A 55,944-nucleotide genomic window follows, 5' to 3' on the forward strand; every position below is an offset into this window, starting at 1 on the left:
GGTTGTAGCTCAGTCGGTTAGAGTACCGGCCTGTCACGCCGGGGGTCGCGGGTTCGAGCCCCGTCAACCGCGCCACTGCCTGACCTTTCCAGGGGAACTGGACCGGCCCGGAGGGCGACATAGATGCGCGGTTGTAGCTCAGTCGGTTAGAGTACCGGCCTGTCACGCCGGGGGTCGCGGGTTCGAGCCCCGTCAACCGCGCCACTTCTCCCACAGTTCGATGCATTTCCGGGTAATACCTGCTCTGTGCCCTGCCCCCTCTTGCCGGTGCGGCGCGCTTTCCTGTATCGCCTAGGAAAACGGGCAGGGGTGTTTCAGGTGAAGGTGGATGCGAATACGGCGGTTTTGACGATCTGTCGGGACGATGCCTATTTTCTAACGCGGTTTGTGCAGTATTACGGCGGGCTTTTTGGCCGCAACAACCTGTATATCATCAGCCACGGGGACGAGCCGCTGGTGCGCGAACTGGCGCAGGGCTGCAATATCTTTCCGGTGCCTGCGATCGAGACCAGCCAGTTTACCATGCTGCACTGGCGCACCAAGAATTACCTGAAGAACGCGCTGCGCCAGTGGTACAAGCACGTGCTGGTCTGCGACGTGGATGAATTTGTGGTGGTTGATCCGGCGACGGGCATGAACCTGCGTACCTGGTTGGACAAGGCGCCGGGGCGAACGGTCTATACCGCGATGGGGCTTGAGATCGTGCATCTGCGCGACCGGGAAAAGGAGGATATCGGCGACGGTATTCTGGGGCCGCGCCTGCATGCGCAGGTGGCGCTCCATTATGCCAAGCCCTGTATCGTCTCGCGCCCCGGCAAGATCGGGCGTGGCGGGCATTATGCCGAATATGAAAAGCTGAACATGCCCGAGTTCTTGTACATGTTCCACATGAAGTATTGCGACTATGGGCTGTATGTGGAAACACTGAATCGCCGGAACGCCTTTATCGAGAAGCAGAAGGAAGTGGCCGCCGGAGGCGCCGTGCGCACCAACCCGAAATGGTTCGCCGATGGGCGCAACGATGACGAAGTGTTCTCGGCCTTCGAGGCGCGACCGGTGGATGAGAGTTTCGATCTGGAGCATGTGCGCCAGGTGATGCACGCCACCTGGGAACAGCGCGGCGATGGCCTGTGGCATTTCCATCGGCCGGAATACGAGGAGCTTTACAAGCTGCCCGACCGGTTTGCCGGGGCCGACCGGGCCTGAGGCCCGGCCGATGGTCGTTTACTTCGCCGTCAGCGCATCAAGAATGCGCGCCCAGGAGCGGATACCCTTGTGGAAGCTCTGGACGTCGTATTTCTCGTTCGGCGAGTGGATCGCGTCGTCTTCGTTGGCATAGCCCACCAGCATCGAATCGAGGCCCAGGATCGACTTGAAGAAGCCGACCACCGGGATCGAGCCGCCCATGCCGGTGAACACCGCCTCGCGGCCCCATTCGTCGGAAAGCGCGCTGCGGGCCGCCTCCATCTCGGGGCGGGCGATGTTCATCACCGAGGCCTTGGACCCTTCAAGATCGTTGTCCCAGATCACCTTGGCGTCGGGGCTGAGGCGGGCTTCGACATGTTTGCGGATCGCGATACGCAGCTTGTCGGGGTCCTGGTCGCCGACCAGGCGGCAAGTGATCTTGCAATGGGCCTGGCTGGGGATCACGGTCTTGGATCCGGCGCCGTTGTAGCCGCCCCAGAGACCGTTGACCTCGAGCGTCGGGCGCGCCCATTGCTGTTCAAGGGTGGAATAGGCCTTTTCCCCGTGCGCCTGAGAATAGCCGACCGAGGTGAGGTAGTCCTGTTCGTCAAAGCCGCAGTCCTGCCACTGGCGCAGTTGTTCGGCGGGGACCTCGTGCACGCCTTCGTAGAAGCCTTCGACCGCGACGCGGCCGGTGTCCTGGTCGTAGAACGAGGTGACGATGCGCGACAGCTCGCGCAGCGGGTTCAGGCCGGGGCCGCCGTAATGGCCGGAATGCAGGTCGATGCGGGGGCCGACGATGGTGAACTCGTCCTTGAGCATGCCGCGCAGCTGGGCCGCGATCGACGGCACGCCACGCGCCACCATCGAGGTGTCGCAGACCAGCGCAATGTCGGCCCTGAGCTCGTCAGCATGCGCCTTGAGGAAGGGGACCAGCGAGGGCGAGCCCGATTCCTCTTCGCCTTCGAAGAAGAAGGTGATCCGGCACGGCAGGGAACCATGCACCGCTTTCCAGGCGCGGCATGCCTCGACAAAGGTCATCAACTGGCCCTTGTCATCCGACGCGCCACGGCCGCGGATTACCTTGCCGTTGGCGGTATCCTCGATTACAGGCTCGAATGGCGGGCTGGTCCACAGGTTCAGCGGGTCGACCGGCTGTACGTCATAGTGGCCGTAGAACAGCACATGCGGGGCATCGGCACGGTCGGCCGTGATATGGCCCACCACCATCGGACGGCCAGGGGTGACACGCTTTTCGGCGGCGATCCCGATGCTGGCCAGGTCGGCGACCAGCCAGTCGGCGGCGCGGTCGCAATCGGCGGCATAGGTGGGATCGGTGGAGATCGAGGGGATGCGGATCAGCTCCATCAGCCGGTCGATGGCCGTGTGCAGGTCCGCGTCGATGCGGCCTAGAACGTCGTCGAGTGACATGGGGTTTCCTTTGCTAGGTCTTTTGCTCGCGCGAGAGCCTAGCAGCGCGCCCGGCACTGTCCAGAGGGCGCGGCGCGACGTGTATCGGAAACACCGGCATCCACCCGGCGCCGCATTGTGAAGACGAAGCGACGCAGGGCGGGTTGTGACAACCCGGTTGCGGCGGTATTTGACCCAGATCAAGGCTGCGACACCGATGCAGGATGTAGGCGGTTGAAAAAATGATGTGCCAAAGATATGCATTCAAGACCGTGAATGCGGCGCAGAACCCAGAATTGCCGGCATCGGGCCGGATGACCTATGGAGGACCCGGTGGACCATATCGCGCAACTCGACGCCGCCATCCAGAAACTGCATGACGAAGGCCGCTACCGGACCTTTATCGATATCGAGCGGGAAAAGGGCAATTTTCCGCACGCGGTCTGGACCCGCCCCGATGGCAGCAAGCGGCCGATCACGGTCTGGTGCGGCAACGATTATCTGGGCATGGGCCAGAACCCGGTTGTGTTGCAGGCGATGCACGAGGCCATCGACGCCACTGGCGCCGGGTCGGGCGGCACGCGCAACATCTCGGGGACCACGGTCTATCACAAGCGGCTGGAGGCGGAACTGGCCGACCTGCATGGCAAGGAAGCGGCGCTGCTGTTCACCTCGGCCTATATCGCCAATGACGCGACGCTGAGCACCCTGCCCAAGCTTTTCCCGGGGCTGATCATCTATTCGGATTCGCTGAACCATGCCTCGATGATCGAGGGCGTGCGCCGCAATGGCGGGGCCAAGCGTATCTTCCGCCACAACGACGTGGCGCATCTGCGCGAGCTGCTGGCCGCCGACGATCCGGCGGCGCCCAAGCTGATTGCCTTTGAATCGGTTTACTCGATGGATGGCGATTTCGGCCCCATCGAAGAGATCTGTGACCTGGCCGACGAGTTCGGCGCGCTGACCTATATCGACGAGGTGCATGCGGTCGGTATGTACGGGCCGCGTGGCGGCGGCGTGACCGAGCGGGACCGGCTGGCGCACCGCATCGACATCATCAACGGCACCCTTGCCAAGGCTTATGGCGTGATGGGGGGATATATCGCCGCCAGCGCAAAAATGTGCGATGCGATAAGGTCTTATGCGCCGGGCTTCATCTTTACCACCTCGCTGCCGCCGGCGGTCGCGGCGGGGGCGGCGGCCTCGGTCGCGTATCTGAAGGTTGCGCAGGAGCTGCGCGACCAGCATCAGACCCAGGCGCGGATCCTGAAGCTGCGGCTCAAGGGGCTTGGCCTGCCGCTGATCGACCATGGCAGCCATATCGTGCCGGTTATCGTCGGCAACCCGGTGCATACCAAGAAGCTGAGCGACATGCTGCTGGAGGATTTCGGCATCTACGTGCAGCCCATCAACTTTCCCACCGTGCCGCGCGGCACCGAGCGGCTGCGGTTCACCCCGTCGCCGGTGCACGGGCCGGACGAGATGGACAAGCTGGTGCACGCGATGGACGCGCTCTGGGCGCATTGTGCGCTGAATCGTGCCGAATTGGCCGGATAACCTCACGCTTCGGTGTCCAATTCCTTTGCCTCGTGTTACGGTTGAGGTAACAAAAGGCGCGAGCGAATCGTTGCGGGAACGATTCCGGCGCTGCCGGTAACACTCGGCAGATACGATGGGGCGACAGGCATGATCGGGCGCAGGTTTCAGCGCAAGTCGGAAGAAGCACAGGTTGAAAAACCTATGGGCTTCGACGACTTTGAGTTGCGACTGGGCGATATCATGCGGGGTGAACGCGCCACGTTGGGCAAGTCCCTGCTGGATGTGCAGCGGGAATTGCGCATCAAAGCCAGCTACATTGCTGCGATAGAGAATTGCGATCCGTCGGCCTTTGACACGCCTGGGTTCATCGCCGGTTATGTCCGCTCTTACGCGCGCTATCTCGGCATGGATGCCGAGGAATGTTTTGCCAAGTTCTGTAAAGAGAGCGGGTTCGAAGTGGCCCATGGCATGTCGGCGCAGGCCTCGGGCGTGAAAAAAGCGTTGGCGCCCGCCGCGCCGCGCCGCACCGTTTCGAATGATCCCTTCATCACGCCCAACACGCCCTTTGCACCTGGCCGGGAATCCATGCTGTCGCAGATCGAACCGCGTGCCATCGGATCGGTGCTGGTCTTGGTCGCATTGATCGGCGCCATCGGCTATGGCGGGTGGTCGGTTTTGAAGGAAGTGCAACAGGTTCAGGTGGCCCCAGTCGATCAGGCGCCGCTGGTGCTGACGGATCTCGACCCGCTGAAGAGCGCCGGGCGCGAGGACGAAACACTGAGTGGCCCGACGGTGGAAGCCCTGGATCGGCTCTATCGGCCGCAGGCTCTGGATGTGCCGGTGCTGGTGGCGCGGGATGCGCCGATCGCATCGCTTGATCCAAACTCTGTCGGTTTGTTCGTGACGCCGCAATTGCCCGAAATTCAGCTGAGCGCGACTCAGCGCGCGGTGGATTCGCTGTTGCCGCAGGTGGTCGAGGAACTGGAACCGAAGTTGAAGATTGTCGCCGTCAGCCCGGCCTGGATGCGAGTCACCGCAGCCGATGGCAGCGTGATTTTCGAAGGCACCCTGGGAACGGTCGAACAGGGGAGCACCTATGAGGTGCCGTTGACTGAAGAGCCGCCGACCCTGCGTGTCGGTGAGTCGGGCGCGGTCTATTTTGCGATGAATGGCGACCACTACGGTCCGGTGGGTGCGCGCGGAACTGTTACCAAGAACGTGCAGCTGTCCATGGATGCCGTTGGCGAACGGTTTGCGGTTGCCGATCTTGAGGCCGAACAGAACTTTGCCCTGCGCCAGCTTTTGGTGGCCGAGGCGCAGAACGCACAGTCGCAACAGGTCGCAAACGACTGATCCGCCATTGCCGCCGCTGACGCAGGGGCCTATCTAGGGGCTAACGCGTCCAGATGCAGGAGGCTGGCCCCATGTCCCACAATCCCGTGCGCCCATGGCGCAATGTCTATCGCCGCAAATCGCGCCAGATCATGGTGGGCAACGTGCCTGTCGGGGGCGATGCGCCGATCTCGGTCCAGACCATGACCAACACGCTGACTACCGACGTGGCCGCCACCGTGGCTCAGGTGCAGGCGGCGGCCGAGGCGGGGGCGGATATCGTGCGGGTCTCGGTCCCGGACGAGGCCAGCGCGCGTGCCCTGCGCGAGATCGTGCGGGAAAGCCCGGTGCCGATCGTGGCCGATATCCATTTTCACTATCGCCGGGGGATCGAGGCGGCCGAGGCGGGCGCGGCCTGTCTGCGCATCAATCCCGGCAATATCGGCAGCCCGGACCGGGTGCGCGAGGTGATCAAGGCGGCGCGCGATCACGGCTGTTCCATCCGGATCGGGGTGAATGCCGGCAGTCTGGAAAAGCACCTGCTAGAGAAATACGGCGAGCCGTGCCCCGAGGCGATGGTCGAAAGCGGGCTTGAGCATATCCGCATCCTGCAGGACAACGATTTCCACGAGTACAAGATCAGCGTGAAGGCCAGCGACGTGTTCCTGTCGGCCGCCGCCTATCAGGGAATTGCCGAGGCCACCGACGCCCCCATTCACCTGGGGATTACCGAGGCGGGCGGGTTGGTCAGTGGAACCATCAAATCGGCCATCGGTCTGGGTAACCTGCTGTGGATGGGGATCGGCGACACGATCCGCGTCAGCCTGAGCGCCGATCCGGTCGAAGAGGTGAAGGTCGGCTATGAGATCCTGAAGTCCCTCGGACTGCGGCATCGCGGCGTCAACATCATCTCGTGCCCCAGTTGCGCGCGGCAGGGCTTCGACGTGATCAGGACGGTCGAGGCGCTGGAAAAGCGGCTGGAGCATATCAAGACGCCGATGAGCCTGTCGATCATCGGCTGTGTGGTGAACGGCCCGGGCGAGGCGTTGATGACCGATGTGGGCTTTACCGGCGGCGGCGCCGGCTCGGGCATGGTCTATCTGGCGGGCAAGGCCAGCCACAAGATGTCCAACGAACGGATGATCGACCATATCGTCGAAGAGGTCGAGAAGAAGGCCGCCGCGCTCGAGGCTGCCTCTGCCGCCGAGGCGGCAGAGTAACGCGCCGCCCCCGTTCGGACCCGCGCACGGCTGGGGCCGGTGTGAGGGATCAGCCGGTCCGGGACAGCGGTGGGCGCAGGCCGCCGCGCGCTTGAACCAGGTCGCGGGTCAGGCGCGCGATCCGCGCGTCCTTCATCGCCAGTTCGATGTCCATGCTTTCCATCGACCGGCGCAGGTCCTGTATGCGTGTTGCCTGTTGGTCGAGGTGATGCAGCGACCCGCGCAGTTTGCGCGCGGTCAGATACCAGAGCAGGAAGAAACCTGCGGCGGGTACAAGGCCCGCAAGGGGAGCAAGTGATGTCGGTTCCATGCCCTCAGTGATACATCGGGAATGGTTAACAACTCGGTGATGCCGATCACTTGAACCGAGGTCATTTCGCGGCGGAAATGGGGCGCGGGCCGCGCCCCTAGATTTGGCTCAGCTGCGCTCTTCGCGCAGGGCATCCACCACGTGTTGCATCTGGTCGGCGGGCAGGAAGCCGCGCAGCATCTCGGTTTCGAGAACGAACGAGGGCGTTCCCGAAATGTTGAGCCGTTGCGCCAGCGCGCGGGTCTCTGTAATGCGCCGGGTGACCTCGTCGCTGTTCATCTCGGCCTTGATCGCTTCGACATCCAGCGCCAGACCTTCGCCGATCCGCGCCAGTGTCACTTCGGTGATGTCGCCGGTGAATTCCATTAGGGCATCGTGGATCTGGCCATAGGCTTCGTCTCCGGCAACGATCAGCGTGGCGATGGCAAAGCGCGACGCCAGCACGGATGCCTCGCCCAGAATCGGGAATTCTTTGACGATAAAGCGGATGTTGCCGTCGTCCTGCAACAGCTTTGCAACCTCGGGCACGGCGCGGCGGCAATAGCCACAGCGGTAATCCATGAACTCGACCAGGGTGATGTCCCCCTCGGGGTTGCCGCCGACCCACGAATAGCCGTCGTTGAAGATCTCGGTCGAATTGGCCGCCACCAGTTGCACATCCTGCTGCGCCTCGGCCTGGGCCTGCCGCTGTTCGAGGATGTTGACCGCCTCGATGATCACCTCGGGGTTTTCCAGCAGGTATTCGCGGACCTGGGCGCCGAAAGCGGCGCGCTCTTCGGGCGACATGGCGCTAAGGTCCAGCGCCTGAGAGGGTCCGGCAAGAAGCGTGGTGGCGAGCGCCGTTGTGGCGAGGGTGCGAAACATCATCTTTTCCTTTTTACAGATCGTTCCGAGGCAAGCAGGACGTCCTGTGCCCGCTGCCAGCCGGGAGAGCCGGTAGGCAGCGCGCCGACGGCCCGCTTGGCGTGAATAAGTGCGTCTTCGGGGCGGCCTTGAAGCGCGTAGCGTTCGGCGGTCACGACAGAGGCCATACCATCGTTGCCGAGTTTGGAATAGGCCACCGCCAGATCACGTAACATGCGGATATCGCGATACTCGCGCGCCCGGGCGCGTTCCAGCGCGTCGAGTGCGGCCTTGTCCTGACCGGCGCTGAGCAGCGCCCGGCCATAGCCGGCCAGAATCAGCGCGTTGTTGGGGGCAAGATCGACCGCCTGCTTATAGGTGGCAACCGCCGCCTGCGTCTGCCGGTGCTCCATCAGGATTTGGCCTTTGAGTTCGACATAATAGGCATCGTCTGGCCGTTCGGCGATGGCGGCGTCAATTGCGCTGCGGGCACGAGAGAGGTTGCGGTCGCGGTGCCAGGCGATTGCCTCGCGCATCAGGCGGATGTCGCGGTGCGGTTCCTCTGCGGCGCGACCCAGGGTCCATTTCGAGCTGCGCGAAAAGGCCGAGATCTTGCCGCGCACGCGGGCGAACCAGTATTCCGCGTTGGGATTGTCTGGGGCCGTGCTGCCATAGCTTTCAAGAAAGGCCTCGGCGTTACGGATGCGGTCGCGGGTCAGCGGGTGGGACTGCATATAGGGGTCCTGACGCTCGACGCTCAGCAACTCTTGCCCGGCAAAGGTGCGGTGCAGGTCGACCAGCCCCTGAAGCGGGATATCGGACCAGCGCAGATAACTGGCGGCCGAGTTGTCTGCGGCCGATTCCTCGGCCCGCGTATGTTTCAAAAACCCGCGCAGGGCCGAGGTTTGGGTACCGGCGGCAATCCCTGCCGCGGCGTCGCCGCCCCCGGCTGCGGCAGCTAGCAGGGACAGGGCAAAGCCCAGTTTGGACAAGGTTTGGGCGTTTTCCAGATTGCCGATGCGGCGGGCGATATGGCCGTTAGCGATATGCGCGGCCTCATGCGCGATGACGGCCTGCAATACGTCGGCGCGCTGGACCTTTTCGATCAGGCCCGAGTGGATGAAGATTGCGTTGTGGTCGATCACAAAGGCGTTGAGCGAACTGTCATCGACAACCAGGAGCTTGACCCGACGCGGGTTCAGCCCGGCTGCGCGCAGGATGGGAAAGGCAAGCTCCTCAAGTCCGTTTTCGATATCGGGGTCGCGCAGCAGGGTGATGGCCGAGGCGGAACTGGCCGCGAACAGATAGATCGCGGACAGCAGAACAAGGGCCGGGATTGACGCCAGCCGGAATACGCGTTCAAAAGCCATGGCCGCACCATGGGAGAACGTCGTGAGAAACTCAAGCCGATCCACTGTCGATCCCTTCATTGTGATGGATGTGATGGAGGCCGCCCGCAAGGCCGAGGAAGGTGGTCGCCGGATCATCCATATGGAGGTTGGCCAACCCGGTACGGGCGCGCCCAAGGGAGCCATGGAAGCTCTTGAAAAGTCTCTGAAAACGGATGCTTTAGGCTATACCGTTTCACTTGGATTGCCAGCGCTAAGGCGCCGCATCGCGCAGCTTTACGGCGACTGGTACGGGGTCGATCTGAACCCCGAGCGGGTGGTGGTGACACCGGGTTCCTCCGGCGGATTTTTGCTTGCCTTTACCGCGCTCTTCGATAGCGGTGACCGGGTCGGGATCGGGGCGCCGGGCTATCCTTCGTATCGGCAGATCCTGCGGGCACTGGGCCTGGTGCCGGTGGACTTGCCGACGGCACTGGAAAATCGGCTCCAACCGGTGCCCGCCGACTTTGACGGAATGGATTTGGCCGGGCTGCTGGTTGCCTCGCCCGCAAATCCCAGCGGTACGATGCTGGACCGTGCGGCTATGGGTGCGCTGATCGACGCGGCACAGGGACAGGGCGCGAGTTTCATCAGCGACGAGATCTATCATGGCCTTGAATACGAGGCCAAGGCGGTGACGGCGCTGGAGCTGACCGATGAATGTTATGTGATCAACTCGTTTTCGAAATACTTCTCGATGACTGGCTGGCGCGTGGGCTGGATGGTGGTGCCCGAGGATCAGGTGCGCGTGGTCGAACGCATCGCGCAGAACATGTTCATCTGCGCCCCGCATGCCAGCCAGGTTGCGGCCCTTGCGGCGATGGAGTGCGAAGAGGAATTGCAAGCGAACTTAAAGGTTTACAAGACAAACCGAAAGCTGATGCTGGAGGGGCTGCCAAAGGCCGGGTTCACCCGGATCGCGCCACCCGATGGGGCGTTCTACGTCTATGCCGATGTCTCGGACCTGACCGATGACAGCCGCGCCTTTGCCGCCGAAATCCTGGTGAAGGCAGGCGTTGCGGTGACGCCAGGCCTCGATTTCGATCCGGAGCGGGGGAGCGGTACGCTGCGGTTCTCTTATGCGCGGGCGACGGCGGATATCGAGGAAGGGCTGGCGCGGCTGGCGCAATTCATGGCGACGCGGGCATCGGCCGATTAGGCGTTTGCAGCGCTGGGATAGGTGGCTATTGTTGGCGCCAACTCCGCAAAGACCGGGAACATGAGCAGGATCATCATTCTCATCACGGCGTTTTGGGCGCTGGCTGTTCCGTCGCTGGCGCAGGATTTCAGCGGTCTGGCCCGGATTCGCCCGGAGGAAAGCCGGATCGCCGAGGTGTCCCGGGGGGCGCTGCGTCTGGACTTGGCGTTGAGCCAGGGGGTGCCGTTCCGCCTGTTCACGCTGGATGAGCCACGGCGCCTGGTGCTGGATTTCCAGGAGGTCGACTGGACCGGACTGAACGCCGAGGCGCTATTGGTCGAAGACCGGGTGGTTTCGGCGCAGTTCGGGACCTATGTGCCGGGATGGTCGCGGATGGTGCTGGAACTGGCGCGGCCGTATTCGGTGGCCGAGGCGGCGATGAGCGTCGATACGGTGACCGGTGGGGCGCGGCTGGCCATTGTTCTGAAACCCGTGGACGAGGCGGCCTTTGCGGCAAATGCCGGCGCGCCGCATGATCCGCGCTGGGATCTGCCAGTGCCGGAGCAATTGCCGGCCTTGCCTGAACGCGGACCGGATGCGCCGGTGCGGGTGGTGCTGGATCCCGGACATGGCGGTATCGACCCGGGCGCCGAGGTGGAGGGCGTCGTCGAAAAAGAGCTGATGCTGCGCTTTGCCCGCGAGGTGCAGGACCTGTTGCTGCGCACGGGCGGATTCGAAGTGGTCCTGACCCGGGATGCGGATGTATTTGTATCGCTGGAGCGGCGCATCGCGTTGGCGCACGAGGCCGGGGCGGATGTGTTCATCTCGCTGCATGCCGATTCGCTGAGCGAGGGGCTGGCGCATGGCGCAACCGTGCATGTTCTGGCCGAAGAGGCATCGGATATTGCCTCGGCCAAGCTGGCCGAACGCCATGACCGCGACGATCTATTGGCCGGTGTCGATCTGAGCGACGCCGACGACCGGGTGACGGATGTCTTGCTGGATCTCGCCCGTCAGGAGACCCGGCCGCGCACCGAGGCGCTGGCCCGGGCGCTGGTCGATGGCATGACCCAGCAGGGCGGACCGATGAACCGCCGACCGCTGCGCGGGGCCTCCTTTTCGGTGCTGAAAGCGGCCGATATCCCCTCGGTCCTGGTCGAAATCGGATTTCTGTCTAGCCCACGGGACCTCAAGAACTTGCAGGATCCGCAATGGCGTGCCGCCATGGCGGCCGGTATCCGCAACGGATTGGTAAACTGGCGCAAGGCGGATCTGGAAAGCCGGTCGCTGGTGCGGCAGTAACCGTCTGGCGGTTCCGCGCGGATGCGAGTTGCCCCAATCTCATGCCGGTATCTACGTCGCGTCGGGTTTGAGCCGAATTCTGCTCTCCGGTTTTGACCCTTGCCGCGCGGGTGCTTATATAGGCGTTACCGCACTACAAGGGCAGCCACGTGATCCGTTTCATCCTCTCCTTCTTCGGGGCGATTTTCAGCCTCGTCACCCTGGGCGTCTTCATGGTGGCCCTGACCATCGGGGGTGTGTTCTGGATGTATGGCCGGGATCTGCCCAGCCATGAATCGCTGGCCGAATACAAGCCGCCGACGATCAGCCGGATCTATTCGGGCGAGGGGCATCTGATCGATGAGTTTGCCAAGGAACGGCGGCTGTTCACGCCGTCGGGCGAGATCCCCGATCTGGTCAAGCAGGCGTTCATCTCGGCAGAGGACAAGAATTTCTACACCCACCAGGGCTATGACATCCGCGGCATTGCCGCCGCCGGTATCGAAGCGGTCCGATCGCGCGGGAGCAACGTGCGCGGCGCGTCGACCATCACCCAGCAGGTGATGAAGAACTTCCTCTTGTCCGGCGATCGCAAGGCAGAGCGCAAGATCAAGGAGATCATTCTTGCCGCAAGGCTGGAGCAGACGCTGAACAAGGAGCAGATCCTCGAGCTTTACATGAACGAGATCTTCCTCGGGCAGAACTCTTACGGTGTAACCGCCGCCGCGCAGACCTATTTCAACAAGACGCTCAGCGAGTTGGCCCCGCATGAGGCGGCCACCTTGGCCGCCATGCCCAAGGCGCCGTCCGACTATCACCCGGTACGTGAAAAACAGCGCCTGCTGGACCGGCGCAACTATGTCCTGCGCGAGATGCGCGAGAACGGGTATATCGACAAGGCGACATATGAGATTGAGCGTGAGCAGCCGCTGCGTTCGGTGCAGAATGGCGATTTCGAGAGCTTCCGTACCGCGCTTCCGCCGCGCGACTACTTCACCGACGAGATCCGACGCCAATTGAGCGAGGATTTTGGCGAGGGGGAGTTCTTTACCGGTGGGTTTACCGTCCGGGCCTCGATCGACGAAGAGATGCAGGTCGAGGCGGCCAAGGCCTTGCGCAAGGCATTGGAAGACTATGACCGGCAGCGCGGCAAATGGCGCGGCACCGGCAAGACGGTCGATGTCGCGTTGCTGGCAGACGAAGAGGCATGGCGGAGCGCCTTGTCGGCGACCGAGGTGCCGCGTGATGTCGATCTGGGCGGACGCTGGCATCCCGCCGTGGTGCGGGACATTGGCGACCAGACACTGGTCGTTGGTATCGAGGATGGACCAGCCGACGGGCGCGTTCCGCGATCCGACATCAAGTGGATGAAAGGCAGCTTTGCCGACAACCTGAAACTGGGCGACGTTGTTCTGGTCCGCGCCGGGGCCGACGCGGATACATGGTCGCTGCGTCAAGTGCCCGAAGTACAGGGTGGCTTCATGGCGATGGACGTGAACTCGGGCCGGGTGCTGGCGATGCAGGGCGGGTTCAGCTATCAGGATTCGGTGTTCAACCGTGCAACGCAGGCCTTGCGGCAGCCGGGGTCGAGCTTCAAGCCGTTTGTCTATGCCGCGGCGCTGGACAGTGGGTACAGCCCTGCGACGATCGTGGTTGACGCGCCCATCGAGGTGAACACGCCCCAGGGCCTGTGGCGTCCCAAGAACTCGTCGAACAAGTTCTATGGGCCGACGCCCCTGAGAACCGGTATCGAACAATCGCGGAACCTGATGACCATTCGACTGGCGCAAGAGGTCTCGATGCCGGTCGTGGCGGGCTATGCCGAGCGCTTTGGCGTTTATGACCATATGGGGCCGTTCCTGGCCAACTCGCTGGGGTCCGAAGAAACCACGCTCTACAAGATGGTGGCGGCTTATGCGATGTTCGCTAATGGCGGCGAGCGGGTGGAACCCACATTGGTCGACCGCATCCAGGACCGGTTCGGCAAGACGATCTATCGCCACGACCAGCGCGATTGCGTCGATTGTCTGTCCGACCGGCTGGGCGAGGGGCAGGCGCCCCGGATCGTGACCAATCGCGAGCGGGTCATGGACGCGATCACCGCCTATCAGCTGACCTCGATGATGAAGGGTGTGGTCGAGCGCGGCACGGCCAGCGGCACGGTCAACTTGCCGGTGCCGACAGCGGGCAAGACAGGCACGACCAACGATGCCAAGGACGTCTGGTTTATCGGCTTTACCTCGAACATCGTGGCGGGCTGTTACATCGGGTATGACAATCCCTCGCCGCTGGGCCGGGGCGCCTATGGCTCGTCGCTCTGCGGGCCGGTGTTCCAGGAGTTCATGGAAAAAGCCGTGGCCAAGTATGGCGGCGGTCCGTTTGAAGTTCCGCCGGGAGGGCATTTCATCAAAATCGACCGGTTTACCGGCGCCCGCCTGCCTGATGACGCGAGCGGCAACTATGTGGTTGCAGAGTATTTCCGCGATGGCGCCGAGCCGATCTTTGGGCTGGCCTATGACGGCGGTTTTGCAATGGGATCGAACCTGCCGCTTGTCGAAGAGGTGCAGCAGGCGGGCCAGCAAGTGCGGACATCGACGGGAGAAGTCACGACCGTGGGACCCAAGGCCAATTTCGGAACCGTCAGTTCCGGCGGGCTTTACTGAAGCAAAGTACGCGCCAGGACCGAAGCCTCGTATTGGCGCAGGCAGAGGCGCGCGGTTTCGTCGAAACCGCCGCTGCCGCTGCGCAGTTCGGGGAAGAGCGCAAACAGCTCGTCGCGGGCCGGTTCGGCCAGCGCCTCCAAACCCTGGCTGCCGGGAAAGAAACTCTCCGATGCGACGCCTTCGGCATAGATGATTTCATGCCGGTCGAACATCAGCTGGACATAGGTCACCACCGGGCAGGGCGCGCGGCGAAAATAGCGATCGTCGCGCAGATGGGCGGCGGCGGCCAACACCTCGGTCTGGCCGGTGAACAACGATGCCTGATAGCCGCTCAGCAACAGACGGTGCTGTGGCGAGACTAAAGAGATCGCGCAGCGCGCCCAGTTTGTCCTTGGCGATGCGGACAGGAGCGAACCGTCCCCTACCGGGAACGCCGCGGCACCCGGTCCAGCGCACCGGTTGCAAGCCGTTGTCACGGGTCAGCACCAGATCGCCCACGGCGATATCCTCGACCGCGCGGCCCCCCGGTCGGTCTCGATCCGGTTGCCGGTGGCAAAGCAGATGATATTCTCGATGCCCGAGAAATTGACCACAGTGCCATCGGTCAACAGGGCCGAGCCGCTCATCGCGCCGGACACCGTGTCGGTGCTGGTGATGGTGAGCGAGCCCCAGAAGAGATTACCTTGGAAATCAAGCGTATCGCCTTTGGTTTGACCATCATCGCCCCCGACGATGGCGATGGTGTCGGACCCTGTTTCGGACAGATCGGTGATCTGGATCAGGTCGTCGCCGCTGCCGCCGAGAACGCTGTCGCCCTCGGCCGCGATCAGGATGTTATTGATCGTGCCACCGGTCAGGCTGTCGGACCCGGCACCGCCGATCAGGCTGTCATCGCCGCCACCGCCATCCAGCAGGTCGTCGCCCAGGCCACCATCCAGCGTGTCGTTACCGGGGGTGACCTCTTCGGGCAGAGGGGTAAAGGTGACGCCAGTCACAGTATAGTCCGACCCGACGGTCCCATCGGTCTGCGGTTTCGCAGTCAGTACCATGGCGTCAAAGCTGCCAACTCCCGAAATCGAGATGGGTCCGCTGCCACTGCCGGAACCCTGTTCGGTAAAATCGCCCTCGGCCACCAGGGTACCGTCATTCTAGACCGCCCAATGCCCGACCTTGGCAAAATCGGCGGTACGGGAGGTGGGCGAAGTCGAACGAGGCCTCGCTGGTGCCGGTGTCAAAGGTGATGGTGATGTTCTCGGACAGGCCCGAGGCCTTGTCATAACCGATCTGGGCCGAGACCGCGCTGTCGCTGTCGGAGATGGTGCCGCTGGCCCCGAAGCCGCCGTTGAAAGTGCTGATGTTGGCGCTGCTGGCGCTGATCAGAGCGCCGCCAACCACGTTTTGCGCGGTAACGGTAAAGCCGCTGCCGGTATCGGCTTAGTTGCTGATGTCGATGGTCACCGGATTTGGGGCAGGCGCTGACGGATCGGCGTCGCCGATCAGCGTATCACCGCCCGATCCGCCCATCAGGCTGTCATCGCCTTCGCCGCCGATGACCCTGTCGGCGCCGCCACCCGCGCTGACGGTATCGTTGCCACCACCGGCCTCGACCGTGTCATCTGTGGCGCCGCTATTGTCGATCTGATCGCCATCGGTATCGGTATAGCCCGCGTCAATCACCTCGCCCATGTCGGTGCCAGAGACGATGCCGTCATTGCGGCTATAGGCGGGCGCGGTGGTGGCGCCGGCCGAGCTGATAATGTCGACCGGCCCGTCATCGGGTACGAAATAGACATTGCCGTCGGTGGCCAGGTAATATTAGCCCGGCTCGACCTCGTTGAAATAGCTGGTTCCACCGGCCGTACCGGACCAGGTACAGGACCCGGCACCGAATGCTGTATCGGTGCTGAAGGTGATCAGGGCACCCCCAATCGCATCGTTCGGGTCAAGCGAACCGTCCCCCAAGCTGACAAGATATCCCTACGGCATTCAAACATCCCAGTTGTTGGCGTGACCCCTAAAAACGAGACCTGCGAGCGAGAACTGGGCATACCGATTAAGATGATTGTCTCCGATTGGACCGAGTTGATGCGGATTAATGTCAAATTCGGGGTGTCTGGGCGGGCGCGGGCAAAGTTTGCAGGCCGCCGTTGCCGCTTGTTCACGGCGCTGGCCTAAGGTATCACCCGCCGGCAAGATGAAATGCAGGACAGTCCCTTATGCGTGCCGAAATCCAAAACATCGTGTCAGACATTGAGAAGTCCCTGCGTCTGCTAGCACAGCGGATGGATCACGAGACCGCGCCGCACCGGCTGGAAGAGTTTAATGCCCGGGTCGAGGACCCCAATCTGTGGGACGATCCGGAGAAGGCGCAGAAACTGATGCGCGAGCGGCAGACGCTGGTCGATGCCATGGAGACCTACAAGGAAATCGCGACCGATCTGGCCGACAATATCGAGCTGATCGAACTGGGCGAGATGGAAGATGATCAGGATGTGGTGAAGGATGCCGAGGCGGCGCTGAAGGCGCTGCGCGCGCGCGCCGCTGAAAAGGAGCTGGAGGCGCTCCTGGATGGCGAGGCCGACGGCAACGACACGTTCCTTGAGATCAACGCAGGTGCCGGTGGCACAGAGAGCTGCGACTGGGCCTCGATGCTGGCGCGCATGTATGTCCGTTGGGCCGAGAAGAAGGGCTACAAGGTCGAGCTGCAATCGGAGAGCGCGGGCGACGAAGCCGGCATCAAGTCGGCGGCCTATAAAATTTCCGGGCACAACGCCTATGGCTGGCTGAAATCTGAAAGCGGTGTGCACCGTCTGGTACGGATCTCTCCCTTTGATGCGGCGGCGAAACGGCATACCTCGTTCAGCTCGGTCTGGGTCTATCCGGTGGTGGACGACAATATCGAGATCGAGGTGAACCCCAGCGATATCCGCATCGACACCTACAGGTCATCCGGCGCGGGCGGGCAGCACGTGAACACCACCGACTCGGCGGTGCGGATCACCCACATCCCGACCGGCATCGTGGTGACCAGTTCCGAGAAATCGCAGCACCAGAACCGCGACATTGCCATGAAGGCGCTGAAATCGCGGCTCTACCAGCAGGAACTGGACCGCCGCAACGCCGAGATCAACGCGGCGCATGAGGCCAAGGGCGATGCAGGATGGGGCAACCAGATCCGGTCTTATGTGTTGCAGCCCTATCAGATGGTCAAGGATCTGCGCACCGGGCATGAAACCAGTGACACCAAGGGCGTGCTGGACGGCGATCTGGACGGGTTCATGGCGGCGACGCTGGCGATGAAGGTTTCGGGCAAGAGCCGCGCCGACGCGCAGGCCGAGGACTGAGGCAGAAGGGGGCGCTGCCCCCGCCGCCTGACGGCGACTCCCCCGGAGTATTTTGAGCGAAATGAAGACAAGGGTCAGGGGTAACCGGCCCTCTGGTTCTATGCCTCTTCGAGTTCCAGCAGGTTGCCCTCGGGGTCACGCAGATAGACGGCGAGGCAGGGGTGATCCGGCGCACCGATATCGGTGATCTCACCTTGCAGGGCGCCACCGAAGCGCAAGGTTCGGCGCACTGCGTCGTGGATATCCGGGGTTTGAAAACAAAGATGCCCGTAGCCCGGTTCGTTGACCTGTGGCAGACCCCGTTCGAGGGTCTGCCGATGCTGGTGCAGCTCCAGAAACGGGTACTCGACCCCGGGGAATCTCAACCAGAGGGATCTGATCGAGGCCTGCGGCAGGCTACATCCGGCGACAATACGCGCACCGGTCAGCGTGACCGGTGCCCGGCTTGGCGTGCAGTTGAATGCGGCGACATAGAAGGCGGCAAGCCTGTCCGCGTCTCTGGCGGTGATGCTGATATGGGCAAGCTTCATATGTTTGCCTGGAGGGACTGTGTCCTGAAGGGTGGGTTGTAGTTGGATACCGTAAGGGAAGACGGTGAACCGGTGCAACCAGGCGAACCGCCTACTGACAGCGTCTGTGGGGTGGGGTGCTGGGCGATCCGAGCCGGAAAAGATATATTGAAACAGTGGGTTTAAATGCAGATGGCGCGCCGTTAGGCTGCTGGAAAACAGCTCTAGGGAGTCCCCGGATATGGATCTTTTTCGCTCGTCAGCCGTCGATCTTATATCGGCCTTGGCCTCCCGGCAGTTGAGTGCCGAAAGCCTCATGGGCGCCACGCTCGACCGGATCGCAGAGGTTAACCCGAAGGTCAATGCCATCGTGGCGCTGCGTGACGCGGACATCCTGATGCAAGAAGCGAGGGCCTGTGATGCCGGGCCGGTGCGGGGGCCCTTGCACGGCCTGCCAATTGCGATCAAGGATCTGGAGAGTATCGCCGGTGTGCCCACCACCATGGGCTCGCCGTTGTTTGCGGATTTTGTCGCGGGCAAGGACAGTCTCTTGCCGTCGCGTCTGCGGGCGGCGGGAGCGATCCTGATCGGCAAGACGAACGTGCCGGAGTTTGGGATTGGCTCGCACACGTTCAACCCGGTCTATGGCGCGACGGGTAATCCCTATCAGCCGGCGCTGTCCTGTGGCGGCTCGTCTGGCGGGGCCGCGGTGGCGCTGGCCACCGGCATGACGGCGCTGGCGGATGGGTCCGACGAGATGGGATCGCTGCGCAATCCGGCGGCCTGGAACAACGTGTACGGGTTCCGCCCGACCTGGGGCACGGTGCCCCTCGATCCAGAGCGCGAGCTGTTCCTGTATCAACTGGCCACGCTGGGCCCGATGGGGCGCAGCCCGGCGGATATCGGGATCATGCTGGATGTGATCGCCGGGGCGGATGCGCGCGTGCCTTTGTCGATGAACAGCCCCAAGACCGCACCGGTGTCCCCTGTGGACCTGAAAGGCGTGCGCATCGGCTGGTTGGGCGATTGGGGCGGAGCCTATGCGATGGAGCCGGGGATTCTGGAACTGTGCGAAAGCGGGTTGCGCGTGCTTGAGACGCTCGGTGCCGCTGTTGAGCCGGTTCCGGCCCCGATGGATGCGGCGGCAATCTGGGAGGCCTGGCTGGATCTGCGGTCCTGGGGCAAGGCGGGCGCGTTGGAGCCGCTGCTGCGCCAGAGCCGGTCGGCTCTGAAGGATACGGCGATCTGGGAGATCGAACGCGGACTCGCCCTGTCGGCGATGGATATCCATCGCGCCAGTGTCAAACGCTCGAACTGGTACAAGCGGGCAGTCGAACTGCTCGGAGAATTCGACGCGCTGGTTCTGCCCTCGGCGCAGGTCTGGCCCTTTGACGTCAACGTGCCTTTTCCAAAGGAAATCGCGGGCCGGGCGATGGATACCTATCATCGCTGGATGGAGGTTACGATCCCGATTGGCCTGATCGGCCTGCCTTCGCTGGCGGTTCCAGCCGGGTTTGGCCCGCAGGGCGTGCCGATGGGGTTCCAGGTATTTGGCCCGCGCGGCAGTGACGCCCGGCTTCTGTCCATTGGCGAAGCCTATCATCAGGCGACGGAATGGCCGCAGAAAAAGCCGGCGATGTGACAGCGGGACAGGGCAGGGAGGAGCAGTCATGGACAAGCCGTTTGGAGTACCGCCTATGCATCCGGCAACCTTTGCGATGCTGGGTGAAGCATTGCGACAAGGGTTGCGGGATTATCTGAAGGCACCGATTTTTGGTCTCTTGTTTTCCGGCTTTTACGTGATGTCCGGGCTCTTGATCGCCTGGATCACACTTTGGACCGGTACCACCTATTGGCTGGTTCTGGCAGCGATCGGGTTTCCCTTGCTCGGGCCCTTCGCGGCGGTGGGGTTATATGAGGTCTCGCACCGGCTGGAGCAGAAGGAACCGCTGGATTTCGCCGAGATCTTCGGCGTGGTGATCCTGCAAAGCCGCCGACAGTTGCCGTCGATCTGCGCCATCATGGTGCTTGTTTTCATGTTCTGGTTTTTTCTGGGGCATATGATCTTTGCCCTCTTCCTGGGCTTGTCCACCATGACCAACGTGTCCTCGTCGCTGGAAGTGTTTCTGACCCTGAACGGATTGACGATGCTGGCGGTGGGGACGGCGGTCGGCGCGGCGTTTGCAACTTTGCTCTACATGATTACCGTCATGTCGATCCCGATGTTGCTGGATCGGGAACTGGACTTTGTCACCGCAATGATTTCGAGTTTTGGATATGTAACCTCGAACCCGGTTGTGATGCTGTCCTGGGCCGCCATTGTGGCGGGTCTGACCTTTGTTGCCATGTTGCCCGGTTTTTTGGGTCTTTTCCTGGTGCTGCCCTGGTTGGGCCATGCGTCGTGGCACCTGTATCGCCAGGTAACACGAGACCCGCACTGACCGGAATTAGCGGAACGGATCGTCGGGACGCAGCAACCGCCGGTGAAACGGCGGGAGGTCCTCCTTATCCAGGAACCCCGCATGGCGTGCGGTCTTGTAGACGGTGGCCATGTCCCGGCCCAGATGTTCATAAGCCATCCGGGTGATGCGGTGACCGGTATCGGGCTCACGAACCGAACGCGAGACGTACCCGACCCAAAAGTTGTTTTCGAACGAGGCGACGCGGGCAAGATAGTTGAACGAAAAGGTCATCGCGTTCCGGCGCGAGATCAGCAATGCGACACCGTCATCCTCGCGCGTGACGTATCCGCGAAACTCCCGCGTGCGCGGGTCGTCGGGGAGGTCTTGCTGGCGCATGGCTTCGCGGGCTTCGTAGCCGCGAATGAATGTCGCCCGGTCCCTGCGGAAGACATAGACCAGACCGAGAACGAATTTTTTTTCGTTCACGAAGCTTCGGCGTGTGAACCGGTAAAAGCCGCTGGGAAACTCATCTTCTTCCAGTGAGGAGACATTGGGGCCGAAAAAATCGCCCAGAACCGGCCCGGACAGGATCTGATCCGAGGCGGGGATATTGTCTACCGGATCCAGCAGGATGCGCGCATCGACGGAAAAGAACGAACATATCCGATCCAGGACATCCGGGCGCGGAAAGCTCTCACCCGAGAGATACCTGTTGAACTGGGTCCGGTTGATGCCCAGTTGCCGAGAAAGCTCCGAGATCGAGGGATATCGGCGGCACAGCTGGCGCAAGTTCTCGCCAAACATGTTGCGAAGTTCTGCCGGTGTCCTGGTTGGTTTTGTCATTTCATTTCCGAAGAGGTTGGTCTGTTTCTTGCCGCAACATGAAGGACAATTGTGGCTTCCTTCGGCCGAAATCGAAAAACTGATGCTAATTAGCGACATACATGGCGCCAAAGAGTGTCGAGAAGCTATCGGAGCAGACACAAAATGCAATAGTCGGACACGCAATTTACCATGTTTGAGTCTTCTTAATTCGCTCAATCTAAAAAAAACAAGATGTTAGGACGGGATATGTTTGGCGTAGTTCTCTGGAGCGACAGTTCTGACCAGAAAGCGGTCATTTGGTGCGAAGATCACGGCGATCTGGCATTCTATCGGCAAACCGGCAGGCAAAAGGGGCCAAGTCTGGACGTGGGGGATTGGGTTCAGTTCGACCTGGTCACGGAACGCAATCAGCGTATGGCGACAAATCCGAAGCTGGTGAAGCACGGGATATGCCCGAGCCTGCCTGACGTGCTGCGCAACGCGGGGGGCGCGAAATCGCGCCCGACACCGGCGGAACCTGCGCCTTCGGCAAAGGTTGTCCCGTTCAGTCGCGCTGCCGAGAGGAAGAAAGAGGGCGGGGCTCTGACCAAGGCCTACCCCGCCTGAAACAGGTCGCGCCGATCAGTCGCCGCGCAACAGCGCCGCGACACCCGTGCGTGCGATCTCGGCCAGGCCCAGTGGCCGCATCAGATCGGCAAAGGCGTCGATCTTTTCCGGTGCGCCGGTGATCTCGAAGACAAAGCTCGACAGGGTGCTGTCGACCACATTGGCGCGGAAGATATCCGCCAGCCGCAGCGCCTCGACCCGCTTGTCGCCGCTGCCGACCACTTTGAGCATTGCCAGTTCCCGCTCGACCGCGCGGCCCTCGACCGTCAGGTCATGCACATCGCGGACCGAGACGATGCGGCCCAGCTGTGCCTTGATCTGCTCGATCACCTGTGGCGTGCCGGTGGTGACGATGGTGATGCGGCTCAGGTGGCCGGTATGGTCCACCTCGGCAACGGTCAGGCTTTCGATGTTGTAGCCGCGACCCGAGAACAAGCCGATGACCCGGGCCAGGACACCCGGCTCGTTCTCGACCAGTAGGGCGATGGTGTGCCGTTCGGCCACGTCCGAGAAGGTCGGGCGCAGGTTGTAGGCGGAGTGGCTCGAAGAGCCTTTCTTGATGTGTAGGGCAGACATGTGCGTCCCTTTCAGAATGGAAGGTGCCGGTCGCACCGGGCGCGACCGAAAAAATCGCAGGATTTTGTCAGACGAGAACCGCGCCGCCGGCCTGGATCACGCCTTGGGTCTCGGCATCGCCCAGCAGCATCTCGTTATGCGCCTTGCCCGACGGGATCATCGGAAAGCAGTTTTCGTGCTTTTCGACGAGGCAATCGAAGATCACCGGCCCGTCATAGTCCAGCATTTCCATGATCGCATCGTCCAGATCGGCAGGATCCTTGCACAGGATGCCCTTGGCGCCAAAGGCTTCGGCCAGTTTCACGAAATCGGGCAGCGCCTCGGACCAGGATTGCGAGTAACGCTCGCCGTGCAAGAGCTCCTGCCACTGGCGCACCATGCCCAGGCGTTCATTGTTCAGAATGAACTGTTTCACCGGCAGACGGTACTGCACGGCTGTGCCCATTTCCTGCATGTTCATCAGCCACGAAGCCTCTCCCGCCACGTTGATCACCAGCGCGTCGGGATGCGCCATCTGCACCCCGATCGAGGCGGGGAAGCCATAGCCCATGGTACCCAGACCGCCAGAGGTCATCCAGCGGTTCGGATCCTCAAAGCCCAGATATTGCGCCGCCCACATCTGGTGCTGGCCGACCTCGGTACAGACATAGCGGTCACGCCCCTTGGTCAGCGCCTCCAGACGCTCCAGCGCGTATTGCGGTTTGATGGTCTTTTCCGACGGCTTGTAGGTCAGGCAGTTCACCTTGCGCCATTCGTCGATCTGGGCGTTCCATTTTGCGACCGCCTCGGCATTGGTCTTGCGCCCGCGCGCCTTCCAGACCTTCAGGATGTCTTCCAGCACATGACCCACATCGCCGACGATCGGGATATCGACCCGGATCACCTTGTTGATCGAGCTTGGGTCGATGTCGATATGGGCCTTTTTCGATTTCGGGCTGAACGCGTCGATGCGTCCGGTGATCCGGTCGTCGAAGCGGGCGCCGATATTGATCATCAGGTCACAGCCATGCATGGCCATGTTCGCCTCGTAAAGCCCGTGCATGCCCAGCATGCCCAGCCAGTTCTTGCCCGAGGCGGGATAAGCGCCCAGACCCATCAGGGTCGAGGTGATCGGAAAGCCGGTTGCATCCACCAGCTCGCGCAAGAGCTGGCTGGCGGCGGGGCCGGAGTTGATCACGCCGCCGCCGGTATAGAACACCGGGCGCTTGGCCTTTTCGATCGCGGCGACCAGTTCGGTGATCTCTTCCATGTCACCCTTGACCCGGGGCTGGTAATGCGAGGTGATCGCCTTGGGTCCGGTATAGGTGCCGGTTGCGAACTGCACGTCCTTGGGAATGTCGATCAGCACCGGACCGGGGCGGCCCGAAGTGGCGACATGGAACCCCTCGTGGATGGTCTTGGCCAGCTTGTCGGTATCCTTGACCAGCCAGTTATGCTTGGTGCAGGGGCGGGTGATGCCGACGGTGTCGGCCTCCTGGAAGGCGTCCGAGCCGATCATGAAGGTGGGCACCTGGCCGGTCAGTACCACCAGAGGGATCGAGTCGAGCAGCGCGTCGGTCAGGCCGGTCACCGCGTTGGTGGCGCCGGGGCCCGAGGTCACAAGCACAACTCCGGGCTTGCCGGTCGAGCGGGCATAGCCCTCGGCGGCGTGCACCGCGCCCTGTTCGTGCCGCACCAGTATGTGGCGAATGTCGTTTTGCAGAAAGATCTCGTCATAGATCGGCAGGACGGCGCCGCCGGGATAGCCGAATACCGTGTCCACGCCCTGATCCTTGAGGGCCTGGACCACCATTTTTGCGCCGGTCATCTCACGTGTCATCTGCTTTGCTCCATTCGCGACATGCGTCTATTCGATTCAGCATAAAAAAAGCCCCCGAACTTTCGGAGGCGCATGGGGACGATTATGGTCTACCGTTACCGGCCCATGCGCTTTGTTCCTACGATTACGACTAGCGAGGTCATTGCCATCGGCTCCTTTAGCTTGGCGGGGACATTATGGGCGAGGGAACGGAGCGTCAACAGGCAATTGGGCGAAAAACCTGTCTCGTGGGGCCTGAAACGCGACATTTTCTTGCGCAGAATGCCGCAGGCTGCGACATTTCTGTAATTTGTCCCCGATCAAGTGGCCTCTTGCGACCTGTTTTGCGGCCCTATGCGCCGCAAACAGGCCAGATACAGCCGAGTCACCCGTCCAGTCTGGGAGAAAGATGGATGGGAGAAACGCGATGGAACTGCACGATCTGATCGACCTGGGCCGCTATCCGATCGACCGGCCCGATAGTGCTGCCTATGCCGCGTTGCTGACCGATCTCCGACGCGAGATTGCCGAGGACGGCTGTGCCGTTCTGCCCGGGTTTGCCAGTGCGCGCGGGGTTGCGCATTTGACTGCCGAGGCGGATGCGGTTGCCCATCTGGGACATCGGAGCTTTAGCCGAACAAACGTGTACTTCTCGCAGGACGATCCGTCTTTGCCCGCGGATCATCCGGTGCGGCAATTCTATGATCGGTCCAACGCTTTTGTCCCGGCAGACAACTTCCCGCCCGAAGGCCCGCTGCGGATGATTTACGAGGCCGCCCCCTTCATGCCGTTCATTCGCGATGCGCTGAACGAACCGGAGGACCGGTTCTTTCGTTATGACGATCCGCTGGCGGATGTGATCGTGAACGCGGTCGAGGCGGGGCAGGGGTTCCCCTGGCATTTCGATACCAACAATTTCACCGTCACGCTGGCCATCCAGAGCGGCAGTTCAGGTGGTGCGTTCGAATATGTGCCCGATCTGCGGACTGCCCAGGACGAGAACTTTGCAGGGGTCGCGCAGGTCCTGGCCGGAGATCGCAGCAAGGTCCGGGTCCTTGAGTTGCGGCCGGGCGACTTGCAGATTTTCAAGGGCCGCTACGCGCTGCACCGGGTTGCCCCGGTCGAGGGCCCCCGGCGGCGCTATGTCGGTATCTTTTCCTTTGTCGAGACCGAAGGGATGTGTGGCGGGGTAGAGCGGACCCGGCAGCTCTATGGCCGGGTCCTGCCGAGGCACTATGAGCGGGCAGGGCTCAGATCAGATGCCTTGAGGGATTGAGCGGGCGTCAGCTCAGCCCCATCCAGCCCAGATAGCCGACATAGACGGCGAGCATGCAAACGCCCGCAAGCCGCGAGATTCCGCCGAACCACAGGAGTGCGGTGAGCAGAAGCGCCGCGGCCAAGGCGATCGGTGTATCCAGTGTCAGGAATCGCGTGTCGGCCTGAATCGGTGCGATGACGGCGGTCACGCCCAGAATGCCCAGGATGTTGAACAAGTTCGATCCGATCACATTGCCCAGCGACATCGCCGAGTTGCGCCGGAACGCGGCGATGACCGAAGTTGCAAGCTCGGGCAGGGACGTGCCTATCGCAACGATGGTCAGGCCGATTACCGCCTCGGAAATATGTGCCATACGCGCCAATTCGGTGGCGCTGTCCACCAGCAGGCGCGCGCCAAAGACAAGGGCGACCAGGCCGCCGGCGATCTGAAGCACAGCCAGCGGACGAAAGCGGCGTTCGATCATCAGGTTGTCCTGTGGATCGGCATCGACCTGACGGATCGAGCTCCACAGGAACAGGGCCAGACCGGTGAGCATCAAGATACCATCCAGGCGGGACAGGCGGCCGTCCGCAAGCAGGGCGGCAAGCGCCAGAGTGGCGAGGATGACAAGTATGAGGTCCTTGCGCACTTCGATGAAACTACTGACGATGGGAAACAATACGGCGGCAAGACCGAGGATGAGCAGGATGTTGGCGGTATTTGATCCGATCACATTGCCAAGGGCGATGTCGGGCGCATGAGCCAGGGCCGCGTTGACCGAGACCAGCAGTTCGGGCAGCGAGGTTCCGAACCCGACGACGATCATGCCGATGACCAATGGAGGGATGCGCAAGGCGATAGCGGTCGAGGTTGCGCCGCGCACAAGAAAGTCGCCGCCGAGTATCAGGGCCGTCAGCCCGGCAGCGAAGGAGAGGAGGATCATGGCTACCTCGAAAGGGGAGTTGCCAGCAGCAAATGATCTGGTGGCACAGCCTTTGCAAGGGGGCGCGTGTGCTATTTTCGCGGCTTGGATAAAACCTGCCTAGAGCCCTACGCCTGTGCCCTGAAGCACCCCGTGTTCCAGAGCATAGCGGGTCAGTCCGGCGGTGGATGAAATACCCAGTTTGCGCTTGATGTTCTTGCGATGGGTCTCGACCGTGCGCACGGATATGTCCAGCGCGATGGCGACCTCCTTGTTGGACTTGCCCTGGGCCAGTTGCAGCAAGATCGTCTGTTCGCGCCCGGTCAGTGCCTCGCGCGCCTCTTCGCCCTCCTTGGGTTCCAGCGATCCCTTCGCCCCGGTGCAGAGATAGCGTTCGCCCCGCATCACTGCGTCGATGGCCTGTTTGATCTCTTCGGTGGGCACGTCTTTGAGTACATAGCCCATTGCGCCATGGCTGAGCGCGGTAGAGATGTATTCCGGGCTGTCATGCATCGACAGGATCAGGATACGGGTATCCGGCATCTGCTCCAGGATGATCTCGGTCGCGCTGAGCCCACCAAGGCCCGGCATGTTGAGGTCCATCAGGATCACGTCGGGACAAAGCGCCAGCGTCCGTCCCACCGCCTCGCGCCCGTCATGCACGGTTCCGATCACCTGAAGCCCGTCATAGCTCTCAAGGATTGCCTGGATGCCTTCGGCCACCATCGGATGGTCGTCGACGATCAGGATGCGGACGGGATCGGCGGTCATGGGGATACCTTTCTTTTCTGCGTCGCTTCCTCTTGCGGCGGCAACAGATGGCTGAGCGGCAGGCTGACTTCGATGACGGTTCCGGTCTGGGCGCCGCGGGACGACAGGATCCGAAGGGTTCCGTCAAGCTGCTCGATTCGTTCCTGCATATTGCGCAACCCAAGGCCCGGACCCGTCTTGCCGGGGCCGGAGCGGATACCTCGACCGTTGTCAGAGATGCGCATGGTTGCGCCCTTCTTGTGACCGCGCAGGTCGATCGAGACACGCGTTGCGCCCGAGTGGCGCTCGATGTTGGTGAGCGCCTCTTGCGCGATCCGGTAGAGCGCGATCTTGCTGTTCTGGTCCAGCCGGTTGCGGAACACCACGGTGGTGAATTCGGTCTCGATCCCGGTGCGCTCGCGGAAATCGTCGGTGAGGGATTTCAGGGCAGGACCAAGGCCAAGGTCATCCAGCACGCCGGGGCGCAGGTCGCGACTGATCCGGCGCACTTCGGTGATTGCGGTGCCCAGGTGCACGATTCCCTTGTCCAGCGGCGGTTCGGCCCCGTCCTTGTCACCGCGCGCCAGTTTGCGCCGGGCGCTGTCCAGCGCATAGCGCACGCCGACAAGTATCTGGCTGATGCCGTCATGCAATTCGCGGGCAACCCGGCCGCGCTCCTCCTCCTGTGCGTCGAACACGCGTTGGGTCAGTTCCTTGAGCTTGGCGTCCGCAAGCCGACGCTCGCGGATATTGATCACCATGCCCGAGCCAAAAACGACCAGCAGCGCCGCCAACGCAATGGCGCCGATGTAGAGAAAGGTTCGGCGCACGCGCAGTTGGGTTTCGGCCCGCGATGCCGCGACCGACGCTAGGACATCATCGATGAAAACCCCCGTTCCGACCGCCCAACGCCAGTCCTGAAGGCCGACCACATAGGCGACCATCTGTGCTTCTTCCCCGGTCGATGGTTTTTCCCACATGAAGGAGTGCCACCCGGCCCCTTGCCGGGCCAGCCGGATGAATTCGTCAACGACGGGGATGCCCTGGCTGTCGGTCAGCCCTTCCCAGTTGCGGTTGATGAATTCCGTCTGGCGCGGGCTGACAAGGTTCTTGCCGTCATAGTCGTAGACAAAGAAGAAGCCGTCCTGACCATAGATCATCGCGGCCAGAATCTGGGCGACCCGGGTCTTGGCCTCTTCGTCGTCGGGCGCGGCGGGGCCGTAGATATGGGCAAACCCGTTGCGGGCCTGGGTGACGTAGTTGCGTAGCTCGGCCTTCTTGGCGCTCAAGAGCTGCCGTTCCAACGCCTGGATCTCGCGTTCCGCCAGCGCCTGCGCCTGATACGCAACCAGTGCGGCAATCGCGGTGACTGCCACGACAAGCGGCAGCGTCGCCAGAAGCGAGATCTTCTGGGCGTAGTTGGGCCGGATCAGGGTTCGCAGCCGTCGCATGGCGAATCGATACGAAAAACGGACGCGAAAGCAAAGCCTGAGATCGCCCCCGGGTCACGCGTATCCGCCGTGCAGCGGAGCGACGAGGACAAAAAAAGGTGACTTGACGGGCTGTTCGCCCGTTTTTCCACCCCTGCTACGTAGTACTAGGTATTCCCTTACGGGATGACCTCTCGCTACCTTTGCGCCACTGAAACGATCCACCCGGAGGGAATGAACCCTCGGGTGTGTACGACTTGCAAGGGGAGGAAATACTCTATGGATCGTCGTTCTTTTCTGAAAACCTCGGCAATGGGCGGTGCTGCCGCTGCGGCCACCACCGCTCTGGCTGCTCCGGCCTATGCGCAGGGCAAGCGGACGCTGACCATGGTCACCACCTGGGGCCGTGGCCTGGCGGGCGTGCATGACTCGGCACAGCGCGTGGCCGACAACATCACCGCGATGTCGGACGGCAACCTGACCGTGGACCTGAAGGCCGCTGGCGAACTGGTGGGCGCGTTCGAAGTGTTCGACGCCGTTACCTCGGGTCAGGCTGACATGTACCATGGCGCTGACTACTACTTCGTGGGTCAGCACCCGGGTTATGCGTTCTTCACCGCCGTGCCGTTCGGCATGACCGCGCAGGAACTGGTCAACTGGTACTATTTCGACGGCGGCCACGAGCTGCATGACGAGCTGGGCCAGATCTTTGGCCTGAAATCCTTCCTGGCCGGCAACACCGGTGCACAGGCAGGCGGCTGGTTCTCGAAAGAGATCAACGGCCCCGAAGATTTCAACGGCCTGAAGTTCCGCATGCCCGGTCTGGGCGGCAAGGCGCTGGGCAAGCTGGGCGCATCGGTGCAGAACATTCCGGGTTCGGAAGTGTACCAGGCCCTGTCCTCGGGCGCCATCGACGGCACCGAGTGGATCGGCCCCTGGGCGGACGAAAAGGCCGGTTTCCAGGAAATCACCAAGACCTACTACACCGCTGGCTTCCACGAGCCGGGCGCAGGTCTGTCGGTTGCCACCAACCGCGAAGTCTTCGAGAGCCTGAGCCCCGCGCATCAGAAGATCATCGAAATCGCGGCTGGCGAGTGCCACCAGTGGAACCTGGCACAGTTCCTGTCCAACAACGGTGCGGCGCTCCAGCGTCTGCAAGCGGGCGGCGTGAAGGTCATGGAATTCCCCGACAGCGTCTGGGATGCCTTCGGCAAGGCCAGCCAGGAAGTCATGGCAGAGAACATGGGCGACGAGCTGTTCAAGAAGATCTACGACAGCGCGATGGCGTCGATGAAGTCGTCCTCGGCCTGGTTGAACCTGTCGTCGGGTGTCTACACCGCGCAGCGCGACCGCGTTCTGGGCTGATCCCGCACACAGTTCAAAAACGGTACCCCCGCCATCTGGCGGGGGGCTTTCCCTTTGCCTGAGCCCGGACTGATGGGGTCTGCATAAGCGGCTCGGCAAGCGTCTCTCGGGGGCAACATGCAGGAAGATAACGGTATCTCCTTTTTCGGCGCCCTATGGAACGGTCTGATATGGCTGGTTCAGAACATCGCCGAGTCCTTTTACAACTTTGGCTACGCGGTCACGCATCCCCAGCTCTGGCTTGATTGGTCGGACAAGGAAGCTGTGATGCGTTTCGTCTACTATGGCGGATCGGTCGAGTTCTTCTTTGTCGTCTTCACCTTCGTTTTGATCCTGACCGCCATCGGCATGTTCTATCGCAATTTCATGTGGGGCATGGTCCGGGTTCTCGAAGGCTTCGCCAACACGGTTGGCCGGTTCTTTGCCTGGGCTGGCCTCTTGATGGTGCTGCAGCAGATCATCATCGTGTTCATCCAGCGCGTGTTCGCGCGTCCGGACCTGTCATTCGGGTTGGGCATTCCGATCTCGTTCGATATCAGCTGGTGGTCCGAGGAGTTGAAGCTTTACAACGCGATGGTGGTGTGCCTCTGCGCGACATACACCTTCGTCCAGGGCGGTCACGTGCGCGTGGACCTGATCTATTCCGGCATCAGCCACCGGGCGAAGCGGGTGGTCGACATGTTCGGATCGCTGATGTTCATGATGCCGATGGCGGTGGTGACCTGGCTTTACGGCTGGTACTTCCTGTGGCGTCACCTGATCGTGCCGAACCCGTCGGCCAGTGACCAGCTTGACCGGCTCTTGATGAAATCGCGCGCCATGCGCTGGAACGTGGAAACCATCGGTTTCAGCCCCAATGGGTTCAACGGGTACTTCCTGTTCAAGATCCTGCTGGTGGCGTTTGCTGCGATGATCTTCATTCATGCGGTCGCGTTCTTCTATCGCTCCTGGCTGGAGTTCGTGGAAGGCGAGGGCAGTGTCGGAAAATACCTCGACAAGGATACGCTTGGCGAGGGTGAAGAGGCCTATGAAGGCACGCATTAAGAATAGGAACTGGGGACATGCTATTCGGTCTTGATGGCGTCGAAATCGGCCTCATTATTGTCTTTCTCTGCCTCTTCGGGGGCATTCTCTCGGGCTTCCCGGTGGCCTTTGCCATCGGCGGTGCCGGGATCATCTCCTTCGGCATCATCGCGGCGCTCGACAGCGCGGGGTTGCTGATCCATCAGGCCATCGACACCTCGTCGCAGGCCTATCACGATCTGGTCAATTCCGGTGTCAGGCCGGATACGATTTCGATCTTCCGATACCCGGATCTGCCGCGCGCCGCCGAACATGTGTTCTCGGGCGGTTGGCAAACCGCGATGGACCGCAACGTCGCCTTCATCGTCAACCGGATGAACGAGCGTGTGCTTGCGGGCCAGTCGATTGAAACGCTGCTTGCGGTGCTGATGTTCGTTCTCATGGGTATCACGCTGGAACGTTCGAAGATCGCCAACGACCTGCTGACCACCATGGCACGGGTGTTTGGCCCGCTGCCTGGCGGACTGGCAGTCTCCATCGTTGTCGTGGGGGCGTTCCTTGCCGCCTCGACCGGGATCGTCGGTGCAACGGTGGTCACCATGGGCCTGCTGGCCCTGCCGACCATGCTGCGCAACAACTACTCACCGGAACTGGCGACAGGGGTGATCGCCGCCTCTGGTACGCTGGGGCAGATCATCCCGCCCTCGATCGTGATCGTTCTTCTGGGAACGCTGGCTGGTGACCTTTACTCCACCGCGCAGGAAACCCGCGCCATCGAGGCTGGCTGTTCGGATGCCTTGACCTATCTTGGTGAACCGGCGGTGGTGTCGGTGGGTACGCTGTTCCAGGCGGCGCTGCTGCCCGGCATCATGCTGGCGGTGCTCTACGCGGTCTACGCCTTTGGCTTTGCACTGCTGAACCCCGAAAAAGCGCCTGCCGTCGCAATGGCCGGCAAGTCGGGAGAGGTTGTCACTCGGTCCGAGGCATTCACCTGGCTTCTGGGCGCGCCCATCGCGTTGATCGTCGGGACCATCCTGATGGCTAATGTCGGGATTGTGGGCAGCCAGGACCTGACGGTGTCGGGTTTCTCGGACAGTTCGAAATCCGCAAGCCTGCGCACCAACGTGTCCGAAGAGTGCAAGGTTTCGATGATCGCGCTGCATGGGCAGGAGGCATGGGATGCCGCCGTCGTCGAGCAGGAGGCCATCGACAAGGCGGGCGGCGTGCAGGAAGCGCACAAGCTGACCGAAGAAGAGATCGCCGCCGCGTTGGAGGCCAAGATCGCTGCGGCCGCGCCGATTGGCACCGGGGTTGCGACGCTCTTTGTCCTGCTGGGCCTGACGCTGGTCGTGGGTCGCGGTGTGGCACCGTCGCAGGATCCGCGTCCGCTGATGATCGGCGGGCTTGGTCTGGCGCTCATGCTGCTGGTCGACATCCTGCTGGTCGCGCCGACGACGTCGTCGGGGGTGACCGTGCTGTTGCTGGCGATCCCGACGGCCCTGGCTCTTTATGGGTGCAAGGCGGCCGCGGCGCGTTGTGCGACCAATGATCTGATCCGGGTGGTGTTCCCGCCACTGGTTCTGATCATCGCGGTTCTTGGCTCGATCCTGGGCGGTGTCACCAACCCCACTCCGGCGGCGGCGCTGGGTGCGGGCGGGGCGATCATGCTGGCGGCCTATCGCCGGTTGAAGGACGAAGGACGCTCGGGCGCGATCATCATCTGGTCGACTTTCGCCATCATCGTCTGTCTGCTGATCGGGGTGAACTTTGACCTGCGCATCAATCAGGGCAATGTATCGTTCGAAAGCTGGGTTGCCTTCACCTTTGCCTATGCCACTTATGCCTATGCGCTGTTCGGGCTGTTGTTCGGGTGCTGGGTTCTGTTCGCGGGCGGCGTGCTGTCACCCATCGTGCGGGAAACTGCCAAGGTGACCTCGATGGTGTTTACCATCCTGATCGGCTCGCAGCTGTTGAACCTGGTGGTGATCTCCTTTGGTGGCGAGCATTACATCCAGGACTTCCTGAAGAGTTTCGACAATGAATTCACGGTCTTCCTGATCGTGATGCTGGTGCTCTTCATCCTTGGGTTCGTGCTCGACTTCCTCGAGATCATCTATATCGTGATCCCGATCGTGGGGCCGGTGATCTATGGCGGATCCTTCGATCCGAAATGGGTGACGATCATGGTGGCGGTGAACCTGCAAACCTCGTTCCTGACACCTCCGTTCGGCTTTGCGCTGTTCTACCTGCGCGGGGTTGCACCCAAGGAAGTGACAACTGGTCACATCTATCGGGGCATCATACCCTTTGTGATCATCCAGGTGATCGGCATCGGCATCCTGTGGATGTTCCCGTCGATCGTGACCATTGTTCCGGCACTGATCCCGAACTGATGGGCAGTGGAAGATAGCAAAAAGGGGGCCTTCGGGCCCCCTTTCCTGTTTTTGGAAACGACTACGACTTGCGCCGGACAACCGTTAGGTCGTTGTCGGCCAGCGGTCCGGAAGTTGGATGTTCGCGACCTGTTCGGCGATTGGATCCGTGGACAGGGGATGGCGTGCGGCATCATGCGCCTCGGGATTGCTGAGTGGATGCCAGGCTCCGCCGCGATAGATCTCGAGCCCTGAGAACCGGGATTTGTACCCCATCTTGGGACTGCCGGGCACCCAATAGCCGAGATAGACATAGGGCAGGCCGGTTTCCCGCGCGATCTCGATGTGATCAAGGATCATGTAAGTGCCCAAAGAATTGCGGTGCTGATCGGGATCGTAGAAGGAATAGACCATGCTGAGCCCGTCATCGAGTACATCCGTCAGACTGACGGCGGTCAGCGCTCCGCTTTCGCGATCAGCATACTCGATGACGCGGCTGCGGATCGGCGTTTCCTCGATCATCGCCGCAAACTCGAACACATCCATGTCGGCCATGCCGCCATCGGCGTGTCGGCTGTCTAGATAGCTGCGGAACAGATCGAACTGCTCGTCCGTCGCCCAGGGCGATGTGGCGCGCCGGGTCAGGTGGTCGTTGCGTTTCAGCGTGCGTCGCTGACCGCGGGACAGGGAAAAGGCGTTGACGTCAATACGCGCGGAAAGGCATGCAGAACAATCGGCGCAGGAGGGCCGGTAAAGCACGTTCTGGGAACGCCGGAACCCCTGCTGTGAAAGGGAGTTGTTCAGGCGTTCGGCACCTTGGCCCTGAAGCGCCGTGAACAGTTTCCTTTCCATCCTGTCCGCCAGATAGGGGCAGGGTTGCGGTGCCGTCACATAGAATTGTGGCGCGATGGGCAGCGTATGGCGCATGGGTGTCCTGTGGTTGCTTGGCGGGATGATAGCAACCGATCCGAAACCCGCCAAGTGACCAAAGTCACATCATCAGGCATAGACCCTGCGATTGATCGCGACGGTGCCCAGCACTGCGTCGGTCAGACCCTGGGCACGTGCTCCAAGCAGCATCATCAGGATCGACACAACCTGAAGCACGGGGATCGCCATGCTGATCGTGTATCCGGCAGTGTGGGCCAGTGCAAGACCACCATCCAGCCGCGAGCCGTATGCATCGCGCAGTTCTATTCCGACAAACCGCATACCCCAGGTGGCAGACCCGCCAGCGATGGTGGCCACGCGGTATACAAAGCCCACGACCAAGTAGAGGATGGGCCAGACAAAAGCCCCGACAAAGGCGGTCAGCAAGACAACGATCAGGCTGAGAAACAGAATCACGCAAGTATCGAACACCCAGGCGAAAAAGCGTTTGACCGCGACGCTCTGGTAGAATTCGGGTTGATGGTCGGGATGGGGCAGGTGTGTCATTGGCTGGGTCCGTGGTGGATGGTCAGGCAGCCCCTTGCCGGAGCTGCCGGTGTGGCTCAGATGGAGTCCTCGTTGCGTTCACCGTCGCGGGCCTTGCGCACGCGTTCGTCCATGAACTCGTCGAATTCCGCTTTGTCCTTGGCCTCGCGCAGGCGGTGGAGGAAGGCTTCGAAATCCGCCTGTTCCTGTTCCAGGCGCGCCAGCGTGTCGGCCTTGTAGGCGTCAAAGGCGCTGTTTCCGGTGGTGGACATGGCGCGCATGCCATGATGGCTCCAGGATTTGCGGCGGGTGCAGGATTTGCTGAACATGCGTTTGCTCCAGATCATGTAGGCGAGAAGGGCGAGGCCAATGGGCCAGAAGAAGACAAAGCCAAGGACCATGGCGGCGATCCAGGCGCCCTTGCCCTTGCTGTCCAGCCAGGCTTCGCTTCGGTGCAGCCAACCCGGATTTGACGGGGCGGCGACGGGGTCGGTCATCATGGTCATTGTCGGTCTCCAGATCAGGTTTGAATGTGAATGTCTTTCACATTGTGAATGTGGGAGAAGGAGAGCGCCGTTGCAAGGGGCAATGTGAAAAAGATTTACATTGAGTCCGGAGCCGCCGTGAAAGCCATTGATAGCGGACAGAGATTCTTGTGATAGCCGACTGATAGCGGACACTTATTCTTGCAAACTTTGACAGAGATATTTGCAGCAAACAGTTTTCGGCCGAACACCGCCTTCAAATGTGCTCACATCAAGAGTGCTCGAAGACCAGTTTTTACGCCCGTACAAGCAACCTTCTCGACTTTGTTCGGCATGACCTGCTCGACGGGTTCTTCCTTGCCGCCCTTGACGCCGAAGAACATGGCGCGCTGAGTTGTATATTGCGGGGTTCGCGGAACCGGGCGGATCGGATTTGTCGTGGTTTGGTGCCGCTCCTTTGATCACATAATGTGCAGCAAAGGAGATGAACCATGGGCACAGGCAGAATGGATGAATTTCGCAAGGATGCGGCGCGGATTTAGTCAGAGTTTGCAGATATCCCTGTCCCAAACGCGCCGATTCTCCCCAAACGCCCGTTGAACCGAATTTGAATGACAAGCGAATTGCGTGTCGCCAGAAGATGTTGATCGCTTCAAGTCCCTGATTTTCAAAGCGCCTTCCAAGGCCTTCCGAGTTCTTCAAGGCTCTTGCGGTTATTGAAAGTTTGCCTGTCCCACATCATGCACGTAATATCGGTGGCGAGATTTGATGAATCCGTTGACCGAGGGCCAGAATGGCATCGTCCGCTTCTTCAGCAAGACCAGTGCCACCTGTGCAAGGCGGGCCAGGAGCGAGTGCCGGTTGGTGGCTGTTGCCCTCATGTCTCTTGGGCAGTCTTGCCTGGGCGATGATGCTGAACCGGTTGCTTGGCCTGGTTTAAGTCTTCGTTGTGAATCCGGCGCATTTAGCCTTTGCAAGTATCGCAAGCTTTTTCGGCTCGATTGCGAAAACATGGCGCGGTGTTCCGGCGGCTGCCCAGACAAGCGGAAACTCCATCAGGCTGGGATCCATGAAGGCGCGCGGACGGGAGAGGTGCCCAATGGGGGAAACGCCGCCAATCGCGAAGCCGGTGCGGGCGCGGACCCGGTCGGCCTCGGCTCGGTTCAGGGCTTCTCCGGCCAGCGCTGCCGCCAGTTCGGTGTCGACCTGACGGCTGCCCGCAGTCAGGAACAAAACGATCGCGCCGCTGGCGGCGCCTTCGAAAACGATCGACTTGACGATCTGATCCAACTGGCAACCGACAGCGGTCGCGGCGTCAAGGGCGGTGCGCGCATTTCCGGTCTCATGAATACGTGGAACTGTTCCGGCAGCTTGCAACGCTGCACGGACACGGGACAGGCTCTTGCTCATCCGCACAGACCTGCCCGAACCCGGTCGGGAGATCAAGCTTTGCCGCATTGACGCGGCGCGGTGGGGCTGCGCTATTGATGCCATGAACACCGGCCTTGCGATATCCCGACTTCCCCGTGCGTTTGACCTCGACCTTGCGAGGGAAGCGCGCAGTCTTTTTCCCGAATTCACTGGCGAGCTGTCGGACCTCGTGGCTGGCGCTGGCGGATCGAGCCCGTATCTGATGAGCCTGATGGCTCTTGAAACCGGCTGGCTTCCCGAGGCGCTGGCCGACCCGGACGTTTCGGTTGCGGCTGAACTGGCCACTGTTCGCGCCTTGCCTCCCGATCAGTTGAAGCCGGGGCTGCGGCGTGCGAAACGCAGACTGGCTTTGCTGACTGCGCTGGCCGACCTGTCGGGAGCCTGGCCGCTGGAACGGGTGACCGGGTTGCTCACCGATTTTGGTGCGCTGGCCGCCGATGTGGCTGCCAAGGCCGAGATTGCAGCGCTGATCCGACGGGGAAAGCTGCCCGGTCAATCCGAGCACGACATTGAAACCGCCGCCGGTCTGGTCATTCTGGCGATGGGCAAGATGGGTGCGCACGAGCTGAATTACAGTTCGGATATCGACCTGATCGTTCTGTTTGACGAAACCCGCTACGATCCGGATGATTTCTATGATGCGCGGCAGGGCATGGTGAGGGCCACGCGCAACTTCTGCGCTACGCTCAGTGACAAGACTGCCGATGGTTACGTGTTCCGCACCGATCTGCGGCTCAGGCCCGATCCGGCGGTGACCCCGGTCTGCATGGCGATGGAGGCGGCAGAGCGGTATTACGAAAGCTTGGGCCGGACCTGGGAGCGGGCTGCCTATATCAAGGCGCGCCCCTGTGCCGGCGACTTGGATGCGGGCGAGCGCTTTCTCAAGGCGCTGCGGCCTTTCGTCTGGCGGCGGCATCTGGATTTTGCCGCGATTCAGGATGCGCATGACATGCGCCTACGCATTCGCGAGAACAAGGGAACTGGCGGCCCGCTGACCATTCCCGGTCATGACATGAAGCTGGGACGGGGCGGCATTCGCGAGATCGAGTTCTTTACACAGACGCGCCAGCTTATTGCTGGCGGGCGCGATCCGGAACTGCGGCTGCGGGGCACGGTGCCTGGGCTTCAGGCGCTGGCCGCCAAGGAATGGGTGCCGCAGGATGTCGCGGACCGGCTTGCCGATCACTACAGGGCCCATCGCGATGTCGAACACCGTATCCAGATGGTGCATGACGCGCAAACCCACCGCTTGCCGCAAACCCCGGACGGGCTGGAGCGGGTCGCCTGCCTGATGGGTACCGATGTCGGGCAGATGACTGCGGACATCACCCGAAGGCTGAACGAGGTCCATGAACTGACCGAAGGGTTTTTCGCGCCGGGAAGCCGTGGCGGTCAAGCGCCACACCCTGCGGAAACGGTCGAGTTCGACGAGAACGTCCTGTCGCGCTGGCCCACATACCCCGCGCTGCGGTCGCAGCGGGGGCGGCGTATCTTCGAGCGCCTGAAACCGGAGCTGCTGGCACGGCTGGCCAAGACGGCAAAGCCCGACGAGGCATTGCTGGCGCTTGACGGTTTCCTGGCCGGCCTGCCTGCGGGCGTGCAGTTGTTCTCGCTCTTCGAAGCCAACCCGCAACTGATCGAGTTGCTGATCGACATTGTTGGCACCAGCAACATGCTGGCCAGTTACCTGTCCCGGAACTCCGGTGTTTTTGATGCGGTGATCGGTGGTTCCTTCTTTGATCGCTGGCCGGGGCTGGAGGCGTTGAAGGCAGAACTGTCCGAGAAGCTCGCAGCGGAACCCGACTATGAACTGCGTCTCGACATGGCGCGGCGCTGGACCAAGGAATGGCATTTCCGCATCGGTGTGCACCATCTGCGCGGATTGATCGGGGCGGACCGGGCCGGGGTGCAATATGCGGAACTGGCCGGGGCTGTGATTGCCGCCATACTGCCGGTGGTCGTCGATCAGTTCGCCGCCAAACATGGTATGCCACCCGGTCGGGGAGCCACCGTTCTGGGCATGGGATCGCTGGGGGCGGGACGCATCAATGCGCAATCGGATCTCGACTTGATCCTGATCTATGACCCCCTTGATGCCGAAACCTCGGACGGACCGCGCCCGCTGGCGACGCGACCCTATTATGCCCGGCTGACGCAGGCCCTGATCACAGCGCTGACGGCGCCGATGTCACAAGGCAAGCTCTATGAGGTGGACATGCGCCTCAGGCCGTCGGGGAATCAAGGGCCTGTTGCAACGAGCTGGGCAAGTTTCACCGCCTATCAGCAGACCGAGGCATGGGTCTGGGAGCATCTGGCCCTGACCCGCGCCCGCCCGGTGGCGGGATCACCTGAACTGGCCGCCGATATCGAGGCTTTCCGGCAAGAGCTGTTGTCACAAAGCGCGGACCGGGACCGGGTGTTGCGGGAGGTTGCCGAGATGCGCGCCAGACTGGCGGCTGCCAAGGTCCCGTCTGGCCTTTGGGATGCCAAGACCGGGCCGGGACGGATGCTGGACATCGAACTGGTGTCCCAGGCGGGTGCCTTGCTTGCGGGAAGCGCGGCGCGGGACGTGGCGTCGGGGCTCGACGCCACGGTCGCTGCCGGTTGGATGGAGGTCGCAGATGCGCAGTCTCTCAGACAGGCATACGATCTATTCTGGTCGGTACAGACAGCAACGCGGTTGCTCTCGGGTACGGTGATATCGCCTGAGACCATGGGCGAAGGCAGTGCGGCCTTCCTGTGTCGCAGCGCTGGATTTGAAACGCTCGATCAACTGGCCGCCGCGCTGGAGGAAAACTACACCTCGTCGGCGGGTCTGATCGACGCGGCGGTGGGAGAGTGGAAAGATGCCAAAGACGGGTGACCGGTTCGACCCAAAAGGATTGATTTTCGAATCCTATCGAATTGAGGGAATAACGCTTCAGGAGTGCCGCACCATCTTCCTGGACTGGGCGCTGAGCCTGCCCATCGGGCTGGATCAGCGCGAGGCGTTGAGCGACCTGAACGCCCGCTATGGCGCCGATGCGCCCGATCATCCAATGACCGCCGTCATCCGCGACGGGTTGAGCGCTGCGGCAACCCCCAAACGGCGCGGCGGCTGGCGTTCACGCGAGAGAAACTGATCGTGTCGATCCACGCAACAATCTTTGAAACGTACTGAATTTGTCGCAAAGTCGCCCCAATTCACCGTCAAATTCTCTTCAAACGGTAGCGGCTGCGGGAGTCGCAACCCGGTCAAGGAGAAGAAACGATGAAGACCTTGCGGATGTTCCTGGTTGCCGGATTGGGGCTGACTGTGACGGCCTGTACGGCCGTCGATGTTCCGACCCGTAACGCTCCTTTCGAAAATCTCCCGAATTCCATAGTCAGTGCACCGGCAGGTTATGACCCGATCCAGCCGCAGGTCGCGGCGAGACCGCAGGCGGCGATGGGGCAGGTTGTGATCCCGCACGGCGATGTGGTGGCACGCGCTGCAACCGATGACGTGGGCGGGCTGGCTGACGCGCCAGGGCAGTCGCCTGTGCGGGTCAACTCGGTCACGGTGGTTGTTCCCCGGGCTCTCAAGGTGTCAGAGCGCAACAGCTATCTGCCGCGTGGCGACATTGTCTGGCGCGAGGACCCGATCGGCGACCGTCACGCGCAGGTACAGAAGATCGTGCAGGATGCGATGGTGCGCGGCGTCGGCACCCTGAACGGCCCGGTCTCGGTCGATCTGGAAATCGTGGTGTCGCGCTTCCATGCCCTGACAGAGAAAGCCCGCTACACGACCGGTGGCATTCATGCGATCACCTTTGATCTGGTACTCAAGGATTCGGCGACAGGCGCGCAACTGACCCCGCCACGCACTATTCGTGCCGACCTCGAAGCGTTTGGCGGCCAGCAGGCGATCAACGCCGAGGCACGCGGTCAGACCCAAAAGGTGCGCATCACCGATCATCTGGCCTGGGTGATCCAGCAAGAACTGACCGATCCCGAGGGATATGAGAACGCATCGTTGGGCTTCTATCAGTTGCTGAACAAGATCTGACACTTCCCAGCCAAGGGGAATGAGATTAAGAGGGCGCTCATGACAGCGCCCTCTGACGTTTTTGACCGTCCCCGCATCCGCCTGAAGCCCAAGGCAAACGCCCGTGCCATCCGCCACGGCGCGCCCTGGGTGTTCGACAACGAGGTGGTCACCGACCGCCGCACCCGCAAGATCGCGCCGGGCACGGTTGCGGTACTCGAGGATGACAACCGCGCGCCTTTGGGGCTGGTTGCGGTCAATCCCGGCTCGCGCATTCTGGCCCGGATGCTGGACCGCGATCCGCAGGCGGAGTTGAACGCCGCCTGGTTCGAGGCGCGGTTGACCCGGGCGCTGGCGCTGCGCGAACGCCTGTTTGACGCGCCCTTCTACCGGCTCGTCCATGCCGAGGCCGATGGCTTTCCGGGGGTGATCATCGACCGGTTCGGCGAGGCTTGCGTGATCCAGCCCAACGCGGCCTGGGCCGAGGCGCATCTGGAGCTGCTGAGCGCGGCACTGCTCAAGGTGACCGGTGTCAGCACGGTTCTGAAGAACGCCTCGGGGCGCACGCGCGCGCTCGAAGGGCTTGATGATCAGAACGCGGTGCTGGCTGGGGCCGCCCCGACGGCACCGGTGCCGGTGCCGATGAATGGGGCGACCTATATGGCCGATCTGACCGGCGGCCAGAAAACCGGCCTTTTCTACGACCAGCGCCCGAACCATACCTTTGCCGCGCGGCTGGCGGGGCAGGGTGCGCGGGTGCTCGACGTGTTTTCCCATGTGGGCGGTTTCGCGCTTGCGATGCTGGCCGGCGGCGCAGGCAGCGCGCTGGCGGTCGATGGCTCGGCCCCGGCGCTGGCCTTGGCCGAACAGGGGGCGCTGGCCTCGGGGCTCGCCGGACGGTTCGACACCCGGCAGGGCGATGCCTTTGACGTGCTGACCGCGCTAGCCGAGGAGGGCGAGACATTCGACGTGGTGATCTGCGATCCGCCCGCCTTCGCGCCCTCGAAACAGGCGCTGGACGCGGGGTTGCGCGCTTACGAACGGGTGGCGCGGCTGGCGGCGGCGCTGGTGCGACCGGACGGCTATCTGGGTCTCTGCTCTTGCTCCCATGCCGCCGATCTGTCGCGGTTCCGCGAGGCCAGCGTGCGCGGCATTGGCCGCGCCGGGCGCAGCGCGCAGCTGATCCATACCGGCTTTGCCGGGCCGGACCATCCGCAATTGCCGCAACTGGCCGAGAGCGGCTATCTCAAGGCGGTGTTCTTTCGGCTGTGAAAGCGGTGCTCGACACTTGCGTGATCTATCCCACGGTCATGCGCGAGATGCTGCTGGGCGCGGCGCGGCTGGGGCATTTCACCCCGCTCTGGTCGGCCCGCATTTTGGAGGAATGGGCGCGTGCGGCGGTCAAGCTGGGACCGGCGGGCGAGGCGCAGGCGCGCGCCGAGATCGCCCTGACCCGCGCGGCCTGGCCCAGGGCCGAGGTGCCGCCCGCGCCGGGTGTCGAGGCGCGGCTGTGGCTGCCCGATCCAGCGGATATCCATGTGCTGGCCACCGCCGTTGCGGGGTCGGCGGATGTGATCGTGACTCTCAACCGCGCCGATTTCCCGCGCAACATCCTGGCCGAGGAAGGGCTGGAGCGGATCGACCCGGATGCGTTTCTTTTGCAATTTTTTGGCGACGACTCGGAAAATATGGCTCTCATGGCCGAAAAAGTGCTGGATGAGGCCAACCGTCTGTCGGACGAGGCATGGACGATCCGCAGTCTGATGAAAAAGGCGCGGCTGCCCCGGCTGGGCAAGGCGCTGGAACACCGCCGCTCAGAGTGAGCGCAGGATCCCGGCCGCGATCTCGAACGAACGTTTGCGCGCGGTGTGATCGTGGATTTGCCCGGTCAGGATCACTTCGTCGGGCAGATATCTGTTGATGATCTCGGACAATTTGGACCTGACCGTATCCGGGCTGCCCACAGCCGAGACATGCAGGGCCGCATTCACGTTCTCCAGAGTCACAGGATCCAGATGGGCGGTGATATCGTCAACCGGGGCTGGCAGCTTGCCCGGCATCCCTCGTCTGAGACGGGCAAAGGCCTGTTGCATGGTGGTGCGCAGGCGCACCCCTCCGGAATCGGTGTCGGCGGCAAAGACGTTGATCGCCATCATGACATGGGGTTGGGACAGAAACACCGAAGGTTTGAAGCTGCGGCGATAGACATCAAAGGCGTCGGCAAGCGCCGAAGGCGCGAAATGCGAGGCGAACGCGTAAGGAAGGCCTAGATGTGCCGCCAGTTGCGCGCCATAGAGGCTGGATCCAAGGATCCAGACCGGAACATTGGTGTTCTGGCCGGGAACGGCGCGCACCCGCGCCTCTGGATCCTCGGGCCCGAGAAAGCCGATCAGGTCGATTACCTCCTGCGGGAAACTGTCCTGTTGCGACAACCCCCGGCGCAGGGCGCGCGCGGTGGCCATGTCGGTGCCGGGCGCCCGCCCCAGCCCCAGATCGATGCGGTCGCCATAGAGCGACGCCAGCGTGCCAAAGGCCTCTGCCACCATGTAAGGCGAATGGTTGGGCAGCATGATACCGCCCGCACCGATCCGCATTGTCTTGGTCCGGCTGGCGATATGGCCGATCAGCACCGCGGTTGCGGCGCTGGCGATACCGGGCATGTTGTGATGTTCGGCCAGCCAGTAGCGGTGATAGCCCAGCGTCTCGGCATGAATGGCCAGATCGGTGCTGTTGGCCAGCGCCTGGGGAATGTCACTGCCCTCGGGTACCGGGGCAAGGTCGAGCAGAGAATAGAGCATGCGGATCTGTCCTGAGGATCAATGCGCCTGCCAGCGCGCTTCGAGCCGGTCGAGCGCGGCGATGCGCTCGGCGGTCTTTGGGTGGCTCAAAAGCCATGCGGGTACCACGCCGGCGCGCTGTGCAGTGAGCGCGTCAAGCTTGTGAAACAGTGCCTTTTGCGGCGCCACGCCGATACCCGCCTTGGTCAGCAGGGCGGCGGCATAGGCATCGGCCTCGTACTCATCCGCCCGGCTCAGCCGCGCGGCAAGCAGGGTGGTCAGCATATTTGCGATCCAGACCCCGAAAAAGGGGATGAACCGGCCCAGCAGCATGGCCAGCGCGGTGCGCATGGCGTTCTGGCCGGAAAAGTCGATCATCCGACGCCGCGAATGACCCAGCGCCACATGACCCAGCTCATGCGCAATGACCGAGGTCAGCTCTTCGCCGGAGACCTCGCCGCTTTGATATTTGCGATAGAAACCGCGGGTGATGAAGATGCGCCCGTCGGGTGCGGCCAAGCCGTTGACCGGGTCGATTTCATAGATATGCACCGGTACGCGGGCCACGCCCAGGGCCGCCGCCAGCCGGTCGGTCAGCCGTTTCAGCGCCGGGTCGGCCAGCTCGGTCGAGCGTGCATCCAGCTCGCGCCGGGTCCGCCAGGCCGAGAAATGGTACATGGCAAAGGCGTAGAGAACCGCCAGAAGGATCGGGGTGACGCGCAGCATGGCTTTGATATTGGGGCATTGATGACGCTTGGCAAGCGCTAGCGCTTGTCTGCCGCAGCTCGTGACTGGATTTCAGTGCACCAGCCCGTGCAATACCTGCGTCTCCAGCCGCGTCAGCGCCATGCGCGCGGTTTCTCCGGGCAGACCGCATCGGGTTTCGAGTTCGGGAAAGATCGAGAGCACCTCGTCCTGTGCGGCCTGTTCCAGTGCATTCAGCGCCTGGGGGCCGGGATAGAAGCTCTCGCTTGGGGCGCCGTTGGCGAACACGACCTCGTGCCGGTCAAAGAGCAGATGGACATAGGTGACCGGCCCAGACGGGGCCCGATGGACGCCATCGAGGCACAACAGGTGCTTGGCGGGGACCAGCACTTCGGGATCGCCGAAATACAGCTCGGCCCGTGCCGAAGAGACCAGCATCCGGTGATTGGGAGACACCCGCAATTCGCTGTGATTTGACAACGCCCCCGGTGCAAAAACGATGGGCGCGTTGCGGGAGGTTGCCCAGATGTGCCGCCGTCCGATCCAGCGCAGGGGCTGAAGGCCATGGTCCTGAGTTCGTATCAGGTCGCCCTCGCACAGCGTTTCGATGGGACGTTCTCCGGCTTTGGTGCGGATCAGCGTACCGGCGACAAAGCAGACCACCAGATCGTCATAGGCAACGGCGCCATCGGTGTTGAATGTGCGGAACGTATAGGTCACGCCCGGTTGCAGCGGGAAATCCGACGCCATCAGCGGACCATAGTCGCTGGTGCTGTTGGTGGCGATGAAATAGACCGTCCCGCTGGAACCGTCAGAGCCGGTGATCGTGTACTTGTAACGCAGATCGACGGTATCGCCCACGTCGATTCCGGCAACGGTCGATTCCGTCACATTCTGGTCGGGAACATCGGCGCCGCCGGTATGGGTGAAATCGCCAAATTCGCTATCGCGGAACCCATCGGAATCGTCGATCTTGATAAAGCCTGCGACGCCGATGGTGAACGAACCGCTATGCGGATAGGTGCTGTCACCGCTGGCGAAATTGTAGATCAGCACATGTTCTTGGGCCATCCCGCAGCATACCTTATTGCGAATAACTGATACCGGCGGTCACGAGACCGCAGACGCAGACCTGCTGCCTGACGGGAGTGTTCTAGTTGTGAATAAAGGCGAATCTTTGCGCGGAAGGTGTCATCCGGTGGGTGATGCCGCGCGTGGTCAGCGGGTCAGCACCCGCATGCCCTGTTCCAACCCCGACAGGGTCATGGGCACCATCCGGTCGTCAAAGATCTCGCGGATCATGCCGATTGAGTGGGTATATTCCCAGTATTTCTCGGGCACCGGGTTGATCCAGAGATTGCTGGCCCATTGCTCGCGTGCGCGGGTCAGCCAGACCTGGCCTGCCTCCTGGTTCCAATGCTCGTTGGCGCCGCCGGGATAGGCGATTTCGTAAGGGCTCATCGAGGCATCGCCCACGAAGATGCATTTGTAATCGGGCCCATAGGTGCGCAGCACCTCGTGGGTAGGAATCTGCGCATCCCAGCGGCGGCGGTTGTCGCGCCAGACGCCTTCGTACAGGCAATTGTGGAAATAGTAGTATTCCAGATGCTTGAACTCGGCGCGGGCGGCCGAAAACAGCTCTTCGACCACTTTCACATGCGGGTCCATCGAGCCGCCGACATCGAGAAATAGCACCACCTTGACCGCATTGTGCCGCTCGGGGCGTTCCTTGACGTCCAGATAGCCATGTTCGGCGGTGGCGCGGATGGTGCCATCCAGGTCCAGCTCCATCGCGGCGCCCTCGCGCGCCCAGCGGCGCAGCCGTTTCAGTGCCACCTTGATGTTGCGCGTGCCCAGTTCGACCGTGTCGTCGAGGTTCTTGAACTCGCGCTTGTCCCAGACCTTGACCGCGCGCTGGTGGCGGCTTTCCTTCTGGCCGATGCGCACCCCTTCGGGGTTGTAGCCATAGGCACCAAAGGGCGAGGTGCCGGCGGTGCCGATCCACTTGTTGCCGCCTTGGTGGCGACCCTCTTGCTCCTTAAGCCGCTCGCGCAGCGTTTCCATCAGCTTGTCGAACCCGCCGAGCGCCTCGATCTCGGCCATTTCTTCGGGTGACAGATGCTTTTCGGCCATCTTCTCCAGCCAGTCGGCGGGGATGTCCACGGCCTCCATCACCTGGTCAAAGGTGATCTCTTCGAGCCCCTTGAAACTGGCGGCAAAGGCGCGGTCGAACTTGTCGATATTGCGCTCGTCCTTCACCATCGAAACGCGGGCCAGATAATAGAAGGCCTCGACATCGTAAGTGGCCAGCCCTTTCTTCATACCTTCGAGAAAGGTCAGATATTCGCGCAACGACACCGGCACTCCGGCTTTGCGCAAATTCTCGAAAAAGGGCAGGAACATCAGTTTAGACCATCAGACGGTGGATCACCAATGTTGCTACCATCCCGAGGAGCGCGAAGGCAATTGCATAGCCCGCCGCATATTGCGCGATATCGGCTTTCGTGCCGTTACGTCGCTTGGCGGTAAGCCCGCCAAGAAGGGCGCCCACCAGCGCCGCCGCGATGACAATCATGCGTAGTTACCCGCCCAGTCTGTTGCGGGGGTTCAGCGCCGCGATCTCCTGCATCTTGGCCCGAACCGCCCAGTCCGAGCCGAACCCGTACCGCGCCCAGCCGATGCTGTCCAGCCGAACGGAGCGTGCTTTTTCGGCGTCGCCCAGGATCTCGAGCGCTTCCGCCTCCAGCATCATCAAGGTTGCCAGAAGGGCCGCGTTTTCCGAACGCTGTGCCACCGGCAGCATCGGCCGGATCTGTGCGAGCGCGCTGGCCGCATCCCCCAGTGTAATGGCATGTGCCGCGGTCTGGGTCGTCACATAGGCGCGGTGTAGTTCCGTTCCCGGGGTCGATTGCAGGTACTGCATGGCAGTCAGGAAATGCCGCTGGGCCAATTCCGGATCCCCGGATTGCAACATCCGGCCCATCATGTAGTGACCAAAGGCGCGGCGATGGTCGGTCCAGCCCCAGGACTGGGCCAGGCGCGCGCTGCGATTGGCGGATTCCAGGCGGGTCTGATAAGCGGTGCCGGGGCCAAGCGCGGTTTGGACCGCTTCGATCCACTCTCGCGGGGTGGCAATCACCGGTTGCGGCGCATAGGTGACACCACGCGGATTGAGACGGCCCAGGATATCGGGCAGGGCCGCAGTCACCTCGGCGCGGGTCATGCCGCTGCGCAGTTCCGGCGCATAGGTTGCCTTGAGCACCAGCATGTCGAACCCGGTCAGCACGGTATGGATGTTGTCATCGTTGAAGACCGAATCGGGCAGGCGATAGAGATCGTTCAGCGGGCCGATGGCCTGTGCCAGTTCCTCGTGCAGGCAGTCGCGCAACTCCTGCGGGCTGCTGTCATAGGGAACAAAGATGCCCAACCGTTCGCGGCTGCGCAGATTGCCCCAGTTGGTCTTGTCCTTGCGGCGGTCGCGACGGAATTCACTCAGGCTGGAGACGTTAGGCACTACGAAACAAGCGGCCTGCGGCAGCGCGCGGCCGATCTCCTCGCGGCTGACGGCCTCGATGGTGATATTGGCTGCACCTGCGGTGATCTGGCGGATGTCGATGCCCGCCTCGTTGCGCAGACGACCCAGCAGGCGGGTCAGGTCGGGTTGCAGGCTGGGTGAGGGCGAGCCGGTCACCCGGACCGTGATCGGGGTTTCAAAGCGGGTGAACACCGGCAACTCGCGCCCGCTCTCCAATTGGAAATGCAGCGACAGAAAGTCGGCTGCGATATTGCCATTGGAGCGCAGTGCAGGCTGCGGCTGCGGAAGGCCGAAGCTCTTCATCGGCTGCACCGAGAATTCCGTGGTCTGGGCGCGTGTCGGCGTATCTTGGAGCGGGACCGTCGCACAGGCTGTAAGACCAAGAACCGAGACCACTGAAAGCACACGAGTCAAACGCAGTCCGGTGCGGCTGCGGGGCTTGGACTTTGTCGGGGTAACGGTGGTGAAGATCTGCATATGTGTCACTGCTCAATGATACCAAGAACCTGTTGTCGCCTCGGCTCCGTGGGTGGACGGACCCGTTTTGCACGTTCATGGTCGCATCGGCAGCAGGGTCAAAGCAAGCGTGACAAGCGGATTTAAGGGCTTGTTTACCAGTATTTTCGAAACAAAACGGGCGGCTCCACCGGAACCGCCCACGTCTTGGAACCAATATGCCGGTTCAGCGCTTGTTTCGGGCCATGAAGGCGAGACGCTCGAACAGGTGGACATCCTGCTCGTTCTTGAGCAATGCGCCATGCAGTTTCGGCAGCGCGTTTGCGCCGTCGCGGCGCAGGTCTTCCGCGGTCAGATCCTCGGCCAGCAGCAGTTTCAGCCAATCGAGAACCTCGGATGTCGAGGGTTTTTTCTTCAGGCCCGAGGTCTCGCGAATCTCGTAGAACTGCGTCAGCGCGGTGCTCAGCAAGGCTTCCTTGATGCCGGGATGGTGGACCTCGACGATGCGCCGCATCGTGGTTTCATCGGGAAACCGGATGTAGTGAAAGAAGCAGCGGCGCAGGAAGGCGTCCGGCAGTTCCTTTTCGTTGTTCGATGTGATGATCACGATCGGCCGGTTCCGCGCCTTTATCGTTTCACCGGTTTCGTAGACGTGGAACTCCATCTTGTCGAGTTCCTGAAGCAGGTCGTTGGGAAACTCGATATCGGCCTTGTCGATCTCGTCGATCAGCAGAACCACCTTTTCATCCGCCTCGAAGGCCTGCCACAGCTTGCCCTTCTTGATATAGTTCGAAACGTCGTGCACCCGTTCTTCGCCCAGTTGGCTGTCACGCAGACGGCTGACGGCATCGTACTCATACAGGCCCTGCTGCGCGCGGGTTGTCGATTTGATGTTCCATTCGATCATCCGCAGACCAAGGGCGCCTGCGACCTGACGCGCCAGCTCGGTCTTGCCGGTGCCGGGCTCGCCCTTGACCAACAGGGGCCGTTCCAGTGTCACGGCGGCATTGACCGCTATGGTCAGATCCTCGGTCGCCACATATTCGGCGGTTCCCTGAAAACGTGCGGTCATGGCTAATCCCTTCGGCGGAGCGTATCGCTGGTGAGGTAAAGGGACACTGGCCGTTTGGCAAGGCACGCCGCTGCGTCGGAAACCGCGCATATGCTGTCTTCGGGGGCGGGATTGCGTTCCTGCGCCTGGGTTTCCGTAACGTAATAACGTGACGCTACGCTCTGCTTATTTAACGAATTGACAGAAAAACAAGGGTTTGAGCCTAAGATTTCAGCGCCTTGAAGATTTCCGCCCGTCGGCCCGATTTGGTCTCTTTTGCATGTCATTGTGTAGTGACATTCGCCGGGCTGTCAGTTAAAGGCAGCGGCAGAAGGGGGTGCCGAATGTCTGAACATACTACCGAAACGGACGTTGTTGGCCATACCGAGGGAGCAAAGATGAAGCCGGAATCCTTTCTGCCGGAAGACTATCGCCCGGCCGAAGACGAGCCATTCATGAATGACAGGCAGCTTGAGTATTTCCGCCGCAAGTTGCTGAATTGGAAAACCGAACTGATGGCGGGCAGCCGCGACACGATCGAAGGCTTGCAGGACAGTACACGCAACATTCCTGATGTGGCGGATCGCGCCAGTGAGGAAACGGATCGCGCCCTAGAGCTTCGGACGCGCGACCGCCAGCGCAAGCTGGTTGCAAAGATCGACGCCGCCCTGCGGCGGATCGACGAAGGCGAGTTCGGATATTGTCAGGTCACAGGAGACCCGATTTCCCTCAAGCGCCTTGATGCGCGCCCAATTGCCACCATGACGCTGGAGGCTCAGGAGCGTCACGAGCGTCGGGAAAAGGTGCATCGCGACGATTGATCCGCGATCCTGCGACAATCTGCGAAAACGCCGAGGCTTTTGCCTCGGCGTTTTTCCTTTAAGGGAGAGCCATGCAACTCAACGGTATCAAAATCGTCATCATCGGCGCCGGAATCGGCGGGTTGGCCGCGGCGTTGGCTTTGAAGGCGCGTGGTGCCGATGTGACCGTGCTGGAGCAGGCCGAAGCGATCACCGAAGTTGGCGCCGGCATTCAGGTCAGCCCGAATGGCGCGGCGGTCCTGACAGCGCTTGGTCTGCAAAAGGAATTCGAGGCGGTGTCGATCCGCTGTCGTGCTGTGGTACTGGGCGACTACAAGCGCCGCCGAGATGTTCTGCGCCTTGATCTGATGCGCCATGCAAGCGACCTTCGCTTTGCCTTTGTGCATCGGGCCGACATTGTCGACTTGCTGGCCGAAGCCGCGCGGCGGACAGGAGTCGGTATCCGCTTGTTGCAGAAAGTCGATTGTGTCGAGCCAGGCTCTCCTCCGGTCTTGCGCATGGCCAGCGGCGCCCGAATCTCGGCGGATCTGATTATCGGGGCCGACGGGCTTCATAGCCATGCGCGCAAGGCGTTGAACGGGTCGTCAAACCCGTTTTTCACGGGGCAAGTGGCTTGGCGGGCGACGGTACCGAATGATATCGGCCTTGCCGACGAGGCCCGCGTGTTCATGGCGCCTGGGCGGCACCTTGTGTGTTATCCCCTGAGAAACCGCAGTCTGGTCAATCTGGTGGCGGTGCAGGAACGCCGCGCCTGGGCGGCGGAAAGCTGGAGCCACTCGGACGACGCCAACAATCTGCGGACCGAGTTCAACGATTTCGCGGAACTGCCCAGATCGTTGTTAGACAGGGTTGCCGAGCCGGGCCTGTGGGGCCTGTTCCGTCACCCCGTGGCCAAGTGCTGGCACAAAGGTCGGGTGACCATTCTGGGTGACGCGGCGCATCCGACCCTGCCCTTCATGGCGCAGGGGGCGAACATGGCGCTGGAGGACGCCTGGGTTCTGGCCGAGGAGTTGTCACGGGCGCCTGGGATCGAAATCGCGCTGGAGGCCTATCAGAACCGGCGACGGCCTCGGGTCGAACGGGTGGTCGCGGCTGCCAATGGTAATGCCTGGAAATACCATCTGCGGTCAGGGCCGGTTCGCACGGCGGCGCATGTGGCGCTTCGCCTTGGTGGTATGGTCGCACCCGCACGGGTGGTCCGGCAGTTCGACTGGATCTATCGCCACGATGTGACCTGCGGCGATTGAGCGATCATAGGTCGAGCGTGATCCAGACCGGCACGTGGTCCGACGGCTTGTCGCCGCCGCGAACGGATTTGTCGATGCCGCAATCCGTCATCAGATCGGCAGCCTGCGGGCTGAGCAGCAGATGGTCGATCCGTATCCCGTCATTCCGGTTCCATGCACCGGCCTGATAGTCCCAGAAAGAATAGTGGCCCGGCCCCTGTTCCCGGGCGCGAAAGGCTTCGGTGTATCCAAGATTCAGTATCCGGCGAAACGCCGCCCGGCTTTCAGGCCGGAATAGCGCATCCTCGCGCCAGGCTTCGGGGCGCTTTGCGTCTTCGGACTGTGGGATGATATTGTAATCTCCGGCCATCAGGGCCGGTTCCTCTGCGACCAGCAATTCGGCGGCGCGGCGGCGCATCCGCTCCATCCAATCCAGCTTGTAGGCGTATTTGCCACCCGGAACCGGATTCCCATCTTCATCCAGTTCGACCGGGTTGCCGTTTGGCAGGTAGAGGCCGCAGATCCGCAGCGCCTTTTTCCCGACAACCGTGGCCTCGATCCAGCGCGCCTGTTCGTCCGTGTCGTCCCCCGGCAGGCCGCGGGTCACATCCTCGAGCGGGAGTTTCGAAAGGATCGCCACACCGTTGAAACTCTTCTGCCCGTGGGTTTCGACATTGTACCCCCGCTCTTCGAACAGCTCGCGCGGGAAGGCGTCGTCGACGCTCTTGATTTCCTGCAAGACGACAACATCGGGCTGAGCCAGGTCCAGCCAATCGGGCAGGGCGGCGATCCTTGCCTTGATCCCGTTGATGTTGAAGGTGGCGATCTTCATGGGTGGCGCTCCCTGTCCTGTTCACTCACGGTCTATCCCTGAATGGGACACAGGGGCAAGACACTGCCCCGCGCCTTGGCGGTATCACAGCCCGATTCCGGCAATTGATTCGCCAATGTGTTGAGGTGAATCGAGGCATTTTCATGAAATTCTTGCCTTGTGGATAAAAAAATTTCAACGTTTGCAATGCGATGCAAATTTATTGCTTGTCGTATTTCTGCCTTTATTTGTTAATGTGGATAACTTCTTATTTTACAATCTAGGATTGAAAAAAGGCTTTTCAGCGTGCTCGGGACTTGCAACCGTGAAGAGGTCAGACACACCAAAAAGGAGACCTAAGACCATGACTGCAATGTTCAAGATTGACTATTCCGCAGCTTTCGCAAGCGATCGTTTCAGCATGCTGGACGGTGATGTAACCGGCCTGTTCTCTTCCGGGTCCGCACCCAGAGCTCAGGCGAGCGGCCAAGTTGGCGAGGGGGTCGAGATGTTTTCGACCAGTTGTGGCCCGGTGCTGGGAGCAGACACGTTGGAGGGTGAGGGGACGCAGCTCTATTCGACCAGCTGCAACCCCGCCGGACGGTCAACGGTGATCGACGGCGAAGGCGTGCAAATGTTTTCGACCAGTTGCCAGATGAACGGGTCCAATTCGATGGCTGGAGAAGGAACCCAGATGTTCTCGACCAGCTGCCAGAAGTCGGATGCGGTCGCCGTCAAGCTGGGCGAAGGGACCCAAATGTTCTCGTCGGGCAGCTAAGACGCTCGGACCAATAGGCAGGCCGGCTTTCCACCGGGGGCCGCGAAACAGGAGAAAAATCTCATGTCGAACGTCATCCAGTTGAATGCCCGGCGTGCCCCGGCAGGGTCCCTTGCGGGGCCTGCCGCCCTCGTCGCCGGTTTTGCCGGTCACCGACGCTCCGGCGACGATGTTTTCTGGCTCAAGGAAAACGCGGAACTGCTGAATATCCTCGAATGCACAGGGCAGGTGCTGGACCCTGCCGCGCTTGCGCCGCATCTTGCCTTTTATCAAGAGATTGAAGAGCGGCTCGAGTTCTTCCCTCAGTATTACCGTTTCCTGCTCTCGCTCTGCCTGGATCTCGAAGATCTCGGCATCGGCGGATCCAAGGCAGAAGCAATGGCCGGCTGGGTTGCCGCGCAGGGTTTGCCCGAGGCCGAACTGTCGGATCTGCAACGGGCCGAGGCGCGGCGCCTTTTGGCCCGCCGCGGCGTTGTGTTGCGGTCCGAGGATGAGGCACTGACAGAGCGTTTGCATCAGTTCATTTCGCGGTCGGCGACATTCGCCTTGCCCAACAAGAAGGCGGCCTATGAGCTGACCCATATCGTCTTCTATCTGTCCGAATACGGGCGCAAGGATCCCGAATTGCCGCCACAAGCGCTGATCAGCTTGGAATATGCCGGTATTCTGGCCTATCTTGAGCAGAACGCGGATCTTTTGGCTGAAATTTGTGTCGCCATGCGTTACGCTGGCGCAACGCCTTCGTCGATTTGGGAAAACTGGGTTTTGGACACAGCAGGGACATTCACTGTTCTGGACGACCCAGGTCGGGCTGCGCAGGACGACTATCATGAATACCTTGTTTGTGGCTGGGCGGCGCGGGTCGCGGGCGCGCAGGCATTCGAGGAGCCGCTGCCTCCGGGCTCTGTTGCGTTCTACCGGGAAGCGGCCCTTGCTGGCCCTTTGCGGGCGATCTCGGAGTGCATTTTCCATATGGGGGCCGGTCGCAGCGACGATTGGGGGGTCATGGCGCCTCGGGTCAGGGCCGCGCTGGGACAAACCGGCCACGGTATCCTGACCGAGGCGGTTGCCAGCAGTACGCATTTCGACAGTTTCTTTGCGGGGTTTGCGCGGGCTGCGCGGATGCAGGTGGCGGTATGAGGGCGGCGCTGGCAGGCGGGCTGCTGGTCCTGGCCTATACCGCCGTTATCTCGTCGGCTGACGCCATCACAAAGTTCATCGCCCAAGGCTATGCCGCACCGCAATTGTTCGCCATTTCCGGGATGATCGTCGCAACGCTCAGCCTGATGGCGGCCGGCGGGCGGTCTGCTCGGGCGCTGCGTACCGCCTGCCCAAAGGCCATGGGATTGCGGGCGGCGGCGACGGTTCTGGCGTCGATCTGTTTCTTCTACGCCTTTCGGCTGCTGCCATTCGCGGATGTGTTTGTTTTCGTCGGGCTGATGCCGATCACGGCGGCGCTGATGTCGGGCCTGATGCTGGGCGAGCATCCGCGACCGGCCGCCTGGGCGGCGTTGATCGCGGGATTTGTTGGCCTCCTTTGCCTAATGCCTGGCGGTATCGGTGCGGCATCACCCGGCCATCTCTGGGCCCTGGGCGGTGTGCTGACCGGGACGTTTTCACTGGTCCTTTCCCGCTATATCGGCCGGTTCGAACAAAATGCGTTGGCGCAGGTGTTCTATCCCAACTTGGCGCTGGGGCTGAGCATGTGTCTGGCGTTGCCCTTTGTCTGGCAGCCGATGCCGCTGACCGATCTGGCCTGGGTTCTGGCTTATGCCGGGTTGCTCTTTGCGGCGCGTTGGCTGCTGGTCGTGGCGCTGCGCCTCTTGGCCGCTTATGTCGTGACGCCGTTGCTCAACCTGCAATTCATCTGGATGGTTGGTCTGGGCGCCTGGGCCTTTGGCGAATGGCCGCAACCCATGACGTGGCTCGGCGTGGCCATCGTGATAGGCTCTGGGCTGTTCCTGCTGTGGGATCAGGTTGCACCGCAGCGCACCCCGCTCTGGCGCATCCGGACCGATCCCTGAAGGTTGTTCAGATCGAGAACGACGTGCCGCAGCCGCAAGAAGATGTCGCGTTTGGGTTGTCGATGACAAATCGGGCGCCGATCAACTCTTCGGTGAAGTCGATTGTGGCATTCTCCAGAAACGGCAGAGACACCGCATCGACAACCACCCGCTCGCCCTGTCCTTCGAGAACCAGATCGTCCTCCTTGGGTTGATCCAGCGCAATCTCGTATTGAAAACCGGAACAGCCGCCGCCTTCGACGGCGACCCTCAGAACCTGACCCTGGTCCGAGGCGCCGATCTCGGCCAGCCGGGCAAAGGCGCGGTCGGTGACTTTGGGGGGCAAGAGCATGGCCGTCTCCACGGTTTCAATCTGCGGTATCGTGCAATATAGAAAGCCCGAGGACAGGCGACAAGGACTTGAAAGAGTGACAAGAGCGGGGTTCGCGTCGGATCCGGCCCGGACGCGGGGGCGTCTGGTGCCCGAGGAAGAAAGTGCGTTCCGGTCGTGTTTCCAGCGCGACCGGGACAGGATCATTCACGCCAGCGCGTTTCGGCGCCTGAAGCACAAGACACAGGTCTTTGTCGAACATGAGGGTGACAACTACCGCACCCGGCTGACCCATTCGATCGAGGTGGCGCAGGTTGCCCGCACCATCGCCGGCGCGTTGAACCTGAACGCGGAACTGACCGAGGCGGTGGCCCTGGCGCATGACCTCGGCCACACGCCCTTCGGTCATACGGGCGAGGACGCGTTGCATGCCCTGATGGCGCCTTACGGCGGCTTCGATCACAATGCTCAGGCGATCCGTATCGTCACCAGTCTGGAACGCCATTATGCCGCCTTTGACGGGCTGAACCTGACCTGGGAAACGCTCGAGGCGATCGCCAAGCATAACGGCCCGGTGCTGGGTGAATTGCCCTGGGCGCTGGCCGAATGCAATGCAGCCTTCG

Annotated in this window: 55 protein-coding genes, 1 tRNA gene and 1 pseudogene (1 of these 57 only partly in view); 27 read left to right on the forward strand and 30 right to left on the reverse strand. The window is 61.9% G+C overall.

Annotation, left to right across the window (positions count from 1 at the left end):
* Positions 1-127 precede the first annotated feature (127 nt).
* Both OE747_RS12475 and OE747_RS12480 read left to right on the forward strand, forming a co-directional pair.
* A tRNA-Asp gene (locus tag OE747_RS12475) sits at positions 128-204 on the forward strand.
* Between the two features lie 105 nt (positions 205-309).
* Positions 310-1,206: a glycosyltransferase family 2 protein gene (locus tag OE747_RS12480; protein WP_263828926.1), complete on the forward strand. Its 897-nt coding sequence runs from the start codon at positions 310-312 to the stop codon at positions 1,204-1,206.
* A gap of 18 nt (positions 1,207-1,224) precedes the next feature.
* Here OE747_RS12480 and OE747_RS12485 read toward each other — a convergent pair whose 3' ends face one another.
* A complete protein-coding gene (locus OE747_RS12485; RefSeq protein ID WP_263828927.1) occupies positions 1,225-2,616 on the reverse strand; it encodes a M20/M25/M40 family metallo-hydrolase in 1,392 nt (463 codons plus the stop codon).
* Positions 2,617-2,928: 312 nt separating this feature from the next.
* Here OE747_RS12485 and hemA point away from each other — a divergent pair, with 312 nt between their 5' ends.
* The 3 genes from hemA (at position 2,929) to ispG (ending at position 6,686) form a co-directional block, all read left to right on the forward strand.
* Positions 2,929-4,152 carry a 5-aminolevulinate synthase gene (hemA, locus tag OE747_RS12490; protein ID WP_318527309.1) on the forward strand — a complete coding sequence of 408 codons (1,224 nt, stop codon included), beginning with the start codon at positions 2,929-2,931 and terminating at the stop codon, positions 4,150-4,152.
* Positions 4,153-4,281: 129 nt separating this feature from the next.
* The gene (locus OE747_RS12495; RefSeq protein ID WP_263828929.1) at positions 4,282-5,487 is read left to right on the forward strand and encodes a helix-turn-helix domain-containing protein; all 1,206 of its coding nucleotides are present in this window, start codon (positions 4,282-4,284) and stop codon (positions 5,485-5,487) included.
* 71 nt (positions 5,488-5,558) lie between these two features.
* Complete coding sequence (gene ispG / locus OE747_RS12500; protein ID WP_164127125.1) at positions 5,559-6,686, forward strand: flavodoxin-dependent (E)-4-hydroxy-3-methylbut-2-enyl-diphosphate synthase; 1,128 nt, start codon at positions 5,559-5,561, stop codon at positions 6,684-6,686.
* Between the two features lie 49 nt (positions 6,687-6,735).
* Here the strand turns inward: ispG and OE747_RS12505 are convergent, their stop codons facing one another.
* The 3 genes from OE747_RS12505 to OE747_RS12515 form a co-directional block, all read right to left on the reverse strand.
* Complete coding sequence (locus tag OE747_RS12505) at positions 6,736-6,996, reverse strand: hypothetical protein (protein ID WP_263828930.1); 261 nt, start codon at positions 6,994-6,996, stop codon at positions 6,736-6,738.
* Between the two features lie 108 nt (positions 6,997-7,104).
* Positions 7,105-7,863 carry a DsbA family protein gene (locus OE747_RS12510; RefSeq protein WP_404818315.1) on the reverse strand — a complete coding sequence of 253 codons (759 nt, stop codon included), beginning with the start codon at positions 7,861-7,863 and terminating at the stop codon, positions 7,105-7,107.
* Positions 7,860-9,209: a M48 family metalloprotease gene (locus OE747_RS12515; RefSeq protein ID WP_263828932.1), complete on the reverse strand. Its 1,350-nt coding sequence runs from the start codon at positions 9,207-9,209 to the stop codon at positions 7,860-7,862. The genes OE747_RS12510 and OE747_RS12515 overlap by 4 nt, the downstream gene beginning before the upstream one ends.
* 22 nt (positions 9,210-9,231) lie before the next feature.
* Between OE747_RS12515 and OE747_RS12520 the strand changes: the two genes are divergently transcribed.
* From OE747_RS12520 to OE747_RS12530, 3 genes are all read left to right on the forward strand, one after another.
* Entirely contained in the window at positions 9,232-10,386 is a 1,155-nt protein-coding gene (locus OE747_RS12520; protein ID WP_263828933.1) for a pyridoxal phosphate-dependent aminotransferase, read from the forward strand.
* 60 nt (positions 10,387-10,446) lie between these two features.
* Positions 10,447-11,667, forward strand: coding sequence for an N-acetylmuramoyl-L-alanine amidase (locus OE747_RS12525; RefSeq protein WP_263828934.1), 1,221 nt, complete (start codon positions 10,447-10,449; stop codon positions 11,665-11,667).
* A 149-nt stretch (positions 11,668-11,816) separates the two neighbouring features.
* Entirely contained in the window at positions 11,817-14,309 is a 2,493-nt protein-coding gene (locus OE747_RS12530; RefSeq protein ID WP_263828935.1) for a penicillin-binding protein 1A, read from the forward strand.
* On the opposite strand, the pseudogene OE747_RS12535 reads toward OE747_RS12530, so the two are convergent.
* From OE747_RS12535 to OE747_RS12560, 5 genes and pseudogenes are all read right to left on the reverse strand, one after another.
* Positions 14,303-14,807: pseudogene (locus tag OE747_RS12535) on the reverse strand (Hint domain-containing protein). The gene OE747_RS12530 and the pseudogene OE747_RS12535 overlap by 7 nt on opposite strands.
* A complete protein-coding gene (locus tag OE747_RS12545) occupies positions 14,789-15,442 on the reverse strand; it encodes a hypothetical protein (RefSeq protein ID WP_263828937.1) in 654 nt (217 codons plus the stop codon). Before OE747_RS12545 ends, OE747_RS12535 begins: the two are co-directional and overlap by 19 nt.
* A gap of 10 nt (positions 15,443-15,452) precedes the next feature.
* Positions 15,453-15,704, reverse strand: coding sequence for a hypothetical protein (locus tag OE747_RS12550; RefSeq protein ID WP_263828938.1), 252 nt, complete (start codon positions 15,702-15,704; stop codon positions 15,453-15,455).
* 39 nt (positions 15,705-15,743) lie between these two features.
* Positions 15,744-15,995, reverse strand: a complete 252-nt coding sequence (locus OE747_RS12555) for a calcium-binding protein (protein WP_263828939.1) — start codon at positions 15,993-15,995, stop codon at positions 15,744-15,746.
* Between the two features lie 129 nt (positions 15,996-16,124).
* Positions 16,125-16,271, reverse strand: a complete 147-nt coding sequence (locus OE747_RS12560; protein WP_263828940.1) for a hypothetical protein — start codon at positions 16,269-16,271, stop codon at positions 16,125-16,127.
* 254 nt (positions 16,272-16,525) lie between these two features.
* On the opposite strand from OE747_RS12560, the gene prfB reads away from it, so the two are divergent.
* Entirely contained in the window at positions 16,526-17,653 is a 1,128-nt protein-coding gene (gene prfB / locus OE747_RS12565) for a peptide chain release factor 2 (RefSeq protein ID WP_263828941.1), read from the forward strand.
* A 98-nt stretch (positions 17,654-17,751) separates the two neighbouring features.
* Here the strand turns inward: prfB and OE747_RS12570 are convergent, their stop codons facing one another.
* A complete protein-coding gene (locus tag OE747_RS12570) occupies positions 17,752-18,183 on the reverse strand; it encodes a VOC family protein (RefSeq protein WP_263828942.1) in 432 nt (143 codons plus the stop codon).
* A 220-nt stretch (positions 18,184-18,403) separates the two neighbouring features.
* Between OE747_RS12570 and OE747_RS12575 the strand changes: the two genes are divergently transcribed.
* Positions 18,404-19,804 carry an amidase gene (locus tag OE747_RS12575; RefSeq protein ID WP_263828943.1) on the forward strand — a complete coding sequence of 467 codons (1,401 nt, stop codon included), beginning with the start codon at positions 18,404-18,406 and terminating at the stop codon, positions 19,802-19,804.
* Positions 19,805-19,832: 28 nt separating this feature from the next.
* Positions 19,833-20,603, forward strand: a complete 771-nt coding sequence (locus OE747_RS12580; RefSeq protein WP_263828944.1) for a DUF2189 domain-containing protein — start codon at positions 19,833-19,835, stop codon at positions 20,601-20,603.
* Between the two features lie 6 nt (positions 20,604-20,609).
* Here OE747_RS12580 and OE747_RS12585 read toward each other — a convergent pair whose 3' ends face one another.
* Positions 20,610-21,407 carry a helix-turn-helix domain-containing protein gene (locus OE747_RS12585; RefSeq protein ID WP_263828945.1) on the reverse strand — a complete coding sequence of 266 codons (798 nt, stop codon included), beginning with the start codon at positions 21,405-21,407 and terminating at the stop codon, positions 20,610-20,612.
* Between the two features lie 228 nt (positions 21,408-21,635).
* On the opposite strand from OE747_RS12585, the gene OE747_RS12590 reads away from it, so the two are divergent.
* The gene (locus tag OE747_RS12590) at positions 21,636-21,995 is read left to right on the forward strand and encodes a hypothetical protein (RefSeq protein ID WP_263828946.1); all 360 of its coding nucleotides are present in this window, start codon (positions 21,636-21,638) and stop codon (positions 21,993-21,995) included.
* Between the two features lie 15 nt (positions 21,996-22,010).
* On the opposite strand, the gene ilvN is transcribed toward OE747_RS12590, so the two are convergent.
* Both ilvN and OE747_RS12600 read right to left on the reverse strand, forming a co-directional pair.
* The gene (ilvN, locus tag OE747_RS12595) at positions 22,011-22,571 is read right to left on the reverse strand and encodes an acetolactate synthase small subunit (RefSeq protein ID WP_234136269.1); all 561 of its coding nucleotides are present in this window, start codon (positions 22,569-22,571) and stop codon (positions 22,011-22,013) included.
* Positions 22,572-22,638: 67 nt separating this feature from the next.
* A complete protein-coding gene (locus OE747_RS12600; RefSeq protein WP_263828947.1) occupies positions 22,639-24,390 on the reverse strand; it encodes an acetolactate synthase 3 large subunit in 1,752 nt (583 codons plus the stop codon).
* A gap of 406 nt (positions 24,391-24,796) precedes the next feature.
* Between OE747_RS12600 and OE747_RS12605 the strand changes: the two genes are divergently transcribed.
* Positions 24,797-25,645 carry a HalD/BesD family halogenase gene (locus OE747_RS12605; protein WP_263828948.1) on the forward strand — a complete coding sequence of 283 codons (849 nt, stop codon included), beginning with the start codon at positions 24,797-24,799 and terminating at the stop codon, positions 25,643-25,645.
* Between the two features lie 7 nt (positions 25,646-25,652).
* Here the strand turns inward: OE747_RS12605 and OE747_RS12610 are convergent, their stop codons facing one another.
* The 3 genes from OE747_RS12610 to OE747_RS12620 form a co-directional block, all read right to left on the reverse strand.
* Positions 25,653-26,570 carry a calcium/sodium antiporter gene (locus OE747_RS12610; protein WP_263828949.1) on the reverse strand — a complete coding sequence of 306 codons (918 nt, stop codon included), beginning with the start codon at positions 26,568-26,570 and terminating at the stop codon, positions 25,653-25,655.
* A gap of 99 nt (positions 26,571-26,669) precedes the next feature.
* Positions 26,670-27,320: a response regulator transcription factor gene (locus OE747_RS12615; RefSeq protein ID WP_263387708.1), complete on the reverse strand. Its 651-nt coding sequence runs from the start codon at positions 27,318-27,320 to the stop codon at positions 26,670-26,672.
* Positions 27,317-28,750, reverse strand: coding sequence for a cache domain-containing protein (locus OE747_RS12620; protein ID WP_263828950.1), 1,434 nt, complete (start codon positions 28,748-28,750; stop codon positions 27,317-27,319). The genes OE747_RS12615 and OE747_RS12620 overlap by 4 nt, the downstream gene beginning before the upstream one ends.
* A 258-nt stretch (positions 28,751-29,008) precedes the next feature.
* Here OE747_RS12620 and OE747_RS12625 point away from each other — a divergent pair, with 258 nt between their 5' ends.
* The 3 genes from OE747_RS12625 (at position 29,009) to OE747_RS12635 (ending at position 33,510) form a co-directional block, all read left to right on the forward strand.
* Entirely contained in the window at positions 29,009-30,094 is a 1,086-nt protein-coding gene (locus OE747_RS12625) for a TRAP transporter substrate-binding protein (protein ID WP_263828951.1), read from the forward strand.
* Positions 30,095-30,211: 117 nt separating this feature from the next.
* Complete coding sequence (locus OE747_RS12630) at positions 30,212-31,138, forward strand: TRAP transporter small permease subunit (RefSeq protein ID WP_263828952.1); 927 nt, start codon at positions 30,212-30,214, stop codon at positions 31,136-31,138.
* Positions 31,139-31,155: 17 nt separating this feature from the next.
* The gene (locus OE747_RS12635) at positions 31,156-33,510 is read left to right on the forward strand and encodes a TRAP transporter large permease (protein ID WP_263828953.1); all 2,355 of its coding nucleotides are present in this window, start codon (positions 31,156-31,158) and stop codon (positions 33,508-33,510) included.
* Positions 33,511-33,594: 84 nt separating this feature from the next.
* On the opposite strand, the gene OE747_RS12640 is transcribed toward OE747_RS12635, so the two are convergent.
* The 5 genes from OE747_RS12640 to OE747_RS12660 all read right to left on the reverse strand — a co-directional run bounded on the left by OE747_RS12640 (position 33,595) and on the right by OE747_RS12660 (position 36,800).
* Positions 33,595-34,416 carry an arginyltransferase gene (locus OE747_RS12640; RefSeq protein ID WP_263828954.1) on the reverse strand — a complete coding sequence of 274 codons (822 nt, stop codon included), beginning with the start codon at positions 34,414-34,416 and terminating at the stop codon, positions 33,595-33,597.
* A 72-nt stretch (positions 34,417-34,488) separates the two neighbouring features.
* Positions 34,489-34,926 (reverse strand): RDD family protein, encoded by a 438-nt coding sequence (locus OE747_RS12645; protein ID WP_263828955.1) that lies wholly within the window; start codon positions 34,924-34,926, stop codon positions 34,489-34,491.
* 56 nt (positions 34,927-34,982) lie between these two features.
* Complete coding sequence (locus OE747_RS12650; RefSeq protein ID WP_263828956.1) at positions 34,983-35,411, reverse strand: DUF2852 domain-containing protein; 429 nt, start codon at positions 35,409-35,411, stop codon at positions 34,983-34,985.
* Between the two features lie 692 nt (positions 35,412-36,103).
* Complete coding sequence (locus OE747_RS12655) at positions 36,104-36,271, reverse strand: hypothetical protein (protein ID WP_263828957.1); 168 nt, start codon at positions 36,269-36,271, stop codon at positions 36,104-36,106.
* A gap of 55 nt (positions 36,272-36,326) precedes the next feature.
* Positions 36,327-36,800, reverse strand: a complete 474-nt coding sequence (locus OE747_RS12660) for a YbaK/EbsC family protein (protein WP_263828958.1) — start codon at positions 36,798-36,800, stop codon at positions 36,327-36,329.
* Between the two features lie 82 nt (positions 36,801-36,882).
* Between OE747_RS12660 and OE747_RS12665 the strand changes: the two genes are divergently transcribed.
* From OE747_RS12665 to OE747_RS12685, 5 genes are all read left to right on the forward strand, one after another.
* Positions 36,883-39,684 carry a [protein-PII] uridylyltransferase family protein gene (locus OE747_RS12665; protein ID WP_263829065.1) on the forward strand — a complete coding sequence of 934 codons (2,802 nt, stop codon included), beginning with the start codon at positions 36,883-36,885 and terminating at the stop codon, positions 39,682-39,684.
* A complete protein-coding gene (locus OE747_RS12670) occupies positions 39,668-39,943 on the forward strand; it encodes a hypothetical protein (protein ID WP_263828959.1) in 276 nt (91 codons plus the stop codon). The genes OE747_RS12665 and OE747_RS12670 overlap by 17 nt, the downstream gene beginning before the upstream one ends.
* Positions 39,944-40,071: 128 nt before the next feature.
* The gene (locus tag OE747_RS12675) at positions 40,072-40,848 is read left to right on the forward strand and encodes a DUF6778 family protein (RefSeq protein WP_263828960.1); all 777 of its coding nucleotides are present in this window, start codon (positions 40,072-40,074) and stop codon (positions 40,846-40,848) included.
* Between the two features lie 39 nt (positions 40,849-40,887).
* Complete coding sequence (locus OE747_RS12680) at positions 40,888-42,099, forward strand: RSP_2647 family RNA methyltransferase (RefSeq protein ID WP_263828961.1); 1,212 nt, start codon at positions 40,888-40,890, stop codon at positions 42,097-42,099.
* The gene (locus OE747_RS12685; protein ID WP_263828962.1) at positions 42,096-42,650 is read left to right on the forward strand and encodes an RSP_2648 family PIN domain-containing protein; all 555 of its coding nucleotides are present in this window, start codon (positions 42,096-42,098) and stop codon (positions 42,648-42,650) included. The genes OE747_RS12680 and OE747_RS12685 overlap by 4 nt, the downstream gene beginning before the upstream one ends.
* On the opposite strand, the gene OE747_RS12690 is transcribed toward OE747_RS12685, so the two are convergent.
* From OE747_RS12690 to OE747_RS12720, 7 genes are all read right to left on the reverse strand, one after another.
* The gene (locus OE747_RS12690) at positions 42,642-43,625 is read right to left on the reverse strand and encodes an LLM class flavin-dependent oxidoreductase (protein ID WP_263828963.1); all 984 of its coding nucleotides are present in this window, start codon (positions 43,623-43,625) and stop codon (positions 42,642-42,644) included. The genes OE747_RS12685 and OE747_RS12690 overlap by 9 nt on opposite strands.
* An 18-nt stretch (positions 43,626-43,643) precedes the next feature.
* Positions 43,644-44,330: a M48 family metalloprotease gene (locus tag OE747_RS12695; RefSeq protein ID WP_263828964.1), complete on the reverse strand. Its 687-nt coding sequence runs from the start codon at positions 44,328-44,330 to the stop codon at positions 43,644-43,646.
* Positions 44,331-44,402: 72 nt separating this feature from the next.
* Positions 44,403-45,380 carry a Hint domain-containing protein gene (locus tag OE747_RS12700; protein ID WP_263828965.1) on the reverse strand — a complete coding sequence of 326 codons (978 nt, stop codon included), beginning with the start codon at positions 45,378-45,380 and terminating at the stop codon, positions 44,403-44,405.
* A 147-nt stretch (positions 45,381-45,527) separates the two neighbouring features.
* Positions 45,528-46,712 (reverse strand): vWA domain-containing protein, encoded by a 1,185-nt coding sequence (locus OE747_RS12705; protein WP_263828966.1) that lies wholly within the window; start codon positions 46,710-46,712, stop codon positions 45,528-45,530.
* Positions 46,713-46,716: 4 nt separating this feature from the next.
* The gene (locus OE747_RS12710) at positions 46,717-46,884 is read right to left on the reverse strand and encodes an apolipoprotein acyltransferase (RefSeq protein ID WP_263828967.1); all 168 of its coding nucleotides are present in this window, start codon (positions 46,882-46,884) and stop codon (positions 46,717-46,719) included.
* A 6-nt stretch (positions 46,885-46,890) separates the two neighbouring features.
* Positions 46,891-48,321: a DUF2927 domain-containing protein gene (locus OE747_RS12715; RefSeq protein WP_263828968.1), complete on the reverse strand. Its 1,431-nt coding sequence runs from the start codon at positions 48,319-48,321 to the stop codon at positions 46,891-46,893.
* Positions 48,322-48,526: 205 nt separating this feature from the next.
* The gene (locus OE747_RS12720) at positions 48,527-49,372 is read right to left on the reverse strand and encodes an AAA family ATPase (RefSeq protein ID WP_164127714.1); all 846 of its coding nucleotides are present in this window, start codon (positions 49,370-49,372) and stop codon (positions 48,527-48,529) included.
* A gap of 377 nt (positions 49,373-49,749) precedes the next feature.
* On the opposite strand from OE747_RS12720, the gene dksA reads away from it, so the two are divergent.
* Both dksA and OE747_RS12730 read left to right on the forward strand, forming a co-directional pair.
* Positions 49,750-50,172 carry an RNA polymerase-binding protein DksA gene (gene dksA / locus OE747_RS12725; RefSeq protein ID WP_164127758.1) on the forward strand — a complete coding sequence of 141 codons (423 nt, stop codon included), beginning with the start codon at positions 49,750-49,752 and terminating at the stop codon, positions 50,170-50,172.
* A 71-nt stretch (positions 50,173-50,243) separates the two neighbouring features.
* Positions 50,244-51,419 (forward strand): FAD-dependent monooxygenase, encoded by a 1,176-nt coding sequence (locus OE747_RS12730; RefSeq protein ID WP_263828969.1) that lies wholly within the window; start codon positions 50,244-50,246, stop codon positions 51,417-51,419.
* Positions 51,420-51,423: 4 nt separating this feature from the next.
* Here OE747_RS12730 and xth read toward each other — a convergent pair whose 3' ends face one another.
* Positions 51,424-52,230, reverse strand: coding sequence for an exodeoxyribonuclease III (xth, locus tag OE747_RS12735; RefSeq protein WP_263828970.1), 807 nt, complete (start codon positions 52,228-52,230; stop codon positions 51,424-51,426).
* 343 nt (positions 52,231-52,573) lie between these two features.
* Here xth and OE747_RS12740 point away from each other — a divergent pair, with 343 nt between their 5' ends.
* From OE747_RS12740 to OE747_RS12750, 3 genes are all read left to right on the forward strand, one after another.
* On the forward strand, positions 52,574-52,987 hold the full coding sequence (locus tag OE747_RS12740) for a DUF6749 family protein (RefSeq protein WP_263828971.1): 414 nt from the start codon (positions 52,574-52,576) through the stop codon (positions 52,985-52,987).
* Between the two features lie 63 nt (positions 52,988-53,050).
* Entirely contained in the window at positions 53,051-54,127 is a 1,077-nt protein-coding gene (locus OE747_RS12745) for a DUF6902 family protein (RefSeq protein ID WP_263828972.1), read from the forward strand.
* On the forward strand, positions 54,124-55,011 hold the full coding sequence (locus tag OE747_RS12750; protein ID WP_263828973.1) for a DMT family transporter: 888 nt from the start codon (positions 54,124-54,126) through the stop codon (positions 55,009-55,011). Before OE747_RS12745 ends, OE747_RS12750 begins: the two co-directional genes overlap by 4 nt.
* A gap of 7 nt (positions 55,012-55,018) precedes the next feature.
* Here the strand turns inward: OE747_RS12750 and OE747_RS12755 are convergent, their stop codons facing one another.
* The gene (locus OE747_RS12755; RefSeq protein WP_263828974.1) at positions 55,019-55,342 is read right to left on the reverse strand and encodes a HesB/IscA family protein; all 324 of its coding nucleotides are present in this window, start codon (positions 55,340-55,342) and stop codon (positions 55,019-55,021) included.
* Between the two features lie 76 nt (positions 55,343-55,418).
* Between OE747_RS12755 and OE747_RS12760 the strand changes: the two genes are divergently transcribed.
* On the forward strand, positions 55,419-55,944 hold the 5' end (the start) of the coding sequence (locus OE747_RS12760) for a deoxyguanosinetriphosphate triphosphohydrolase (protein WP_263828975.1). Its footprint extends 632 nt past the window's final position; the window shows 526 of its 1,158 coding nt (coding positions 1-526); it begins with the start codon at positions 55,419-55,421; its stop codon lies off the right edge, out of view.

The organism is Ruegeria aquimaris (assembly GCF_025751555.1).
Taxonomy (GTDB): domain Bacteria; phylum Pseudomonadota; class Alphaproteobacteria; order Rhodobacterales; family Rhodobacteraceae; genus Ruegeria_B; species Ruegeria_B aquimaris.

Bases quoted from the DNA above. Each gene is read 5' to 3' on its own strand.
- OE747_RS12585 (WP_263828945.1), bottom strand. From the start codon at position 21,407: ATGACAAAACCAACCAGGACACCGGCAGAACTTCGCAACATGTTTGGC.
- OE747_RS12745 (WP_263828972.1), top strand. From the start codon at position 53,051: ATGTCGAACGTCATCCAGTTGAATGCCCGGCGTGCCCCGGCAGGGTCC.
- OE747_RS12655 (WP_263828957.1), bottom strand. From the start codon at position 36,271: ATGAGGGCAACAGCCACCAACCGGCACTCGCTCCTGGCCCGCCTTGCA.
- OE747_RS12615 (WP_263387708.1), bottom strand. From the start codon at position 27,320: ATGACCGCCGATCCCGTCCGCATCCTGATCGTCGACGACCATCCGATG.
- OE747_RS12525 (WP_263828934.1), top strand. From the start codon at position 10,447: ATGAGCAGGATCATCATTCTCATCACGGCGTTTTGGGCGCTGGCTGTT.
- prfB (WP_263828941.1), top strand. From the start codon at position 16,526: ATGCGTGCCGAAATCCAAAACATCGTGTCAGACATTGAGAAGTCCCTG.
- OE747_RS12730 (WP_263828969.1), top strand. From the start codon at position 50,244: ATGCAACTCAACGGTATCAAAATCGTCATCATCGGCGCCGGAATCGGC.
- OE747_RS12670 (WP_263828959.1), top strand. From the start codon at position 39,668: ATGCCAAAGACGGGTGACCGGTTCGACCCAAAAGGATTGATTTTCGAA.
- OE747_RS12695 (WP_263828964.1), bottom strand. From the start codon at position 44,330: ATGCTGCGCGTCACCCCGATCCTTCTGGCGGTTCTCTACGCCTTTGCC.
- OE747_RS12755 (WP_263828974.1), bottom strand. From the start codon at position 55,342: ATGCTCTTGCCCCCCAAAGTCACCGACCGCGCCTTTGCCCGGCTGGCC.
- OE747_RS12575 (WP_263828943.1), top strand. From the start codon at position 18,404: ATGGATCTTTTTCGCTCGTCAGCCGTCGATCTTATATCGGCCTTGGCC.
- OE747_RS12645 (WP_263828955.1), bottom strand. From the start codon at position 34,926: ATGACACACCTGCCCCATCCCGACCATCAACCCGAATTCTACCAGAGC.
- OE747_RS12710 (WP_263828967.1), bottom strand. From the start codon at position 46,884: ATGATTGTCATCGCGGCGGCGCTGGTGGGCGCCCTTCTTGGCGGGCTT.
- OE747_RS12660 (WP_263828958.1), bottom strand. From the start codon at position 36,800: ATGAGCAAGAGCCTGTCCCGTGTCCGTGCAGCGTTGCAAGCTGCCGGA.
- OE747_RS12635 (WP_263828953.1), top strand. From the start codon at position 31,156: ATGCTATTCGGTCTTGATGGCGTCGAAATCGGCCTCATTATTGTCTTT.
- OE747_RS12650 (WP_263828956.1), bottom strand. From the start codon at position 35,411: ATGACCATGATGACCGACCCCGTCGCCGCCCCGTCAAATCCGGGTTGG.
- ispG (WP_164127125.1), top strand. From the start codon at position 5,559: ATGTCCCACAATCCCGTGCGCCCATGGCGCAATGTCTATCGCCGCAAA.
- OE747_RS12515 (WP_263828932.1), bottom strand. From the start codon at position 9,209: ATGGCTTTTGAACGCGTATTCCGGCTGGCGTCAATCCCGGCCCTTGTT.
- OE747_RS12605 (WP_263828948.1), top strand. From the start codon at position 24,797: ATGGAACTGCACGATCTGATCGACCTGGGCCGCTATCCGATCGACCGG.
- OE747_RS12665 (WP_263829065.1), top strand. From the start codon at position 36,883: ATGAACACCGGCCTTGCGATATCCCGACTTCCCCGTGCGTTTGACCTC.
- dksA (WP_164127758.1), top strand. From the start codon at position 49,750: ATGAAGCCGGAATCCTTTCTGCCGGAAGACTATCGCCCGGCCGAAGAC.
- OE747_RS12505 (WP_263828930.1), bottom strand. From the start codon at position 6,996: ATGGAACCGACATCACTTGCTCCCCTTGCGGGCCTTGTACCCGCCGCA.
- OE747_RS12675 (WP_263828960.1), top strand. From the start codon at position 40,072: ATGAAGACCTTGCGGATGTTCCTGGTTGCCGGATTGGGGCTGACTGTG.
- OE747_RS12485 (WP_263828927.1), bottom strand. From the start codon at position 2,616: ATGTCACTCGACGACGTTCTAGGCCGCATCGACGCGGACCTGCACACG.
- ilvN (WP_234136269.1), bottom strand. From the start codon at position 22,571: ATGTCTGCCCTACACATCAAGAAAGGCTCTTCGAGCCACTCCGCCTAC.
- OE747_RS12640 (WP_263828954.1), bottom strand. From the start codon at position 34,416: ATGCGCCATACGCTGCCCATCGCGCCACAATTCTATGTGACGGCACCG.
- OE747_RS12495 (WP_263828929.1), top strand. From the start codon at position 4,282: ATGATCGGGCGCAGGTTTCAGCGCAAGTCGGAAGAAGCACAGGTTGAA.
- OE747_RS12740 (WP_263828971.1), top strand. From the start codon at position 52,574: ATGACTGCAATGTTCAAGATTGACTATTCCGCAGCTTTCGCAAGCGAT.
- OE747_RS12720 (WP_164127714.1), bottom strand. From the start codon at position 49,372: ATGACCGCACGTTTTCAGGGAACCGCCGAATATGTGGCGACCGAGGAT.
- OE747_RS12680 (WP_263828961.1), top strand. From the start codon at position 40,888: ATGACAGCGCCCTCTGACGTTTTTGACCGTCCCCGCATCCGCCTGAAG.
- OE747_RS12510 (WP_404818315.1), bottom strand. From the start codon at position 7,863: ATGATGTTTCGCACCCTCGCCACAACGGCGCTCGCCACCACGCTTCTT.
- OE747_RS12715 (WP_263828968.1), bottom strand. From the start codon at position 48,321: ATGCAGATCTTCACCACCGTTACCCCGACAAAGTCCAAGCCCCGCAGC.
- OE747_RS12625 (WP_263828951.1), top strand. From the start codon at position 29,009: ATGGATCGTCGTTCTTTTCTGAAAACCTCGGCAATGGGCGGTGCTGCC.
- OE747_RS12555 (WP_263828939.1), bottom strand. From the start codon at position 15,995: ATGGGCGAGGTGATTGACGCGGGCTATACCGATACCGATGGCGATCAG.
- OE747_RS12700 (WP_263828965.1), bottom strand. From the start codon at position 45,380: ATGGCCCAAGAACATGTGCTGATCTACAATTTCGCCAGCGGTGACAGC.
- OE747_RS12690 (WP_263828963.1), bottom strand. From the start codon at position 43,625: ATGCTCTATTCTCTGCTCGACCTTGCCCCGGTACCCGAGGGCAGTGAC.
- OE747_RS12750 (WP_263828973.1), top strand. From the start codon at position 54,124: ATGAGGGCGGCGCTGGCAGGCGGGCTGCTGGTCCTGGCCTATACCGCC.
- OE747_RS12590 (WP_263828946.1), top strand. From the start codon at position 21,636: ATGTTTGGCGTAGTTCTCTGGAGCGACAGTTCTGACCAGAAAGCGGTC.
- OE747_RS12600 (WP_263828947.1), bottom strand. From the start codon at position 24,390: ATGACACGTGAGATGACCGGCGCAAAAATGGTGGTCCAGGCCCTCAAG.
- OE747_RS12570 (WP_263828942.1), bottom strand. From the start codon at position 18,183: ATGAAGCTTGCCCATATCAGCATCACCGCCAGAGACGCGGACAGGCTT.
- OE747_RS12630 (WP_263828952.1), top strand. From the start codon at position 30,212: ATGCAGGAAGATAACGGTATCTCCTTTTTCGGCGCCCTATGGAACGGT.
- OE747_RS12580 (WP_263828944.1), top strand. From the start codon at position 19,833: ATGGACAAGCCGTTTGGAGTACCGCCTATGCATCCGGCAACCTTTGCG.
- OE747_RS12610 (WP_263828949.1), bottom strand. From the start codon at position 26,570: ATGATCCTCCTCTCCTTCGCTGCCGGGCTGACGGCCCTGATACTCGGC.
- xth (WP_263828970.1), bottom strand. From the start codon at position 52,230: ATGAAGATCGCCACCTTCAACATCAACGGGATCAAGGCAAGGATCGCC.
- OE747_RS12620 (WP_263828950.1), bottom strand. From the start codon at position 28,750: ATGCGACGGCTGCGAACCCTGATCCGGCCCAACTACGCCCAGAAGATC.
- OE747_RS12705 (WP_263828966.1), bottom strand. From the start codon at position 46,712: ATGTTCCTGCCCTTTTTCGAGAATTTGCGCAAAGCCGGAGTGCCGGTG.